Source organism: Xanthomonas albilineans (genome assembly GCF_002939705.1).
In the GTDB taxonomy this organism is placed as follows: domain Bacteria; phylum Pseudomonadota; class Gammaproteobacteria; order Xanthomonadales; family Xanthomonadaceae; genus Xanthomonas_A; species Xanthomonas_A albilineans.
Genome location: NZ_MDCB01000005.1, coordinates 112,905 through 167,997 on the forward strand (window position 1 = coordinate 112,905; position 55,093 = coordinate 167,997).

General features: G+C 64.6%; 49 protein-coding genes, 1 other RNA gene and 1 pseudogene (2 of these 51 only partly in view). 17 read left to right on the forward strand and 34 right to left on the reverse strand.

From position 1 onward, the window contains the following. The 3 genes from XalbCFBP2523_RS06505 to XalbCFBP2523_RS06515 form a co-directional block, all read right to left on the reverse strand. Nucleotides 1-300, reverse strand: the 5' portion of a protein-coding gene (locus XalbCFBP2523_RS06505) for a hypothetical protein (RefSeq protein WP_012917001.1). Its footprint begins 54 nt before the window's first position; 300 of the gene's 354 nt are visible here — the first part of the coding sequence; its start codon is at nt 298-300; the stop codon falls past the left edge of the window. A 372-nt stretch (nt 301-672) separates the two neighbouring features. Continuing rightward, complete coding sequence (locus XalbCFBP2523_RS06510) at nt 673-1,014, reverse strand: hypothetical protein (RefSeq protein ID WP_012917000.1); 342 nt, start codon at nt 1,012-1,014, stop codon at nt 673-675. Between the two features lie 122 nt (nt 1,015-1,136). Beyond that, nucleotides 1,137-2,312, reverse strand: coding sequence for a thiolase family protein (locus XalbCFBP2523_RS06515; RefSeq protein ID WP_045766210.1), 1,176 nt, complete (start codon nt 2,310-2,312; stop codon nt 1,137-1,139). Nucleotides 2,313-2,520: 208 nt separating this feature from the next. Between XalbCFBP2523_RS06515 and XalbCFBP2523_RS06520 the strand changes: the two genes are divergently transcribed. Further along, complete coding sequence (locus XalbCFBP2523_RS06520) at nt 2,521-5,349, forward strand: autotransporter serine protease (RefSeq protein WP_045766209.1); 2,829 nt, start codon at nt 2,521-2,523, stop codon at nt 5,347-5,349. Nucleotides 5,350-5,503: 154 nt separating this feature from the next. Here the strand turns inward: XalbCFBP2523_RS06520 and XalbCFBP2523_RS06525 are convergent, their stop codons facing one another. After that, nucleotides 5,504-6,604 (reverse strand): Glu/Leu/Phe/Val dehydrogenase dimerization domain-containing protein, encoded by a 1,101-nt coding sequence (locus tag XalbCFBP2523_RS06525; protein WP_012916997.1) that lies wholly within the window; start codon nt 6,602-6,604, stop codon nt 5,504-5,506. A gap of 197 nt (nt 6,605-6,801) precedes the next feature. Here XalbCFBP2523_RS06525 and XalbCFBP2523_RS17325 point away from each other — a divergent pair, with 197 nt between their 5' ends. Together XalbCFBP2523_RS17325 and XalbCFBP2523_RS06530 are read left to right on the forward strand one after the other, a co-directional pair. Then, the gene (locus tag XalbCFBP2523_RS17325) at nt 6,802-6,936 is read left to right on the forward strand and encodes a hypothetical protein (RefSeq protein WP_268988927.1); all 135 of its coding nucleotides are present in this window, start codon (nt 6,802-6,804) and stop codon (nt 6,934-6,936) included. A 117-nt stretch (nt 6,937-7,053) separates the two neighbouring features. Next, a non-coding RNA gene (locus XalbCFBP2523_RS06530) (sX9 sRNA) lies at nt 7,054-7,130 on the forward strand. Nucleotides 7,131-7,184: 54 nt separating this feature from the next. On the opposite strand, the gene cysK is transcribed toward XalbCFBP2523_RS06530, so the two are convergent. Further along, complete coding sequence (gene cysK / locus XalbCFBP2523_RS06535) at nt 7,185-8,144, reverse strand: cysteine synthase A (RefSeq protein WP_012916996.1); 960 nt, start codon at nt 8,142-8,144, stop codon at nt 7,185-7,187. A 339-nt stretch (nt 8,145-8,483) separates the two neighbouring features. Between cysK and XalbCFBP2523_RS06540 the strand changes: the two genes are divergently transcribed. Continuing rightward, complete coding sequence (locus XalbCFBP2523_RS06540) at nt 8,484-9,467, forward strand: LysR family transcriptional regulator (protein ID WP_012916995.1); 984 nt, start codon at nt 8,484-8,486, stop codon at nt 9,465-9,467. A gap of 21 nt (nt 9,468-9,488) precedes the next feature. On the opposite strand, the gene XalbCFBP2523_RS06545 is transcribed toward XalbCFBP2523_RS06540, so the two are convergent. Continuing rightward, nucleotides 9,489-10,688: a GAF domain-containing sensor histidine kinase gene (locus tag XalbCFBP2523_RS06545; RefSeq protein WP_045766208.1), complete on the reverse strand. Its 1,200-nt coding sequence runs from the start codon at nt 10,686-10,688 to the stop codon at nt 9,489-9,491. Between the two features lie 258 nt (nt 10,689-10,946). Here XalbCFBP2523_RS06545 and XalbCFBP2523_RS06550 point away from each other — a divergent pair, with 258 nt between their 5' ends. The 3 genes from XalbCFBP2523_RS06550 to XalbCFBP2523_RS06560 all read left to right on the forward strand — a co-directional run bounded on the left by XalbCFBP2523_RS06550 (nt 10,947) and on the right by XalbCFBP2523_RS06560 (nt 14,887). Further along, nucleotides 10,947-11,354: a DUF2946 domain-containing protein gene (locus tag XalbCFBP2523_RS06550; protein ID WP_012916993.1), complete on the forward strand. Its 408-nt coding sequence runs from the start codon at nt 10,947-10,949 to the stop codon at nt 11,352-11,354. A 75-nt stretch (nt 11,355-11,429) separates the two neighbouring features. Next, nucleotides 11,430-13,481, forward strand: a complete 2,052-nt coding sequence (locus XalbCFBP2523_RS06555; RefSeq protein ID WP_407071008.1) for a TonB-dependent receptor — start codon at nt 11,430-11,432, stop codon at nt 13,479-13,481. Beyond that, nucleotides 13,481-14,887: a PepSY-associated TM helix domain-containing protein gene (locus XalbCFBP2523_RS06560; protein ID WP_045766206.1), complete on the forward strand. Its 1,407-nt coding sequence runs from the start codon at nt 13,481-13,483 to the stop codon at nt 14,885-14,887. The genes XalbCFBP2523_RS06555 and XalbCFBP2523_RS06560 overlap by 1 nt, the downstream gene beginning before the upstream one ends. Before the next feature lie 227 nt (nt 14,888-15,114). Here the strand turns inward: XalbCFBP2523_RS06560 and XalbCFBP2523_RS16765 are convergent, their stop codons facing one another. After that, nucleotides 15,115-15,264, reverse strand: coding sequence for a hypothetical protein (locus XalbCFBP2523_RS16765; RefSeq protein ID WP_162836145.1), 150 nt, complete (start codon nt 15,262-15,264; stop codon nt 15,115-15,117). A gap of 134 nt (nt 15,265-15,398) precedes the next feature. Next, nucleotides 15,399-16,823, reverse strand: coding sequence for a trypsin-like serine peptidase (locus tag XalbCFBP2523_RS06565; RefSeq protein ID WP_045766205.1), 1,425 nt, complete (start codon nt 16,821-16,823; stop codon nt 15,399-15,401). Nucleotides 16,824-17,085: 262 nt separating this feature from the next. Here XalbCFBP2523_RS06565 and XalbCFBP2523_RS06570 point away from each other — a divergent pair. Continuing rightward, nucleotides 17,086-17,876, forward strand: a pseudogene (locus XalbCFBP2523_RS06570) (SGNH/GDSL hydrolase family protein). Between the two features lie 81 nt (nt 17,877-17,957). On the opposite strand, the gene XalbCFBP2523_RS06575 reads toward XalbCFBP2523_RS06570, so the two are convergent. Next, nucleotides 17,958-18,668 carry an rRNA pseudouridine synthase gene (locus tag XalbCFBP2523_RS06575; protein WP_045766204.1) on the reverse strand — a complete coding sequence of 237 codons (711 nt, stop codon included), beginning with the start codon at nt 18,666-18,668 and terminating at the stop codon, nt 17,958-17,960. A 304-nt stretch (nt 18,669-18,972) separates the two neighbouring features. Between XalbCFBP2523_RS06575 and XalbCFBP2523_RS06580 the strand changes: the two genes are divergently transcribed. Beyond that, nucleotides 18,973-19,509, forward strand: a complete 537-nt coding sequence (locus XalbCFBP2523_RS06580; protein ID WP_045766203.1) for a DUF2058 domain-containing protein — start codon at nt 18,973-18,975, stop codon at nt 19,507-19,509. A 24-nt stretch (nt 19,510-19,533) separates the two neighbouring features. Here the strand turns inward: XalbCFBP2523_RS06580 and XalbCFBP2523_RS06585 are convergent, their stop codons facing one another. From XalbCFBP2523_RS06585 to XalbCFBP2523_RS06605, 5 genes are all read right to left on the reverse strand, one after another. Beyond that, a complete protein-coding gene (locus tag XalbCFBP2523_RS06585) occupies nt 19,534-20,328 on the reverse strand; it encodes an EAL domain-containing protein (protein WP_012916985.1) in 795 nt (264 codons plus the stop codon). Nucleotides 20,329-20,400: 72 nt separating this feature from the next. Next, nucleotides 20,401-20,601: a hypothetical protein gene (locus XalbCFBP2523_RS06590; RefSeq protein WP_012916984.1), complete on the reverse strand. Its 201-nt coding sequence runs from the start codon at nt 20,599-20,601 to the stop codon at nt 20,401-20,403. 16 nt (nt 20,602-20,617) lie between these two features. Further along, complete coding sequence (locus XalbCFBP2523_RS06595) at nt 20,618-20,950, reverse strand: YkgJ family cysteine cluster protein (protein ID WP_012916983.1); 333 nt, start codon at nt 20,948-20,950, stop codon at nt 20,618-20,620. A gap of 358 nt (nt 20,951-21,308) precedes the next feature. Then, a complete protein-coding gene (locus tag XalbCFBP2523_RS06600; protein WP_045766202.1) occupies nt 21,309-22,667 on the reverse strand; it encodes an Hsp70 family protein in 1,359 nt (452 codons plus the stop codon). Between the two features lie 173 nt (nt 22,668-22,840). Continuing rightward, on the reverse strand, nt 22,841-23,929 hold the full coding sequence (locus XalbCFBP2523_RS06605; protein ID WP_045766201.1) for an alkene reductase: 1,089 nt from the start codon (nt 23,927-23,929) through the stop codon (nt 22,841-22,843). A 521-nt stretch (nt 23,930-24,450) separates the two neighbouring features. Here XalbCFBP2523_RS06605 and XalbCFBP2523_RS06615 point away from each other — a divergent pair. Together XalbCFBP2523_RS06615 and XalbCFBP2523_RS06620 are read left to right on the forward strand one after the other, a co-directional pair. Continuing rightward, nucleotides 24,451-24,636, forward strand: coding sequence for an oxidoreductase-like domain-containing protein (locus XalbCFBP2523_RS06615; protein WP_045758377.1), 186 nt, complete (start codon nt 24,451-24,453; stop codon nt 24,634-24,636). A gap of 192 nt (nt 24,637-24,828) precedes the next feature. Further along, on the forward strand, nt 24,829-26,199 hold the full coding sequence (locus tag XalbCFBP2523_RS06620; protein WP_052687961.1) for a virulence factor family protein: 1,371 nt from the start codon (nt 24,829-24,831) through the stop codon (nt 26,197-26,199). 275 nt (nt 26,200-26,474) lie between these two features. Here the strand turns inward: XalbCFBP2523_RS06620 and mprF are convergent, their stop codons facing one another. Continuing rightward, nucleotides 26,475-29,036 (reverse strand): bifunctional lysylphosphatidylglycerol flippase/synthetase MprF, encoded by a 2,562-nt coding sequence (gene mprF / locus XalbCFBP2523_RS06625; RefSeq protein WP_045766199.1) that lies wholly within the window; start codon nt 29,034-29,036, stop codon nt 26,475-26,477. A gap of 914 nt (nt 29,037-29,950) precedes the next feature. On the opposite strand from mprF, the gene XalbCFBP2523_RS06635 reads away from it, so the two are divergent. Then, complete coding sequence (locus tag XalbCFBP2523_RS06635) at nt 29,951-30,295, forward strand: RidA family protein (protein WP_012916976.1); 345 nt, start codon at nt 29,951-29,953, stop codon at nt 30,293-30,295. A gap of 247 nt (nt 30,296-30,542) precedes the next feature. On the opposite strand, the gene XalbCFBP2523_RS06640 is transcribed toward XalbCFBP2523_RS06635, so the two are convergent. The 15 genes from XalbCFBP2523_RS06640 to XalbCFBP2523_RS06710 form a co-directional block, all read right to left on the reverse strand. After that, nucleotides 30,543-31,619: an SAM-dependent methyltransferase gene (locus tag XalbCFBP2523_RS06640; protein WP_045766198.1), complete on the reverse strand. Its 1,077-nt coding sequence runs from the start codon at nt 31,617-31,619 to the stop codon at nt 30,543-30,545. A 22-nt stretch (nt 31,620-31,641) separates the two neighbouring features. After that, nucleotides 31,642-32,424, reverse strand: coding sequence for a DUF1295 domain-containing protein (locus XalbCFBP2523_RS06645; RefSeq protein ID WP_045766197.1), 783 nt, complete (start codon nt 32,422-32,424; stop codon nt 31,642-31,644). Next, nucleotides 32,421-32,969: a DUF2878 domain-containing protein gene (locus XalbCFBP2523_RS06650; protein ID WP_045766196.1), complete on the reverse strand. Its 549-nt coding sequence runs from the start codon at nt 32,967-32,969 to the stop codon at nt 32,421-32,423. Before XalbCFBP2523_RS06650 ends, XalbCFBP2523_RS06645 begins: the two co-directional genes overlap by 4 nt. Beyond that, complete coding sequence (locus tag XalbCFBP2523_RS06655) at nt 32,966-34,294, reverse strand: SAM-dependent methyltransferase (RefSeq protein WP_045766195.1); 1,329 nt, start codon at nt 34,292-34,294, stop codon at nt 32,966-32,968. Before XalbCFBP2523_RS06655 ends, XalbCFBP2523_RS06650 begins: the two co-directional genes overlap by 4 nt. Continuing rightward, nucleotides 34,291-35,160, reverse strand: a complete 870-nt coding sequence (locus tag XalbCFBP2523_RS06660; protein WP_407070985.1) for a DUF1365 domain-containing protein — start codon at nt 35,158-35,160, stop codon at nt 34,291-34,293. Before XalbCFBP2523_RS06660 ends, XalbCFBP2523_RS06655 begins: the two co-directional genes overlap by 4 nt. Beyond that, complete coding sequence (locus tag XalbCFBP2523_RS06665) at nt 35,151-36,401, reverse strand: NAD(P)/FAD-dependent oxidoreductase (RefSeq protein ID WP_045758374.1); 1,251 nt, start codon at nt 36,399-36,401, stop codon at nt 35,151-35,153. The genes XalbCFBP2523_RS06660 and XalbCFBP2523_RS06665 overlap by 10 nt, the downstream gene beginning before the upstream one ends. After that, a complete protein-coding gene (locus XalbCFBP2523_RS06670; RefSeq protein ID WP_045766194.1) occupies nt 36,398-37,315 on the reverse strand; it encodes an acyl-CoA desaturase in 918 nt (305 codons plus the stop codon). Before XalbCFBP2523_RS06670 ends, XalbCFBP2523_RS06665 begins: the two co-directional genes overlap by 4 nt. A gap of 401 nt (nt 37,316-37,716) precedes the next feature. Beyond that, complete coding sequence (locus tag XalbCFBP2523_RS06675; RefSeq protein ID WP_045766193.1) at nt 37,717-38,508, reverse strand: anti-sigma factor; 792 nt, start codon at nt 38,506-38,508, stop codon at nt 37,717-37,719. Next, nucleotides 38,505-39,062: a sigma-70 family RNA polymerase sigma factor gene (locus XalbCFBP2523_RS06680; RefSeq protein WP_045766192.1), complete on the reverse strand. Its 558-nt coding sequence runs from the start codon at nt 39,060-39,062 to the stop codon at nt 38,505-38,507. The genes XalbCFBP2523_RS06675 and XalbCFBP2523_RS06680 overlap by 4 nt, the downstream gene beginning before the upstream one ends. A 58-nt stretch (nt 39,063-39,120) precedes the next feature. After that, a complete protein-coding gene (locus XalbCFBP2523_RS06685; protein WP_045758373.1) occupies nt 39,121-39,492 on the reverse strand; it encodes a hypothetical protein in 372 nt (123 codons plus the stop codon). A gap of 88 nt (nt 39,493-39,580) precedes the next feature. After that, nucleotides 39,581-40,378, reverse strand: a complete 798-nt coding sequence (locus XalbCFBP2523_RS06690; protein ID WP_045766191.1) for a KH domain-containing protein — start codon at nt 40,376-40,378, stop codon at nt 39,581-39,583. A 79-nt stretch (nt 40,379-40,457) separates the two neighbouring features. Continuing rightward, nucleotides 40,458-40,868, reverse strand: a complete 411-nt coding sequence (gene rnfB, locus XalbCFBP2523_RS06695) for an Rnf electron transport complex subunit RnfB (protein WP_052688059.1) — start codon at nt 40,866-40,868, stop codon at nt 40,458-40,460. A 224-nt stretch (nt 40,869-41,092) separates the two neighbouring features. After that, nucleotides 41,093-41,695 carry an HAD family hydrolase gene (locus XalbCFBP2523_RS06700; protein WP_045758371.1) on the reverse strand — a complete coding sequence of 201 codons (603 nt, stop codon included), beginning with the start codon at nt 41,693-41,695 and terminating at the stop codon, nt 41,093-41,095. A gap of 78 nt (nt 41,696-41,773) precedes the next feature. Further along, entirely contained in the window at nt 41,774-43,834 is a 2,061-nt protein-coding gene (gene metG, locus XalbCFBP2523_RS06705; protein WP_045766190.1) for a methionine--tRNA ligase, read from the reverse strand. A 224-nt stretch (nt 43,835-44,058) separates the two neighbouring features. After that, complete coding sequence (locus XalbCFBP2523_RS06710; protein WP_045758369.1) at nt 44,059-44,511, reverse strand: DUF2147 domain-containing protein; 453 nt, start codon at nt 44,509-44,511, stop codon at nt 44,059-44,061. A 208-nt stretch (nt 44,512-44,719) separates the two neighbouring features. Between XalbCFBP2523_RS06710 and mmuM the strand changes: the two genes are divergently transcribed. After that, nucleotides 44,720-45,664, forward strand: a complete 945-nt coding sequence (gene mmuM, locus XalbCFBP2523_RS06715; RefSeq protein ID WP_045766812.1) for a homocysteine S-methyltransferase — start codon at nt 44,720-44,722, stop codon at nt 45,662-45,664. 39 nt (nt 45,665-45,703) lie between these two features. Here mmuM and XalbCFBP2523_RS06720 read toward each other — a convergent pair whose 3' ends face one another. The 4 genes from XalbCFBP2523_RS06720 to trxA form a co-directional block, all read right to left on the reverse strand. Further along, nucleotides 45,704-47,590, reverse strand: coding sequence for a DUF885 domain-containing protein (locus XalbCFBP2523_RS06720; RefSeq protein ID WP_045766189.1), 1,887 nt, complete (start codon nt 47,588-47,590; stop codon nt 45,704-45,706). An 85-nt stretch (nt 47,591-47,675) separates the two neighbouring features. Further along, nucleotides 47,676-48,449 carry a queuosine precursor transporter gene (locus tag XalbCFBP2523_RS06725; RefSeq protein WP_012916958.1) on the reverse strand — a complete coding sequence of 258 codons (774 nt, stop codon included), beginning with the start codon at nt 48,447-48,449 and terminating at the stop codon, nt 47,676-47,678. 1 nt (nt 48,450) lies between these two features. After that, nucleotides 48,451-49,128, reverse strand: a complete 678-nt coding sequence (locus XalbCFBP2523_RS06730) for a DUF502 domain-containing protein (RefSeq protein WP_012916957.1) — start codon at nt 49,126-49,128, stop codon at nt 48,451-48,453. A 266-nt stretch (nt 49,129-49,394) separates the two neighbouring features. Then, nucleotides 49,395-50,261, reverse strand: coding sequence for a thioredoxin (gene trxA, locus XalbCFBP2523_RS06735; RefSeq protein WP_045766188.1), 867 nt, complete (start codon nt 50,259-50,261; stop codon nt 49,395-49,397). 160 nt (nt 50,262-50,421) lie between these two features. Between trxA and XalbCFBP2523_RS06740 the strand changes: the two genes are divergently transcribed. The 4 genes from XalbCFBP2523_RS06740 to holA form a co-directional block, all read left to right on the forward strand. Beyond that, complete coding sequence (locus XalbCFBP2523_RS06740) at nt 50,422-51,036, forward strand: DUF998 domain-containing protein (RefSeq protein WP_045766811.1); 615 nt, start codon at nt 50,422-50,424, stop codon at nt 51,034-51,036. A gap of 145 nt (nt 51,037-51,181) precedes the next feature. Next, nucleotides 51,182-53,824: a leucine--tRNA ligase gene (gene leuS, locus XalbCFBP2523_RS06745; protein WP_045766187.1), complete on the forward strand. Its 2,643-nt coding sequence runs from the start codon at nt 51,182-51,184 to the stop codon at nt 53,822-53,824. A 140-nt stretch (nt 53,825-53,964) separates the two neighbouring features. After that, nucleotides 53,965-54,549: an LPS-assembly lipoprotein LptE gene (locus XalbCFBP2523_RS06750; protein WP_045766186.1), complete on the forward strand. Its 585-nt coding sequence runs from the start codon at nt 53,965-53,967 to the stop codon at nt 54,547-54,549. A 104-nt stretch (nt 54,550-54,653) separates the two neighbouring features. Continuing rightward, on the forward strand, nt 54,654-55,093 hold the start of the coding sequence (gene holA, locus XalbCFBP2523_RS06755) for a DNA polymerase III subunit delta (RefSeq protein ID WP_012916952.1). The gene runs 595 nt beyond the window's last position; the window shows 440 of its 1,035 coding nt (coding positions 1-440); its start codon is at nt 54,654-54,656; its stop codon lies beyond the right edge, outside the window.

Below are 55,093 nucleotides of genomic sequence, written 5' to 3' on the forward strand. Positions count from 1 at the left end.
TTTTTCGGCGACCTTTTTCGCAGCCTCGGCGGTGGCCTCGCTGGCATCGGCGGCCATCTCCTTGGCGGCAGCCGTAGCATCCTGCACTGACTCGGAGTTAGCGGCGCGATGCGCGGCGTCGCGCGCGTCGGCAGCGACCTCGCGCCCGGTTTGCGCGACCTGGTCTGCGGCTTCCTTTGCGGCTTTACTGGTTTCCTCGGCGGCGGCCTTGGCGTCGCGCTGCGCCTGCTGGGCTTCGGGGCCTTGGCAGGCGGTCAGCGTCAGCGTAGCTAACAGGGTCAAAATCGTAGTTTTGTTCATGCGCGTTCTCGGTCGACATGGTGTTTGGCGCAGACTAGTTGCCGCTGCATGCAGTCTGCGTCAAGGCGGTGCATCGGCGCGTACTCGGATTCAGAAATCTGTGTTGCCGTTGGCAGACCCTGGCGCAGAGGGAGTTCAGTGGCACTGGCTGGCCGCAGCTTAGGCCATTGCGGCTGTGAGATAGCGCAGCAGCTCATGCGTAGTGCGAAGTCGATACGGACTAGGAGGGCGTGGCAATTCCTGTTCCTGCCGCAAAGCTGTTTTGAATTGCGCAGACGATAGCGGCTTCTGCAGACAGGTCTTGTTGCAGGGCAAAGAAAAAGCCGCTGGCGAACCAGCGGCTTTCTCAGACGTGCCTGAAGCAAGAAGTGATTACTTCTTGGCTTTTTCGGCGGCTTCCTTGGCCTTGTCAGCGGTTGCTTCCGCAGCCTTGGCGGTGTCGGCAGCCTTGTCGGCAGCAGCTTCGGTCGGGGCAGCGGCGGCGGCGGCCGAGGCATCGGCAGCAGTGTTGGCTGCGGTCGCGGCGGTGTCGGCAGCAGCCTGGGCTGCGTCTGCGGTCGGGGCAGCGGCAGCGGCGGACTGGTCGGCAGCAGCCTGGGCTTCGGTGGCGGACTGGTTAGCGGAAGCCGCGGCGTCTTGGGCCTGCTCCTGCTTCGAGCACGCGGCCAGGGCCAGGCCTAGCGCCATTGCGATCAGCAGCTTGTTGATGCTCATTGTGTCTATCCTCGTCGTTTAGTTAGGCAACGCGCGAGTGCGCGCCTTTAACATGATGACAAGCCAAAGTCGGCTGTCAAGCGTACGCGCATTCATTTTTGTATTGCACGGGTTAACTCTAATCAAATCAATTCGATGGCGACTGCGGTTGCCTCGCCCCCGCCGATGCATAGGGTGGCGATGCCGCGGCGGCGGCCGCGGTTGCGCAACGCGTTTAGCAATGTCACCAATAACCGTGCGCCGGACGCGCCGATGGGGTGGCCAAGCGCGCAGGCCCCACCGTTGACGTTGACCTTGGCATGGTCAAGGCCCAGTTCCTTGATCGGCACCATCGCCACCACGGCGAAGGCCTCGTTGATTTCGAATAGATCGACCTGGTCCAGGCTCCAGCCGACTTGGTCGAGCAGCTTGCGGATCGCGCCGACCGGTGCGGTTGTGAACCATTCTGGTGCCTGCGAGAAGGTCGCGTGGCCGGCGATACGTGCCAGCGGCGTGATACCGCGCCGCGCGGCATCGTCGCTGCTTAGTAGCACCAGTGCTGCAGCGCCGTCGGAGATGCTGGAAGAACTGGCGGCGGTCACCGTGCCATCCTTCTTGAACGCCGGCTTCAATGTCGGGATTTTGGCGATGTCGGACTTGTCCGGCTGTTCGTCGCTGGCGACCTGCACCTCTCCCTTGCGGGTGGCGATGCGCATCGGAACGATCTCGGCATCGAACGCGCCGCCGCGCTGCGCGGCCTGTGCACGGGTGACCGATGCGATCGCGAACGCGTCCTGATCCTGGCGGGTGAAACCGAACTTCTCTGCCGTTGCTTCGCCGAACACGCCCATGGCTTGGCCGTCGTCGGGATTGGTCAGGCCGTCCCAGGCCATGTGATCGACTGCTTGAAAGTTGCCGTAACGGTTGCCGATGCGCGAATTGGGCAGCAGGTGCGGCGCGTTACTCATCGATTCCATTCCGCCGGCGACGACGATGCTGGCCGAGCCGGCCTTGATCAGGTCGTGGCCGAGCATCACCGCCTTCATGCCCGACCCGCAGACTTTGTTGATGGTGGTCGCGCCGGTGGCGTCGAGCAGGCCTGCTGCGCGCGCGGCTTGCCGCGCGGGCGCTTGGCCGAGGTTGGCCGGAAGCACGCAGCCCATGATGACTTCGGAAACGTCGACAGCGGCGATGCCGGATTGCTCCAACGCGGCGCGGATGGCCGCGGCGCCGAGCGTTGGCGTGGGGACGCCATTGAACTGGCCAAGGAAGGCGCCGATGGCAGTGCGCTTGGCCGCGGCGATGACGATCTCGGTCATTTCAAACCCTTGGGGAGAGGTAATATTGATTATCGGTTGTGCTGCCGCTCCTGCCAATGCCAATCGCGTTTGGATCGTGCATCGTCGCGAGTGCGCCATTTCGGTGTAGAGTTCGCTGGGGTTCACGTGGGGCGTTGGTTTTGTTAATTGAGTGGCGACTCAATTCAGTGCGCGCATTGACGCGCGGCTCAAGGCATAGGGGAAAAACATGCGGACATTGATGGCGCGGTCGCTGCTGGCGGCCGCTGTTGCAGTTGCGTTGACTTCTTGTGGTGGTGGGCACGGTGGCGCTAGCCCGATGGTTCACGGCGGCAATCCACCGCCTGTCTCACCTCCTCCCCCGCCACCACCACCACCACCACCTCCTCCTCCAAATTCGCCACCGCCGCCGCCACAACCGGCGTTCGACGCGCATCTGGTGCTGACGAATGCCTTGGCGGCGCAGACCGCCGGCTACGACGGCAGTGGTTACCGTATTGGTGTGGTCGATACCGGAGTCAATCGCAATCATCCTGCGTTGGCTGGGCGTGTGGTGTCCAACCTGGTCTACGTCGATCCGGCCAAGAACAACGTCAATGTCGACGATGTCGTGGGTCATGGCACCAGCGTCTCTCAACTCGCCGCTGGTAAGCCGGTCGGTGCCTGGCCGGGCGGCATCGCGCCAGGCGCACAGATCGTGTCGGCGCGCATCATCTCTGACACCGAGCCCAAGGATGACGGAAGCGGCAGTGGCAATCAGGTCAGCGGTGGGCTCGGCTTGAGCGGCGTGCACCAGGATCTGATCAATGCCGGGGTCAGGGTGATGAACAATTCCTGGGGAGGGGTCTACTGGAGCGATCCCAACGCGACCAACGCGATCGCCAATGATTACCGTCCGTTCGTGCATAGCAATGGCGGTTTGGTGGTGTTCGCAGCGGGCAACGATTCCAAGGCCACGCCGTCGGACATCGCATCGTTGCCGAGCCAGCCCGGACCCGGTGGCACCCTTCCGGCTGCGGACCTGGAGCGCGGCTGGCTGGTGGTGGCCGCAGTGGATTCGACGACCGGGACGCAGTTAGCTTCCTATTCCAATGCCTGCGGCGCGGCGATGCGTTACTGCCTGGTTGCGCCAGGTACTGAAGTGTACGTCGATCCGAAAGCGACCACGTCCACCGCCAATCCGAGCTACTACTACGGCAGCGGTACCTCGTTCGCTGCTCCGTTGGTGTCCGGCGCCGCCACGCTGGTGTGGCAGGCATTCCCCTATTTCAGCAACGATCTGGTGCGGCAGACTCTACTCGGCACCGCCACCGACCTGGGCGCGCCTGGGGCGGATCCGACGTTCGGCTATGGCCTGCTCAACATCGGCAAGGCGGTGAAGGGGCCGGCCCGGTTCGATTGGGGCGATGTCACCGTCGCGTTCGACGGCAGTTCGACCTGGGCCAACGATATTGCCGGTAGCGGCGGGCTGATCAAGCAGGGCAGTGGTACCTTGACCTTGAGCAGCACTCAGAACAGCTACAGCGGCGATACCCAGGTGCAGGGTGGCACGCTCAGCGCGGCGAGTCTGGGCAACTCGAACGTGGCGATCAGCAACGGTGCGACCTTCATCGGGACCGGCCCACTGGGCGGCAACGTGCTCAATGCCGGTACTTTTCAGGTCGGGGCCGCGGTCTTGAGCCTGAGCGGTAGCTACGTGCAGGCCAGCAATGGTCGGTTGGCCCTACTGGTGGGCGACAAGCTCTCGGCCGGCGGCACCGCGACCTTGCAGGGTGGCGCGCTGTACGTGCTGGGAAAGCACGACTACGTGGTCAATAACACCGCCTACAAGGTGTTGGAAGCCAGCGGCGGCTTGACCGGCACGTTCGCGTCGGTGACGTCGCCGTCGAACGTGTTCGTGACCGCGTCGCTGTCCTACGATGCCACCAGTGCTTCGATCACGCTGCAGTCGTTGAGCGTCACCGCGGCGGCGGCTGGTTTCGGCATCAGCAATGCGGCCACCCTGGCTTCGGCGAGTCGCGTGGATGCGGCGTTCGCACGGTTGGATGCGCAATTGCAGCATGCACCGGCGACGGTCGATGGAGCCCTGTTGAAAGCGGCCGGCGCGGTGCAGCAGTCGCCGACGGTGGCGGCGGCCACGGCAACGCTGCGCAGCCTGTCCGGCGAAGCCCATGCCGCTGCCGGTGCGATGACCTTCGACACCATGGACCTGCAGCGGCGCGCGCTGTCCAGCCGCTTCGATCTGCTGGTCGAGCGGCCACGTGCGGTCGGTGCCTGGAGTCAGCAACTGGGCGAGACCGGCCAGGGCAGCTTTGCCGGCAGTCAGTTCCAGTTCGATGGTTGGTTGATGGGCCAGGACATGCGGCTGGGCGAGCATACGGTGGGCGGTGTCGCCTTCGGCGAGAGTCACGCCAACGATGCCGGGAGCCTGGATCGCAGCCGCAATCGCCAAGTGCAGGGTCAGGCGTATTTCGGTGCGACGTCCGGTAAGGCGTATGCGTTGGCGCAACTGGGCAGTGGACAATACCGCCGCCAGCTCGACCGCAGTCTGTTGCTCGGCGATAGCGTCGCCGGTGCGTCCAGTCGCTATAGCGGGCGCTTTCTCTCCACCAGTGTCGAGATCGGCTATCGCATGGGCCGTGGCCCGGCCTGGCTGACGCCCTATGCCGGCGCCGACTACAGTCGTATCGACAGCGATGGTTTCCGCGAGCAGGGCGGCGACGGATTCGGGCTCATGGCCGATGCCGCGTCTTCCTCGCGCAGCCAGGCGCTGGCCGGCTTGCGCACTGGCGTCGGCGGTCACCGCTGGTCGCTGCAGGGCTATGCCGAGTGGCAGCAGACCCTGGCCGCGCAGGGGTTGGACCGCCAGGCCCGCTTTGTCGGCCTGGACGCGTGGGCGCCGCTGGTCGATCTGCAACCTGCACGCGCCGGTGGTCTGTTCGGCGCGAGCCTGCAGACCCATTGGAACACCTCGGTGCTTGGGCTGGGCTACGACCAGCGCTTCGGTCCGCGTGGCGATGATCGCGTGTTCTCGCTGCGCTACCGCCTGGGGTTCTGACCCCAGGGCGGTAGCGTGGGGCCGAGGTCTCAGTCGCGCTGTTCCGGTGCGGACCGTGACAGCGCGGTAGTGTGTCAGCGGGTGCGGCAAGGGCGCTTGTCGGTGGCGTTGGTCGGCCGCGATTCGGCCTAGGCTTTGCGCCATTGGACGTGCGCTATTCGCCGCGCAGATGCCCCATCGAACGCGGTGCCGTGCGGCCTAGCGGCAGTTTGAGTTTGCCAATGGCCTGCATGCGTGCCTCGGCGATGCGGTCGGCAGCCTGTTGCGGCGGGATATTTTCGCGCTCGGACAGGTCGAAGATCTTGCCGAGGTTGTGATACATGCTACGGATCAAGCGCATCGCGCGTTCGCGGTTGTATCCGTCGATTTCCAGCGATACGTTCATCACGCCGCCGGCATTGACCGCGTAATCCGGTGCGTAGAGGATGCCGCGGCGATGCAGTTCCTCGCCGACGGCCGCACTGGCCAATTGGTTGTTGGCGGTGCCGCAGACGATCTTTGCCTTCAATCGTGGCAGCTTGGCTTCGTCGATGGCATTTTCCAGCGCGCACGGAGCCAGCACGTCGGCGGCGACGTCATAGATCTCCTCGGGCGTCACCGCTTCGGCGCCGTATTCGGCGACCGCGCGCTCGACCAGCGTCGGATCCAGGTCGGTGACGTATAGCTTGGCGCCGCGCTCCTTGAGCAGCTTCACCAACTCCATCCCGATGTGGCCCAGGCCCTGCACCGCGATGCTGATCCTGCCGATTTCTTCGTGACCAAGTTTGCGTTGCAAGGAGGCCAGCAGCGCCTGCAGCGCACCGTAGGCGGTGAACGGGGCCGGATCGCCGGAGCCGCCGTGTACTTGGTGCACGCCGGTGACGTATTCGGTCTCCAGGTAGATCTGCTCCATGTCGTTGACGTCGGTGCCGACGTCCTCGGCGGTGATGTAGCGCCCGCCCAGCGAATCCACGTAGCGACCGAAAGCGCGGAACAGCGCCTCGGATTTGTCGGTTTTCGGATCGCCGATGATCACCGCCTTGCCGCCGCCGATGTTCAGCCCCGCCAGCGCGTTTTTGTAGGTCATCGTGCGGCTGAGCCGCAGTGCGTCCTGTAGCGCCGATTCGGTGTTGGTGTAGGGACGCATACGCACGCCGCCCAGCGCGGGGCCAAGGACGGTGTTGTGGATGGCGATGATCGCTCGTAGGCCGATATCGCGGTTGTGGCAGAAAACGACTTGTTCGTGGCCGGTGGTGGCAAGCGTTTCGAAAAGCATGAGGGCTCCGCTGGCGTTACAGGTGTCGAATACCGTGTTTCCAGGAACTTGCCTAGTTAAATGATTGAAAAACAAAAAACGCGACGGTTCCGGAACTGGCCCTGATCGTCGCGATACTGCATCTTAAATCAATTGTGCGCCAATGTAATGACCCACTGAAATCCCTGCGCGGGTGTGACGTTTCGAAGGAGACACCGATGACTGCAGTGGATGACTACAGTGATGGAGGAGGAGCAGATCAAGCCTTGGATGGCCGGCGCAAGTTGGCGGTCGTGGCAGAGCTTCTTCAAGGCAAGGCTAGGCTGGTCCAGGCCAGCGGCGGTTCGATCTGATGCCGGTGCAGATCGAGGGGGCATCGGCATCGGACCAAGACGGGCGATCCGTCTTGGGGGCGCTAACAAAACGACTGCGTCGCCGCTAGACGGGCGCTGGCAGTGCTCGGAATCCTCATGTACCCCCCTGTACACTGCGGTTCCTGCACACTGTCCGCGCCCACCCGACAGTGACGCGCGACGTTTTGTTAGCCACTCTTACTTCCGCGTTGCAGGCCGCGCTGTGGCCTGCAACGCGGTGGATGTGATTACGGCAGTCCGGCCAGCCAGTCGTCGTCGCTGCCTTCGTTGATGTCGGCGAACAGCGGTGTGGAGAAGTAGCGCTCGCCAGTGTCCGGTAGCATTGCCAGAATCACCGCACCGGGCGCGGCAGTCTCGGCCACCTGCAATGCGGTGGCGACGGTGCCGCCACCGGAAATGCCGGTGAAAATGCCTTCCTCCGCGGCGAGGCGGCGTGAGGTTGCGATGGCTTCGTTGTCCTCCACGCTCAGTACCGTGTCGTAGACCGAGCGGTTGAGCACCTCGGGGACGAAGTCGGGTGTCCAGCCCTGGATCTTGTGCGGCTTCCATTCCTGGCCTTGCAGCAACGCCGCACCGGCCGGTTCGCTGGCGATGATGCGCACCTCCGGGCGTGCGATTCGCAGCACTTCGCCGACACCGGTCAGGGTGCCGCCGGTGCCCCAGCCGCTGACGAAGTGGTCCAGCCGGCGGCCGGCGAAATCGCGCAGGATTTCCGTGGCGGTGGTGTTGCGGTGGTAGGCAGGATTGGCCGGGTTGGCGAACTGCCGTGCCAAAAACCAACCGTGTTCTTTGGCCAGTTCTTCTGCTTTGCGCACCATGCCGCTGCCGCGTTCTGCGGCCGGTGTCAGGATCACCTTGGCCCCATAGGCGCGCATCAACTTGCGCCGTTCGATCGAGAAGGTCTCCACCATGGTCGCGACAAAGTTGTAGCCGCGAGCGGCAGCGATCATTGCCAGGGCCACGCCTGTGTTGCCGGAAGTCGCCTCGACGATGGTGTCGCCGGGTTTGAGCAGGCCGCGCGCCTCGGCGTCGAGCACGATCCCCATGGCAAGGCGATCCTTGACCGAGCCACCGGGATTGAACGCTTCGACCTTGACGTACAGGCTGGTGTGCCTCGGTGCCAGACGTTGCAGCTTGACCACCGGCGTGTGGCCGATGGTGTCGAGGATGTTGTCGTAGATCGCCATTGCAGTGTCTCCGGAATGGGGGCGGGTCAGGCGGTGTGCATGAGCGGCGCCGCTGCCAGCCAGCAGGCGCGCCCGCGATACCGCCACAATCCTTTGTTCCCGCGCCAATGCCCTCCAGGGCAGTCTATCCGGCGCGGCCTTCTCGCGATCATGGTAATCAAAGCAGGACGCATGGTGGAGCGCAATACGGGATGGTGAAAGCAGCGACGACCTTAGCGTCCGCGCCTGATCGCTGGAAATCACCTCCTGTCTGGGGCCAATCGCTTTCGGTTATAAGCTGGGGCCGATTTCCACTAAAGTCGCGATTCCTATGCCAGATATTGTCTCGCCCTCGTTCCGATGACGCTGATCCAGCTTCGTTACCTCGTCGCCATCGTCGATGCCGACCTGAACATCACCCTGGCGGCGGCGCGCGTGCATGCCACGCAGCCGGGGCTATCCAAACAGCTGAAACAACTCGAGGACGAGTTGGGCTTTCTGTTGTTCGTGCGCAAGGGGCGTAGTCTGGAGGCGGTGACACCGCCGGGTCGGGAGGTGATCGCGCGCGCCCGCGCGGTGCTGGCCGAGGCCAATAATATCCGCACCTATGCCGCCAACCAGCGTCGCGAGAGCCAGGGCCAGCTCACCCTCATCACCACGCATACCCAGGCGCGTTTCGTGCTGCCGCCGGCGGTGGCGCGGATCAAGCAGCGCTATCGGCAGGTCAGCGTGCATTTGCAGCAGGCTGCCGAGAGCGCTGCGCTGGATTTGCTGGGACAGGGCGATGCCGACATCGCCATTGTCAGCACTGCCGGCAATGCGCCGGGTGCGGGTATCGCGGTACCGCTGTACCGCTGGCGGCGCCTGGTGCTGGTGCCGCGCGGACACGCCTTGGATATGCCGACGCGGGCGCCGGATATGGTGACGTTGGCGGCGCAGCCGTTGATCAGTTACGAATCCTCGACCCGTGCCGAATCTTCGTTGCAGCGTGCATTCGCTGGCCTCGGGTTGGAGCCGAGTATCGCGTTGACCGCGCTCGACGCGGATCTGATCAAGACCTACGTACGTACCGGGCTGGGCGTTGGCCTGCTGGCAGAGATGGCGGTCGACGCCAACGACACCGATCTGCGTGCATGGCCGGCGCCGGCGGAGATTCCCGAGTGCATCGCCTGGGCCGTGCTGCCGCGCGATCGCGTGTTACGTGACTATGCATTGGAGCTGGTGCATGCGCTTGCTCCGCAAATCGATACACGTGATCTGCGCCGGGTCATGGAGGGTAATCAACCACCGGATTGGCCGATGCCGCCGCGCTGGGAAGCGCTGACTCGGACCCGCATCGACTGATCTGGTGGCCGGGTCGGTGGCTCAGTTTTCTTTCTTTACCGGCAGCGTCACCGTGAAACGGCTGCCGTGGCCCTGGCGGCTGCGGACCTCGACGCCGCACCCGAGGGTGTCCGCTGCCCGGCGCACGATCCACAGGCCAAGGCCCAGGCCATCGCTGCGCGGATCGGCCTGACGGAAGGCCTGGAACAGGGTGCGCAGGCTATCCGGATCCATGCCGATGCCGCAGTCGATGATCTCCACGGCCACCGTGTTGCCGCGCCGGCGGCAGCCGACCAGGACCTTGCCATGCGCGGTGTACTTGACCGCATTTCCGATCAGATTGCCCAGCAACGTGGACAACAGCGGCGCGTTGCTGTGCACGCGCAGCGTGGTCGGCACGTTGCGCAGTTGCACTCCATTGGCTTTGGCCTGGGGGCGCCAGGTTTCCAGAATTGGCGCCAGCACCTCGGCCAGGGGCAGATCGTGCAAGGTCGGCAGGCTGAACTCGCCGCTGACCGCGCTGGTAGCCAGCGTGTCCAGCCCGGTCGCCACCTGATTCAAGGCTGCGCGCGCGGCATCCAGCGGCAATTCGCTGGCCTCGCCGAGCTGGCGTTGTACCTTGGCCAGCGCATAGGAGGCGGTGCGTAAGGGCGCTTTCAGATCGTGGCCGGCAATGGCCAGCAAGCGACTACGGTAGTGGCTGGATTCCTGTGCAAGATGCAGCGCTTTACGCAGTTCCAGTTGTGCCATCGACTGCCGCGCCAATGCGCGCAGTGCTTCGATCTGTTCGTAGGTGAGGTGCCTTGGGCGATGGTCCAACACGCAGACCGTACCCAGGGGCAGACCGTCGGAGGTCTTCAACAATGCGCCCGCGTAAAAATGCAAGTGCATCTCGCCGGTCACCAGGGGGTTGTTGGCGAAGCGTGGGTCCTCGCGTGTGTCCGGCACCAGCAGTAGATCGTCTTCCAGCAGCGCATGCGCGCACATCGAGACGGTCAGCGGGGTTTCCCGTATGCCCAGCCCGACCTCGCTCTTGAACCATTGCCGCTCGCTGTCGATCAGGCTGACCACGGCGATTGGGGTCTGGCAAATCAGCGCGGCCAGCCGGGTGATATCGTCGAAGGCGGGTTCGCGCGGCGTATCCAGGATCGCGTAGCTATGCAGGGCATCCAGACGCAGCACTTCGTTGTGCGGCTTGATGGCGCAATAAACAGGGAGAACGGTGGATTCGTTGGTGGACATGCGGCCCGGTCCGACGGCAGAAGAACCCAAGTCTAGGGTATCGCGTGCGATGCTGCCGACGTTGCGCCCTTGGGGCGCTCGCGCTGGCGGCCTGCGTTGCGTGTTGGCCCGGCCATACGCCAGGGGATGCTTCGCCCATCGTGTGTCGGTGAAGAGCGTATGCATACCGTGTTGTGCGGGGAGCGTCGATAGTCGGTCGGCTCGACGGCTGCGGCGACACGTCGCGTTGGCGTGCCGGTGGGCGTGTACTAGACTGGGATGATGTTCCGTCTCCGCCAGCCACCGTCGTTGTGGGCCGCGCTCGCCGTGTTGGCGATCGGGTTGCTGTTGCTGGCGCCGTTGATCAGTCGTTGCCAGCAGGCGCCCTCTGGTGAGGTGGCGTTGCATGGCCAGGCGTTGTGCACCAGCAGCGGCCTGCGCCTGCCGGGGCTCGCGGGCAGTGCGTTACCGGTGCAGGCCGGACATCACGACGACGCTGGGCTGGCGCACGCACCGCTCTGCGATTACTGCTTGTTGGCCGCGCGTCTGTTGCCGTGGATGGCATTGCTGTTGGTATTGCTGCCCTGGCGCGGTACACCCGCTCCCGACGCGTCTGTATGCAGTGTTTTTGCCACGGCCGATTTCGGTCGCGCACATCCCGCACGCGGACCTCCGCTGTTCTGTTGATCCATAGGTTGGTTGTTTACGTGCTGCGACCTCGTCGCGGCAGGTCCTTCCTTTGTATCGATGGAGTCATCGATGATGCGTTTTCTCTACATGCCGACGGCGGCGTGCTGCTGCGTCTGTGCCGCGGTGGTCGCGCCGGCGCGCGCCGAGGTCGACGCACCGCCGGTCGCTGCCGGCGACTCTGTGTTGACGTTGGGCAAGGTCCAGGTCGCCTCGCCGCTCGCCGCTGGTTCCAGTGCGCGCAACGTGTTCAGTTCCGTGGACATCCTCGGCGGCGATTTGTTGCAGGATCAGCATGTCGATAACACTTCGGCACTGCTGTTGCGCGCGCCTGGTGTGCAAGTCACCCAGTTCAAAATGGGGACCGAGGGCGGTACGTTTTCCTTTCGTGGTTTCAACGGCGAAGGTCGGGTCAATGCGGTCAAGCTGCTGATCGACGGCATTCCCAGTAACGACAATAACGGCGCCATGCCTTATCTGGATGCGGTGTTCCCGCTGGATATCGCCGCGCTCGAAATCGTGCGTGGCACCAACGATCCGCGATACGGCCTGAACGCGATCGCCGGCAGCGTGGAAGTGCTGACGCGCAGCGGCGGCAACGATGGACGTGCCAGCGTCACCGTCGGCAGTTTCGGCACCCGCGAGGTGCAGGCGCTGCAAGGCATCGAGCACGGTGGCTGGAGCCAGAACTACTTCGCCGCCTGGCGCGATAGCGATGGTTACCGCGACCATGCCGACGCGCGTAAACGCGTGTTCGCCGGCAAGTGGTTCTACACAGACCCGGATGCGCGTTGGCGTGCCGGGCTCAGCATGCGCTACTACCACGACGCGGCCTTGGAAGCGGGGTATCTGGATGCCGCCACGGCGCAGAGCGCGCCGCGCAGTTCGCCGGATTACGCGCGCGATGACCGCAGCGAACGCCAGACCGGGCAGGTCGGGCTACATCTTGATGCGCGCCTGGCCGACACCGTGCACAGCAGTACGACGCTGTACTGGAATCGCTACCAGAACCAGCGATGGGTGCGCTTCACCGCGGCTGGCTTGCAACAGGAACGCGATACCGACGAGACCCAGCGTGGCTTGCTGAGCAAGCTCAGTTGGGGGCCGCATGTGGATTGGGCGGAATCGTTCGCGCTGGAAGGCGGAGTCGATGGGCAATGGCAGGACAACGCCTCGCAGCGTTATCGCACCGTGGCGCGGGTACGCACCGCGCCGTTACGCGACTGGGATTTCGATCTGCACACGCGTGGCGCCTACGTGCAGGTGGTATTGCGGCCGAATGCGGGTCTGCAACTGGTGCCAGGCTATCGTGTGGATTGGGTGGGTGGGCAGTTCCGCGATCTGTCCAGCGGTGCGCGTTATCCGGCCTACGCCTACGGCACCATCCGGCAACCCAAATTCGGCGCGGTGTACACGCTGACCGCGCAGACCAGTGCCTACGCCAACATCGGTCGCAGTTTCCAGATTGGCAGCGGCAATGGCGCCTATCGCACCCAATCGCGCGATCTGGCGCCGTCGTTCAACGACGGCTGGGAGACCGGATTGAAGTTCGTCGGTGCGCAACAGCGTTGGGACGCGCGTGTGGCGTACTGGGAACAGCGTGCTTCCGACGAAGTGGCCACCATCTTCGGGGTCAACGGCAGCGTCGGCACGAGCGAGGTCGGTAACGTCGGCAAGACCCTGCGTCGCGGCTGGGACGCGCAACTGAACCTGCATCCGGACGAACGCTGGATGCTGTGGCTGGCGTATTCGCGGCAACGGGCGTTGATTGAGACCCCGGACCCGAGTGCGCCGACGACACGTGGTAAGGAGATCGAAAACGTGCCGCACTTTCTGGCCAGTGCCGGTGTCGACTGGCAGGCGACATCGCGGTTGAAACTCTCGGTCTGGGGTAACGCGCAGGGCGATTACTACGTGGAGCGCAGCAATACCCTGGGCCGTTACGGCGGTTATGCGTTGGCCAATCTGGGTGCGGCCTGGGACTGGGGAGCGCAGCGCGAGATCTCCGTGCAACTGAAGAACCTGACCGATCGCCACTACGTGTATGTCTGGTACGACAGCGGTTCTTCCGGTCAATCGCCCGGCGACGGCCGTGCCCTGTACGTCACCTTGAGCTGGGGTTGGTGATGACACGCAGCATGATGGCGGAGGTTGTGCCACCGGCGCGTTTTTACCGTGCGGTGTGGCGCTGGCATTTCTACGCTGGCTTGCTGGTGCTGCCGTTTCTGATCTGGCTGGCGTTGACCGGTGCGGCATTCGTCTATCAGCAGCCGATCGACGGCTATTTCCATCGCGCGCTGAAGACGGTGACGGTGTCCGCTGACGCACGAGCGCTGCCGCCGCAGCGACTGCTGGATGCAGCGTTGGCGGTGCAGCCGGGGCAGGCGTTGCGTTACACCACGCCGGTGCGTTCCGACGCTTCGGCGGAAGTGACCATCGCCGCCGCCGATGGGCGTCACATGGTGGTGTACGTGGATCCCTATCGGGCGCGGGTGCTTGGCCGTTTGCCCGAGCATGGCACCGTGGCCTGGACCATCCGCCGCTTGCACAGCCTCGACTACGTCGGCTGGTTCGCCAGAGCGTTGATCGAAGTGGCCGCGGGCTGGGCGATTTTGCTGGTGTTGACTGGGATCTATCTGTGGTGGCCACGCGGGCGGCGCGCGGGCGTGACCCGTGTGCGCGGACGGCCACCACAGCGGAGGTTCTGGCGCGATGTGCATGCGCTTACTGGCAGTGTCGTCGGCGCGATGCTGTTGTTTCTGGCGCTGACCGGATTGCCGTGGTCGTGGTTCTGGGGCGCGCAGGTCAACCGGCTCGCCAATGGCCATCACTACGGTTATCCGGCCGGGCTGCGGGTGAATCTGCCCATGTCCGCGCAGCGCCTGGGCGAGACCGAGGTGCCGGCCTGGTCGTTGCGTCAGGCGCGCGTGCCTGAATCGGTGCTGTCGTCAGCCGCACCAGCAACCACGCATGCGATGCGCACCGCCGAGGACGCAAGTGCCGCGATGACCGTTGCCGGCCAGGCCGCCATTGCAATTGGCCTGAACGCGGCGGTGGCACGCTTTCGAGCGCGCGGCATCGCTGCCGGTTACAGCGTGGCCTTGCCGCGTGGTCCCCGCGGCGTGTACACCGCCTCGGTGTATCCGCCGGACTTGGCGCAGCAGCGCGTGATTCATCTGGATCAATACAGTGGCAAGGTCCTGCTGGATATGCGCTACGCCGACTACGGCCCGCTGGCCAAGGCGTTGGAGTGGGGCATCAACGTGCACATGGGGCAGGAGTATGGCTGGTTCAATCAGGTACTTTTGATCGCCTCGTGCTTTGGCATCGGGGTGTTGTGTGTCAGCGCCGTGCTGGTGTGGTGGAAGCGGCGCCCGGCCCGCGCGCTGGGTGTGCCGCCACCACCGGACTGGCGCACGTTGCGCGTTGTGGTCGCGTTGTTGGCGCTCGGTGGGGCGCTGTTCCCGTTGGTTGGCTTATCGCTGATGCTGATGCTGGCGCTGGATTGGTCGCTGGTGCTGCGGCACGAGTGAACGCGCTGGCGATGGGGCACTGCTTTCGCAGCGGTTCCGCTGGCTCTGTGGCAGGGAGCTCGTTGCGATCGGCCATGTCGGAAATCTCGCTATGGCCTCAATCATGGGGAAATCGCTCAGTCCGGTTCTCGTGTTGCTCTTGCAAGTTGAGAGCGTCCAGCGACTGAGCGCCGATGTCCTGCGATAGAGTGCAGTGCGGTGCTGATGGCACCTGATCGTTCTTGTCTTCAGGTCGCGCTGTCGGGCGTCCCACTGGTGTTTGCGGCTGCCTTGGCCGCGTCGCGTGCTTCGCGTTTGCGCGCTTCCTTCTCGTCCTGCTGTTTCTTCTTGGCCAGTTCGCGCTGACGTTTTTCAAAGGAGTAGTTGGGCTTGGCCAAGTGATGTCTGCTTGTCGGTGGTAGATGGCCAGTGTAACCGCTGCGCGGCGCAGTGGCAGAAACGGACAGGCCGCCCGGTTGGGGCGGCCTGTCCTGACGCAGGAGTACGAGTGCGGTACTCCTTGCTCTTGGGCTTACTTGCTCAGGTATTTCCGGATGTGTGGATACACGTCCGAGAAACGCGAGTAGTAATCGGGCTCTTTCGGCGTTTTGCAGGACGAGCCGCCATCGAACAGGCCGCCGCGCAATTGGTAAGCGCCGTTGTCTTTGACGGTGAACAGGGCCGAACCGGACGAACCATCCTCGGTGACACCGGCCTTCCATTGCACGCGGTACAGCGGCGACTTGTCTTCGAACGAACGGGATAGGGCCGTCACGTTGCCCAACGAATACTTTTTCACGTCGCCTTGGGGGTGATGAATGCCGATGATCGGGGTGCCTGTTGAAGGGATCGCCTGACTGGTCCATCCGGCGAAAAATGCTCCGCTCGGCGGTGCGGTCTTCAGCTCCAGCAAGGACACGTCGCGGGTATCGTTGGTGTAGCGTACATAAGCACCGCCGCTGAGCGTGGCGTACTCCGGATTGATCTTTGAACCATTACAGGTGGTGGCATCGTAGAACCAGTAGGTCTGCAAAGTGTTGGCCACATCCTGGGTGCTGATGCAGTGAGACGCAGTCCAGAACAGGAATTTCTTCGGCGTATTGAGGTTGTTGAGCAGAGTGCCGGTGCAGGTGAAGGTGGAGCCGTCTTTGTTGGTGATCAGCATGCGCGCCACCGACTTGGTGGCCGAGATGAAGCCGGGCGTCGGATTGGTGCGGCACGCGACGTCGTGCTCGCATGAGCCGCTCTCGCCGCTCATTGGCTGCATCATCGCGTCGTTGGCGACAGGACTGATGTCCATGTGCGAAACCTTCGGCATCTTCAACGTGAAGTTCTGTGGGGACTGGCCTTTCGGCAGTTCGATTTCCACCACCATGCGCGCGCCAGCGACCACGGCCGACCAGCCTGGTGCGCTACCGGCGAAATAGGCACCGTTCTGTTCGAACACGCGACCATCCTTGCTGGCGAAGCGTAGCGTCGCTTGACTCGGATCGCCTGGGTGAGCGCCGCTGCCGCTGAGTTGCAGCGCCACGCGCAGCGCTGCGGCATTGGTGGAGCTGATCTCGAAGCTGGTCACCTGCGCGCCGTCGGACAGTGTCTGCCAGTGAAGATGGCCCAGGTCGATGTCCGGCTTGACGATATCGCGTGAGAAGCCGATTTGCAGTGGCTTTCCCTGTTTGACTTGCTGTCCGCGTAATTGCTGAATCTTGGCGGTGCTGACGCTGTCGGGCGCGGGCAGTGCGATCAGGGCGTGCGCGTGCGCGCTATCTGCGGCGAGACTGCTATTTGCGGCGAGGCTGTGCAGTTCCGCCCCGCCCAGTGCAGCGGCGTTCGGCGGAGTGTCGACTGCGGCGGAATCCATCTCGTCGGCCACGGGTGGAGGGTTTGCGATGGCCGTGGAAGACAGGCCCGCGATGCTGGCGAGCAATGCGATAGACAGGGCATGTTTGCGACTCATGGATCATCCTTATTGCGTATTACTTCAGGTGGCATCAGGCGGGTTGCCTGATGGCGATTGCGACACTTTTTCAAGTGTTCCTCCAAGCCTAAAACAGGCGCAGTTGCGATAGCGTGTCTGGGATGTGTTTTCTGCGTCATGACATAAGTTCCCTTAGTTTTTCGTGAGTATGCGCACATTTTGGTGGCGGCCCGGCTGCTGTTGCGGATGCCGGAAACCCTCCTGCTTGCACAGGAGGGCCGCACGTATCTGGAGTCGAGCGATGAAATGCCTGCCGTTGTTGTGCGTTGTCCTCGCCGTGTGGGTCACGACGCTGGGTGTGGTGTACGCCGCACCGGCGCCTGGCGCCGCCCTGGAGGGTAAGGTCACGCGTGCGCCTGACACGCTCAAACCCAGCGACGTGATGGCGATGCAGCAGCGGCTGTTGGATTGGGCGCAATTGCAACGCTATCGTGCCGATACGCCGCCCTGGCAGCGTCGGCCATGGGGGCGCGGCGAGTGGTGTTCTATGGCGACTCCATCACCGATGCATGGGGGCGCAGGGAAGGGACACACTTCTTCCCCGGTAAATCCGGCTACGTCAACCGGGGTATCTCCGGGCAGACCACCGCACAAATGCTGGTGCACTTGCGTCAGGACGTGATCGATTTGAAACCAGCGGTGGTGGTGATCCTGGCCGGCACCAACGACCTTGCGGGCAATACCGGGCTTTCCACGCTGGGCATGATCGAGGACAACCTACGCTCGATGACCGAACTGGCCCAGGCCAATCACATCAAGGTGGTGCTGGCATCGGTGTTGCCCGTCAGTGACTATCCGTGGCGGCCCGGCTTGCAGCCGGCGGGCAAGGTCCGCGCGCTTAACGCCTGGATGCGGGAGTACGCGCAGCACCAGGGTGCGGTGTATCTGGACTACTACGGCGCTTTGAGCAACCGCGAGGGTGGGATGGATAAAGCCGTGGCGATCGATGGTGTGCATCCCAACAACGCCGGCTATGCGCTGATGGCGCCGTTGGCTGAGCAAGCGATACAACGCGCGCTGGCGCACCACTGAGCGTAGTGGCGCGCATGATGGGCCGAGTCGTGCGCGCTGCCATGGCTAGAGGGTGCAGGTTGTACGGTGTCTCCGTGCGGCTCAGAAGCGCTCGCTGTTCGGCAGATAGCGCCACTCGCCCGACGCCAGCTTGCCCAGTGCAATGCGACCGATGCGCAGGCGCCGCAATCCGATCACCTCCAGCCCCACCTGTGCGCACATGTCATGCAACTGACCGGGTTGCACTTGTTTGATCGCGAAACGCAGGCGATCCTCGTTCTGCCAGCTGACCTTGCATGGCGGCAATGTGCGCGATCCGTGGCGTAGGCCGTGGGCGAGCCGGTGCAGGCCATAGGGCAGCAGGTCGCCGCGCACTTGGACCACGAACTCCTGTTCGATTGTGGCGGCGTCCTCGTTGAGTCGGCGCAGCACGCGGCGGTCCTGGCTGAGCACCAGCAGCCCGCTGGCTTCCTGCTCCAGTGGCAACGGCATGCTCAGGTGCAGGAAGTGGCGTTTGAGCATGCGCCTGTCGGTCGGATCCAGCCTGCTGCGCGTCGCGGGACTGGCCAGTGCCAGTGCTTGCGCCGCAGTCAGTCCAATGGGTTTGTGCAGCAGCAAAGTGGCCGCGTCGTCCACTCCCAACTGCGCATCGGGTGCCAGTGTCACATGCTGCGTGGTGATGTTGGCCTGGGGTTCCTCGACCACGATGCCGTCCACGCTGACCCAGCCGCCTTCGATGTACTGCTGGGCTTCGCCGCGCGAGCAGTGCAGCATGGCGGCGAGGTATTTGTCGAGGCGAATGGGGGCGGACATCGGCGTCGCTGCAATCGGTGGGCGGGCAGTGTAAGGGCGCGGCGGTTGTCCCGCCACGCGGCCGGACTCCGATGTCGGACGAAATTCAACGCGATGAGTTGCTGGCGCAGATCAAACGCCAATGTGGAGCCGGCACCATGCGTGCGCATCGTGGGGATGGAAGAGATTGTTGCGTACGCTTTTTTTCGGTGACATTGGAATTGGTGCATGGCGCTCAGGTGATGTGCTCGGGTGCTATGCGCGATGCTGACGCGTGCAGCGGGTATCATTCGGTTCCTAGATAGCGGTTCCGCGGAAGGTTTCGATGCGTAATCCCTTGCAGGAGCAGTTGCTCAAGGCCGGTTTGGTCAAGAAGAGTCAGGTGTCCCAGGTGGCACGGGAACAGGCCAAGGCGCGTCAGGGCAAGTCACCGCCGCCGCCCAGTGCCGAACAAGTGGAGAGCGAGCGGCTGCGCCAGGAACGGGTGGAGCGCGACCGCGCTCTGGCCGCCGAGCGCAATGCGCAGCTGCGGGCGCAGGAGCAGCGCGCGCAAGCGCGACAGATCGTGGAAAGCCACAAACTCAAGGCTGATGGCGAGATCGACTATCACTTCGTCGATGCTGGAAAAATTCAACGGCTGCGGGTGGATGCGGCGTTGCGCGCGCAGTTGATCGCCGGCAGCGTGGTGATCGCGCGGCTGGAGGCGGGTTATGCGCCGATTCCGCGTGCGGTGGTGGACAAGGTCGCCAGTCGCGATCCGACGGCGATCATATTCGACGCCTTGGCAGCGCCGCTTGCCAGCAGCGGGGAGGACGATCCGTATTACAGCCGTTTTCAGGTGCCTGACGATCTGATCTGGTAAGTGCGCGGATCAGCGAGCGCGGTGTCAGCCTGTGCCTTCCAGACGTTTCCACAGTGCGGTGGGGATGCGCGGCAACGCTTCCAATGCGGGCTTGGCGAACAGATAGCCCTGGTATAGGTCGATTCCCAGCGTGCGCAAGGCATGGTACTCGGCAGGCGTTTCAACGCCTTCTGCGAGCACGGTGCAGCCGAGTGCAGCGGCCATTTGCACGATACCGCCGACGATGTGCCGACGTGTTGCGCTGGTATCGATGCCATGGATCAGGCCGATGTCCAGTTTGATTAAGTGCGGTTGGAAATCGGCGAGTAAATTGAGGCCGGAATGGCCGGCGCCGAAATCGTCGATCGCGGTCAGAAAACCATGCTCTGCGCAGCGGTTCAGGATCTGCATCACTTTGGGTAGGTCGGTGATGTATTCGGATTCGCTGAGTTCGAAGATCAGTCCGCTGATCGGCATGCCGAAGCGCTCGGCGGCGGCCAGGGTCATACGAATGCAAGTCGTCGGCTCGTACATCGCATTGGGGATGAAGTTGATCGACAGGCGCGTGCGCAAGCCCAGGCGAGTGGCGGTGGCAATTGCCTGCACCCGGCAGGTTTGATCGAAGTGGTGCAGTTGCTCTGGCCGGACACGTCCTAACATGGCGGCGGCGCTGCTGCCGTCTTCGCCGCGGACCAGCGCCTCGTAGGCGTAGATCGTGCGTGTGGCGGCATCGACGATCGGCTGGAACGCCATGTGCACTGCGAAATCCAACGGTTCTGCGTCGCCGCAGTTGCCGTAAGCAGGCTGGCCCAGTTCCGCGGACTGAGAACGCAGAATCATACGGGATCGTGATGGCGACGAAGAGCAGACAGTATGCGTAGTCGGCGTGAAGACCGCGCATAGTGCGCGCGTCTAGCCGGCTTCGAGTTCGCCGACTTTCTTCAGTACGCGGGTGGTGCCGAGCACTTCGATGCGGCCGCCGGCCTTGCGGAAGGCGGCCATGTCCGCCTCGATACGCTCGCGGCTGAGGCCCTTCTGCGTCTTGTCGACGGCATTGGCGCCGCGCCCGAGTTTGTTGCTGGACGCAGTGGTCTTGCTGATGGGGCGTGCCATGGTCGAACTCCTGAAATCAGTACATTGTCAACGGAATGCCACGCCGCAACTGGTCGTTGTGGATGCGGCGGATGTCGCGGCAGTACGGACCTGCCATGGTGAACTTGCGGCAGATCGCCGGCCGTTGCGCGTAGATCGAGCAACACATGCGCTTGCTGTCCACGGCCACGCACCAGCCCTCCTCGTCGCGCGCCATCGCGAGCAGGCCGTCGCGGGTGTGTTCGGTGAGGTGTTTGGGGATTTGGTCCTCGGGCATCAGCAGCACGGTCAGACGGCAGCAAATCGCATCGCAGCGGTCGCAGGCAATGGTCGTTTTGCTGCTGTGCGGCGGTGCCGTTGGCGTCTTCATGGGCGGTTGCGGCTGTTACGCTGCTGGGCAGAACGATGCACACAAGAAACGGCGGCGTGATCCGTCCAGGTGCGCGGATGCGGTTGGGAAATAACGGCGGACACGGGCGCTCCCGGTGAAGCAGGCTCGGCGATGGGGTAGAGCCTGGAGCGAGAAGGGGGCGAGTCGGGCGACAGAAAGGGAGGGCCGGACGAGACGCGTGTAACGACTTGATGCTGAAGCGTATTAACGCATATTACGCCAGTCGCGACGGGCGCGTATGAACGGGGTTGGTTTACCCCCGGACACGCTGTTGCGGTTTTAGGGGATAGCGGTTTCGTTACCCGTGTGGTGGCCGAGGGATGGGCCGCGTCGCTGCTCAGTCGTGTGCTGCGGCCAGCGCCAGGCCCTGTACCACTCCGAACGCGGGATCGCCATGCACCAGGCGTGCCTGCGGGAATGCGGCGGCGACCAGTTGCTGCAAATCCTTGGCGCGCGACATGCCACCGGTCAGAAAGACGGCGGCCGGATCGCCGCCGATCTCCTGGCGCACCTGTGCGAGCAGTGCTTCCAGCGCGTCGCGATAACTGCGCGCGGCCTGTGACAAGGCCTCGGCACACACCTGCACTTGTAGCCCGGTTTCGATGTATTCCAGGGTTTCGCTATGCTGCGCGGTGTCGCTGAGACGGATCTTGCTGCGTTCCACCGCGCGGTACAGGCGCGCGGTGTTGCCTGCGTGCTGCAGGGCTTGCAGGCGCGCGTCGTAGGGCGAGGGCACCGCATCGTAGCGATGCTGGCGAAAGTCGCGCTGGCGGGTGGTGTCCTGCACCATCGCCGCCTCCACGTAGTGGTGCGAGGGTACTCGCGTGATCCCGCGGCCGAACAGTGGCATGAAGCAGGCCAGGCTCAGCGCCAGGTCGATGTCGGTGCCGCCACGGGCGATGCCCCAGGCGCGATGGACCTGCGGCGCTGCGTCGCCGCCGACGCTGGCATGGGCGATGTCGGTGGTGCCGCCGCCGATGTCCACCACCACCGCATCGTGTCGCTCGCGGCTGACAGCGTGGTAGTGCATGGCCGCAGCGGCTGGTTCTTCCAGAAACGCCACGTCGTCGAAGCCGGCGGTGATCGCCGCGTCCTGCAGAATCTCCAGTGCTTGCGCGTTGCCGGCTTCGCCGATCGAACTGCGGAACTGCACCGGGCGTCCGAGCAGTGCGCGCCGCACCTGCACGCCGAGCTGTTGCGAGGCGGTCAGGCGGATGTGTTCGAGGATGTGTGCGGCAATGCCGGCGATGGTCTGGCGCGCGCGCGGATGCAGGTTGTAGCCCAGCATTGATTTGGGACTCTGCACCAGGTTGCCTTCCCCCTCGACGAAATACGCGTCCAGTGCGGCATCGCCGTAGACCGCATTCTGCAACAGTGCTGCGGAACTGCGCGGTTCGCGGATCTGCGTTTCCATCCACTGTCGCCGCACCACCCGGATCGCATCGCGGCGCAGTGCATCGCGGCTGCGTTCGCGTCCAGCGGCGATGGTATCGCGGTGACCGGTGTCGATCAGTTCCTGCACCTGTTGTTCCAGCGCGGGGGTCAGGTCGAAATCGGCCGGGTCGCGCATTGCCTCGGGGAAGTAAACCGTGGTGCGGAACTGCAATTGCTCGCCGAAGCCGATCTGCACCACGTGGCCATCGATCACTGCGGCGGCGGCGGAATTGCTGGTGCCAAAGTCGATGCCGAGTCGCATGGCGCTGCCGGGAACGGGACGGGCGCGCACTGTGTGCTAAGCAGCGCGGCGATGCAAGCGTTGCCGGTCATGCGTGCGACCCGTGTCGGCGGTCGGCATGCTGGCAAGGTGAGGCGTTGCAAGACCTGAGTGCCACGGCGGCGGCAGTGGTGCGTCGCCGCCGTCTGCATGGGTCAGTCCAGTGTCGGGTAGTCGGTATAGCCCTTGGCGCCACCGCCGTAGAGCGTGTCCGCATTCAACGCGTTCAGCGGGGCGTTGCGGCGCAGGCGTTCCACCAGGTCCGGATTAGCGATGAAAGGACGTCCGAATGCCACCGCGTCGGCGCGACCAGAGGAAATCGTCTCTTCTGCCATGGCCTTGTCGTAGCCGTTGTTGACCAGCCAAGGGCCGTGGAATTTTGCTCGAAGCGTGGCATAGTTGAAGGCGATGTTGTCGCGGGGGCCGCCGGTGGCGCCTTCGATCACGTGTACAAAGGCCAAGCCCAGCGGGTCCAAGCGTTCCAACGCACGCTCGAACAGCGGCTGTGGATTGCTGTCGCGTGCATCGTTGGCGGGAGTGACCGGCGATAGGCGCACGCCGGTGCGCTCGCCACCGATTTCCTGCGCCACCGCCTGCACCACTTCCAACAGCAGCCGTGTGCGGTTCTCGATGCTGCCGCCGTACGCGTCGTCGCGGTGATTGCTGCCGTCGCGCAGGAATTGGTCGATCAGATAGCCGTTGGCGGCATGCACTTCCACGCCGTCGAAGCCGGCGGCGATGGCGTTGCGCGCGGCGCGGCGGTAGTCCTCGATCAGCCCGGGAATTTCGTCCAGGCGCAGTGCGCGTGGTGTCGATACGTCGGTGAAGCCGTCGGCGGTATAGGTCTTTGCATCCGCGCGCAATGCGCTGGGTGCCACCGGCGCGGCGCCGCCTGGGAGCAGGCTGACATGCGAAATTCGGCCGACATGCCACAATTGCAGCACGATCTTGCCGCCGCGGCGATGCACGGCATCGGTGATCGGCTTCCAGGCCGCGACCTGTGCGTCGTTGTAGATTCCCGGCGTGTCCTTATAGCCTTGTCCCATCGGGCTGATCTGGGTGGCTTCGGCCACGATTAAGCCGGCGCTGGCGCGTTGACCGTAATACTCGGCGGCCAGTGCGCTGGGCAGGCGATCCTCGCCTTCGGCGCGGTTGCGGGTCAGTGGCGCCATCACAATGCGGTTGGCCAGTGCGATTGCGCCCAGGCGCACTGGCGTGAACAGCGGGGAAGCGGTCTCGGTCATCGGGAGTCCTCTGTGTGGGTGGGCCAAGGTGCCTGCAGCGCGATGCTGCCAGGATTCGCGACTGCAGAGATGGGGATGGCGGTGCCGATTTCGCGTCGGTTTCTTGGGACAGTGCGTTGCTGCTGCTGGGTGTGCCGGACGTCAGCGTGGCCTGGCGTGCTTGGATGCGCAACATCGCCTTGGGGTCGGTGCAGGGCGGCCGCGACGTGCATGCGTCTGGCTTGGTTGCGTCCATGCACTGTGCGCGCTTGGCCATGCCGCGTTTGTATCTACCCGTTGTGGACGCGTGCGGCAAGTGTGTGCAGAAGAGTGGTGAAACGACTGCGTTGTCGGCGGACAGCGGCGGGCAGTGCTAGTGTCCGGAATTCTCTTGCCGAGCGATTTATCACATGCGCGCTAGGATGTGGCGGCGTGTGCCAACCTATGTCGCATCCTTGGCTGCGTGGTCGTGTCGGTTTCCCATCGTTGCCCTCGCGACAATGGGCATCCCTGCCGAGCGCGGTCTGCCACCATGGAGTGCTATGCCCGATTCCAACGCCCACGCCGATCCCAGACCGCAGCCGCCATCGCCGCCGGCACCAGGCGACTGCTGCGACAGCGGCTGTCCCCTGTGCGTCCATGATGTCTACCACGACGAACTGGCGCGCTATTTGCATGCGTTGGCGCAGTGGCGCCTGCGCCATCCCGAGGCGGTCGCGGATGGCTGACCCGGCTACGGCGATGGATGGGCGGCGATGGCGAACGCGTCCGGCGTACCCCAGATGAACCGAGTCGCACGTGGCGCTTCGCGCCGCTGCGGTTCGGGATTATCTTTAACAGGCTTTTTCAAGGATTGTCTGATGATGCAAACGCGTGGTGTTTGGATATGGGGATGTGGACTGAGCGGGCTGTTGGCGCCGATGCTCGCTGCGGCGGCCCTGCGTGTGGTGGCGCCGAGTGCGCCCTCCAGCGTACCGGCCCCGATGGCGGTGGCGGAAAAGCTCATCACCCACGGTAGTTTCGAGCATGTGCCAGTGCTGTTGCCGAAGGGCGATGCGCAGCGCGTGGTGCTGTGGTTTGCCGGCGACAAGCGCGGCGAGGCCGACCGCATGCGCCAAGTCGAAGCCCTGCGCCAGGATGGTGCGATGGTCGCGGTGATCGACAGCGCACATCTGCAGGCGGTGTTGACCAAGAACAACGACAAATGCGGTTTCTCCTTCGGCGATGTGGAAAACTTGTCGCGCTACCTGCAAGCCGACTTCCAAGTGCCGACCTATCATCTGCCGCTACTGGTCGGCGACGGTGACGGCGCCGCAGTCGCCTATGCGCTCGCTTCGCAGGCGCCTAAACATGAGTTGGCGGGCCTGCTGACCGAGGATTTTTGTCCGACGCAGGTCCGTTACGACCGGATATGCGGTGCTGGTGTCAAATTGGGGGTGCACGCGCTGAAGCCGAGCGCGTTGTCGGTGCCGTGGTTGGCTGCAATCGATGCTCAAACTCAGGATCGCTGCCGCCAGCAAAGCGATGCGTTCGTGCAGCAGGTGCCGCAGGCACGCCAGTTCCGCCTTGGCGTCAGTGGCGACGCGCTGCCTGGTCTGCTCGCGGCGGTGCGTTCGTTGGGTGCGCGGCCTGGTGTCAGTCTGCCGCCGATCCCGGTTGACCTTGCCGGCCTCCCGGTGGTCGAGGTGCCGGTCACCCCGACCGCGGTGAGCGCGGGCAACGCGAATGTGTTCGCGATCTTTGTGTCCGGGGACGGCGGCTGGGCATGGGCCGATCAGCACGTCGCTGGCGCGCTCGCCGAGGCCGGTATCCCGGTGGTGGGGGTCGATTCGCTGCGTTATTTCTGGAGCGAACGCACCCCGCAGGGGATCGCCGCCGATCTGGATCGCATCTATCGCCACTACAGCGGCTTGTGGAAGCGCGAAAAAGTCGTGTTGATCGGCTTCTCGCAGGGCGCGGATGTGTTGCCTGCCGCTTACAATCGATTGCCAGCGCCGATGCGGGATCAGGTGAGACTGACCGCCTTGTTGTCGCTGGACAAGAAGGTCGACTACGAGTTCCACGTCTCCAGTTGGATCAGCTCTCGCGACGACGACGGCCTGCCGATCGTCCCGGAACTGACGAAGATGCCGCCGGCGCAGACCATGTGCATCTACGGCGAAGACGATGACGATACGCTGTGTCCAAGGCTGCCGAAGGGCGCTGTGCAGTTGGTCAAACTGCCGGGTGACCATCATTTCAAGGGCGATTATGCGACAGTGGCCAAGGAGATCCTGCAGCGGGTGAACTGAGGGTTGTGCCGTGGCAACGCGCCGCTCATGTTCCGAGTGCGCGAGTTGGGTTTTCGTCGGCCCACGGTTTCGCGTCAGTCTTGCGGCAGGCGCGGCGCGCGTCTGCAACGCTTTTCGATAGAGCATCGCGACTCGTGCTGCGCTTGCCGGACACAAACGGTCATGTTCCAGGTGAAGGCATGACGCTATTTTTGCGAAAGCCTCGCGGTTTTTCCATCGCATCGTTTGGCGGCGATGTGGCGCGCGACGGGATATCGCCGTCCCGAGCCTCAGCTTCACTCCGGCTTGCGCGGGTCCAGCGAAATCAGCCGGGTCACGTCTAGTAGCGCTGCCGGCAGGTGCATGCCGCCTGGGGCGGCTAGGTAGCGGGTGCGCCAGGTCGGGTTGAACTTGGACTTGAAGCGGCGCAGGCCGGTGAAACCATAGAAACGCTCGCCGTGGCGCACGATCAGGTTGCCGAAGCGGTTCCAGCGTCCGGCCAGTCGGTGCTGGGCCAGACCCGACAACGGTGCCATGCCGAGCGAGAAGCGCTTGTAGCCCTGGTCGCGACCCCACAGGAAGAGTTCGATGAACAGGAAGTCCATGGTGCCTTTGGGCGCATCGGCGATATGTCGCATGAGGTCTACCGACAATTCCTTGCTAGCCGGTGCCTGCCAAAGGTTGGCGAAGGCCACGACCTTGCCCTCGCACTCCACCAACGCGATCGGGAACCGACGTAGGTAGTCCGGATCGAAGCTGCCAAGAGAAAATCCCTTTTCGTCACCGGCCTTTTCCTCCAGCCACTGTTGCGAGATGTCTGCCAGGATCGGCAGCAGCGCATCGACATCCGCTGGTGGAACGATGCGGAAGCTCAATCCGCTGCGCTTGCCACGGTTCCATGCCTGGCGTAGGTCGGCACGGTCGCGGCCCTCAAGATGGAAACCTTCCAGCGAGACCAGCGCTTCCTCACCCAGCTTCACCAGGGTCAGGCCCAGATCCAGATAGGTCTGCCAATGTTGCTCGCCCACCTGATAGAACACCGGGCGCAGGCCCATCCGATCGGCTTCTTCGCGAAAACGCCAGATCAACGCACGGGCGATGTCCGGCGACCCCACCGGGTCGCCCATCGCCACCAGCGAGCCACCATAGCGCTGCATCATCACAAAGCCGTGGTCGTTCTCAGCCGGTAGCAGTGCCTTGTCGCCGGTCATGACGAGGCAGGCTTGAGTGTCGGTGGCGTCGGCCAATACGGGCATCAGTGCGTCCAATTGCGCTGCATCGGCTGACGGCAATGGCGAACGTGTGCTGTGCAGCAACCGCGCCAGCCCGAACACCACCACCGCCACGCTGACCAACAACACTGCGCGCAGCGCGCGAGGGGCGTTGGCCGATGTGGCGAACTCCCACCACAGTTCGTTTTGGTATTCGACGTGGCTGTAGACGAAAAACAGCAGCCATACGGTGGCGATTAACACCAGTCCCAGGTTGCGCAGCCATGGCCACGACCAGGCTTCGTCGAGCAGTGCACCCTCGCGATAGAACTCGCGTCGCGCCCCCCACAGGCCGATTGCCGCCACCAGCGAGGACAGTGCCACCGAGACATGGCCGCCACGCAGCCACGCCGGCAACGGCAACAGTACGCAGATGCCGATCGCCATGGCCCAGGCCGAGTGGCTGCGCCGTTGCAGCCCCTGGCCGATTAGTAGCAGTACCACGCCGCCGAGGCTGGCCAGCAGGTGCGATGTTTCCACGATCGACAATGGCGCCACGCCTTGGCGCCGCTTCGGGGTGGGCAGGGTACCGTCGATGACTAACGCCGCGCCGACCGCGAACACCGCAATGGCGATGATCTGCGGCAGCCACGGGCGCAGCGTGCGCCAGGCGACGCGGACGCCACCGGCGCTGGCGACCAGCGGTTGGCGCAGGCCAGAAACCGAGGCCATCAGCACCGACAGCAATAGCGGCACCACGTAATACGTGACGCGGTAAATCAGTGCCGCAGCCAGTACCGCCGCCGGCGCGACGCCAGGCAGCAGCTTGAGCAGACTCCATTCGAACACGCCCAGGCCGGCTGGCACGGTGGAAACCAGGCCAGCCACCACCGCGACCAGATACAGGCCGACGAAGCCGATGTACTCGATTCCCGATTCGTTCGGCAGCAGCACGTAGAACGCGGCGCTGGCCAGGCCCAGTTCGACCACGCTCAATAAGGTCACGCCCAATGTGGTGCGCCGGTCCGGCAGCCAAAGTGCATGCTCGCGCCAGTGCAGCGTGCGCCCGTCGCGTCCGGCCAGCAGCAGCATCGCGGCGAAGCCGAGCAGCAGCGCGATGCCGATGCCCCGTACCGCCGATGCGCCGACCGGCAAGGCCAGTGCGGCCGCGTCCGGCTCCAGGGCCAGCGCCAGCGCCAGCAACAGCCAGGCGCCGAACGAGAAGCCGAGTGTGCTCATCAGCACGACCTGACCGATTTCGGCCAGGCTCAAGCCGACCCGGCCGTAACCGCGCAGGCGCACCGCCCCGCCAGTCAACGCGGCGAAGCCGAGCGTCTGCCCGACCGCGTGCGCCAGGAACGCGGTGACGCTGATCCGCATCGGATGCAGGGTGCGACCGCTGCGACGCAGGCCGATCGCATCGAAACCGATCAGACAGGCGTAGCTGCTCAGCCCCAGTAGCATGGTCAGGACGATCTGGCTAAGTCCGAGCTGGTTGAACGCATGATGGATTGCGCTGTAGCCGTGGGTGCTGAACTCGCTGTCCAGCGCATGCAGCGCCATGGCGAGGATCGCCAGGCTGGCCAGTACCGGCAGCGCGCGGCGCCAGCCGGAGACAGGGGAAGCGGAGGACGCGGCGTCGGTCATTACGAGTGTGCGTGGGCAGAAGAGGATGGTGGACGCGCCGCAAGCAGCATGCCATGGAGGCAGGGCGGAACTGCAAGCGGCGGAAGAGAGACGGTCTATCGTGATGTCGGTTGACCAGTGCTATACCGGCATACCGACAATTGGCATGATAGTGGAATCGCAGGTCGGCACGGTGTCTGTGCTGCGGCATCGGTGGCGCCGGTCGCGATCTGCGGTACCTTTCCTACGATCCGCAGTTGCCGATGCCTGTGTCCGCCCCGTCTCGCCACCGCGTTGGCCGCGCTTGGCCGGTGTGTTGGCGCTGGTCCTTGCTTTGCTATTTCTTGGGGGGTGCTGGGATTGCAAGTGACCCGCCTCGATCTGCACTGGCAGCAGGCCACGCTGAGCTTATACCTGCATGGCATGGCCCAGGTGGCTTGTTGTTGAGGAGCGTCTATGTCCTGTTGGCCGCCGACGCGATGCTGGCAGCCGGGCTGTATGCGCAGGCACCGCGCGGACGCGTAGCGCTGTACCGGTGTTGTTGTTCGTCGTGGCGGCAATGGGCTTGTGTGCGCTCGTGATCGGGGAAAGTTACCTGCCGCAGCAAGCACCGCGGCTTGCACCGCTGGTGCATGCCTTATCGGCGCAAGCCGCGTTCCTGTGCCTGACCAGCGCGATGCTGTTGCAGAGCGCCTGGCTGCGTCGGCAGGTCGTGCGGCAGCGCAGTGCGGGAACTGCGCAGGGGGTGGCGTTCGCTGCGATGCGGTTGCATGTGCTATGGCGCACGCCGCTGCGCGGGCGGACTCAAAAACTGACCATCGCATTGATCCTGGCGTGGCTGGTGTTGGTCGCCTATTGCCTGTGGCGATCGCTGCCTGCAGCCGCGACGCAATCGCGCGACAATGGCCCGGTCTTCCCACTTCAGGACAATGCCCATGATCCAGCGTTTCGATACCGGCCCACGTATGTCGGAGATGACCGTGTACAACGGTGTGGCGTATCTCGCCGGACAGATCGCCGATGATGCCAGTGCCGACATCGCTGGCCAGACCCGTCAGGTGCTGGCGGCGATCGATCGGTTGTTGGCCCTTGCCGCTACCGATAAAAGCCGGATTCTGCGTGCGGAGATCTACATGACCGATCTGGCCGAGTTCGCCGAAATGAACAAAGTCTGGGAAGCCTGGGTCAGCCCAGGCAACACGCCAGCGCGTGCCACCGTGCAGGCCAAGCTGGCCAATCCGCAATGGAAGATCGAAATCGTGGTCACCGCGGCGGCATAGGTAGCGGCAGTAACCTGGGGAGCTTCTGGTGCCTGCTGCGTGCGCAGCAATGCCTGCGTTTGCGCCAGGAGTCACCTCGGTGGCGACGCATTGCTGGTAGCACGTCGTGGCCGAGGCTGCCCCATGGCGGAAGAAAGCATGCGATTGCCGCCAAACCAGCGGGCTTTCACTGGAATGGCGGCCATGTTGTAACTGACATCGTTCGATGGCGGTTCGGTCTCGACACCATGCTGCGCGTTGCGGTTTCTCAGCGCCGCACGAATCGGTAATGCGCCACGCCCCACTGCTGGCCCTGTTCGTAGCCGAATAGTTCCGCACACGCCATCCAGAACATGCGCCAGCGTTGCCACCAGATATTGGCATCGTCGCCATAAGTGGCCTCCAGCACTGGCATCAGTTCCTCGCGATGCCGGTCCTGGTTATGCAGCCAGGCGTTGGCGGTTTTTTCGTAGTGTTGTCCGGATAGCAGCCAGCGTTGCTCGAGGGTCAGATCGTCCTGGAATTGCAGCAATGTATCGGCCGCCGGCATCAGTCCGCCGGTGAAGAAGTGCCGTCCCATCCAGTTGTCCTCGCCTTGCACCTCGAATGGGTAAGCCAGGTCGCGGTGACAGAAGATGTGCACGAACAACTGCCCGTCCGGCACCAGCCAGTTGCTGATCCGCGCAAGCAGTTCGCGATAGTTGCGCATGTGTTCGAACATTTCGATCGAGACCACGCGGTCGTAACTGGCGGCGGGCAGGGTCAGGGTATTGGCGTCGTGGGTGATGACCTTGACGTTGTCCAGCCCGCGTGCATTGCATTGCGCCAGGATGTGTTCGCGCTGCGGGCGCGAGTTGGACACTGCAGTGATGCGCGCACCAGGGTACTGCTCGGCCATCCACAGGGTCAGCGAGCCCCAGCCGCAGCCCAATTCCAGAATGCGCTGGCCATCGTGCAATTGGGCGCGTTCGGCATACAGATGCAGCATCCGCTCCTCGGCGGCATCCAGATCGGCGGTGCTCGCATCCCAGTAGCAACTGCTGTATTTCAGGCGCTTGCCCAGGCATAGCTCGAAGAAGCGCGGCGCTACCTCATAGTGCTGGCGGTTGGCCGCCTCGGTTTCGATCGCGATGGCGCTTTCGCGTAGCGAGGCGATGAACCTGCGTTGGCGTTCCCAGGCTGCGTCGGCACCACCAGCGCGCTCCTCGCGCAGGCGTTGTGTGCACAGCCGACGCATCGCTGCGCGCAGGAGCGTATCAGGCAGCAGGCCGGATTCTGCCAGTCGCGTGGCCAGCGGTTCGGCCGGCAAGGCGGCCGGGGACGAGGGGACGAAAGTGCTGGACATCGGTGTATCTCCTGAAATGGGTTCAGTGCCGTGGCGGCAAGGGGAAAAAGGCGCTGGTGCTGCGTTGGTAATCGGCATAGTCGTGGCCGCGCGAACGCAACGCCTGCATTTCGGTGTAGGGAATGCCGGTGATGCGGTAGAGGAACGCGAACATCAAGACCGGCCCCAGTGCGGCCATCGCGACCCACAGTGTGCCGCTGCCGACCGCCAGAAAGATGTAGGCGAACCAGTGCACGAATTCGAAGAAATAGTTGGGATGCCGCGAGTAGCGCCACAGACCTTGGCGGCAGGTTTTGCCACGGTGTGCTGGATCGGCGCGGAACGCGGCCAGTTGTCGATCGGCTAGGCTTTCGCCACCGACCGCGAGCAGCCAGGTGGCCAGTGCCAGCGTGGTCCAAACGCTCCACTGTGGCTGCGGATTGTGCGCGGCCACCGACAGTGGCACCGCGAACGCCACCACCACCAGTGCCTGGCCGAGGAAGAAGGTCAGGAATAACCGCTGGTCGTCCTGCCAGTGTTCGCGCAGCGCACGATAGCGGCCATCCTCGTGCGGATCGCCGAACACGCGCACGCCCAGATACCAGGCCAGTCGCGCGCCCCATAGACCGCCCATCGCCGCCGTCAGCACGCGCGGCAACGTCGCGCCGTCAGCGCACCAGGCGCAATACACCGCGGCCAGTGCCATGCATGTCGTCCACAGGACATCCACCACGCCAGCGTTGCGGCTGTGCCGCTGCCAGGCCCAGCCGGCGAGCATGACCAGGGTGGTGAATACGCCCACGTGCAGGAGCGGCCAGGCGTTCATCGCGCCGCTCCTGCGGTGGGCCATGGTGCCGCTGCGCTTGCCGCGAACCGCCGTGTCGCCAGACTCAGCAGCGTCAGTGCGATTGCCCAGCCCAGCGCCAGCGCCAGTAGCGCATGCGGCAGCGGTGACGCCAGTGTCACGGCCTGCCAGCCGTGCGCGGCCAACACGTAGCCCAGTGGGCCGGCGGTGGCGCCGAATAGCGCAGCGCGCCAGGGCTGCCGCATGACCCAGGCCAGCGAGTGGTTGAACGTCAACGCGAAGCCGGCCCATAGCGCCAGGATCCAGAGCGGCGGCCATGGTGCTGGCGGCGCGGCGCTATAGCGGACCCAGCCGCCGGCGCGCAAGGCCGCGTCCACGCTGGCGCCCAGCGGCAGCGCCAGCGCCATCAGCGTCGCATCGCCGCGCGCGCGGCGATGCCGTTGTAGCTGATACAGCGCGAACAGTACCAGTGCGGCCGGGCCAGCCCAGCGCATGCCGTGGCTGGCACCGGCCACCGCGGCCAACCATAGCCCTTGCAGGGCGAGGTAGTTGATCAGGTTGTTCATGCCTCTCCAGCCAACGCCGGTGCGAACTGCGCCGGACGCGCCAGCGGCTTGCTCAGCCACAGGTGGACATCGCCGATGGAACGCTCCAGAAAGCCACCCTCGCAGTACGCCAGGTAAAACTCCCACATGCGGATGAAACGCTCGTCGTAGCCGAGCGCGCGCACCTGCGGCAACTTGGCCATGAAGCGCTCCCGCCAGGCGCGCAGGGTCAATGCGTAGCTGGGGCCGATGTCTTCCAGGTTGAACAGGCGCAGGTCGCTGGCGCGCGCGATCGCGCCGGTCATCGCCGCCACCGAGGGGATGAAACTGCCGGGGAAAATGTAGCGTTTGATGAAATCCACCGACTTCAGCGCTTGCGCGTAGCGGTGATCTTCGATGGTGATCGCTTGGATCAGCGCCTGGCCGTCGTCCTTGAGCAGCCCGCCGACCTTGCCGAAGTAAGTGTCCAGGTACTGATGGCCGATCGCCTCGATCATTTCGATCGACACCAGTCGGTCGTAGCGCCCGTCGAGGTCGCGGTAGTCGCGTAGCAGTACCTCGACCCGGTCCGACAGCCCTGCTGCCTCGACGCGTTGTCGCGCCAGTGTGTACTGTTCGCGCGAGATGGTGGTGGTGGTGACGCGGCAGCCGTGGTGCTTGGCCGCATGCAGCGCGAATCCGCCCCAGCCGGTGCCGATCTCGATCACGTGGTGGTGCGGTTGCAGGTCCAGTTTGGCGCAGATGCGCTGCAGCTTGCGCTCGGCGGCGCGCTCCAGTGCGGCATCGCCGAGGGCGGCGTCGGTGTCGCGGAACAGCGCCGAGGAGTACATCAGGTTGCTGTCCAGGAACAATTCGAACAGCGGATTGCCCAGATCGTAGTGCGCGGCGATGTTGCGCCGGCTGCCGGCACGGGTGTTGCGCGCGAGCGCATGCAGACCGCGCATGGCTAGGCTGCCGAGCCGGGCCAGGCCGGTTTCCATCGCATCCAGACGGTCGCGGTTGCGCACCAGCAGGCGCACCAGCGCGACCAGATCGTCGCAGTCCCATAGCCCGTCCATATAGGCTTCGCCGACGCCGACACTGCCGTTCAGTGCGGCCTGGCGGTAGAAGCGCGGATCGCGGATGCGCAGATGCGCATGCAAGCTCCCAGGTGTGGAGGCGCCGGCATTGCGACCAGTATCGCCGAGGGTGGTGAGCGTGCCGGCATCCTCGATGCGCAGTTGACCGTCGCGCAGGCTGTCCAGTGTGGTCAGCAGGCGTTGTCGTAGGAATCGGTCGAAACCGCGCAGCGGCGGCGTGGCGGGCACCAGCGTGTTGACGGAAGAGGATGCGTGCGGAGCGTTCATCGGCGTTCTCGCTGAGTGGAAAGGTCGGGGTGGTCGTGCACTGGATTGCCGCGCAGCCATAGCCGCAGTGCCTGCCAGTGGATCTTGGCCAGCACCTGCAGGGTCATCGCCGGATAGCGCAGCAATGCCCGGGCCAGGCTGGCGCCGTCGATTTCGCGTCTCTCCAGCACCAAGGTGGCGTCGAAGCGCCGCGCTGTGGGCGTTGGATCGAGCACGTCCATGTGTACGCGCAGCTGTTGCCCAGGCTCACTCAAACGCCAGGCATAGGTGTGCGTCATCGCCATGAACGGGGAGACGTGGAAGCGTTTGTCGAAGCGCCAAGCATGTACGCTGCCGTGGCGATGCGCTTGCGTCAGCGGCAGCACGTAGGCATGGCGTTGTCGCCATGGCGTGTTGGTGATCTCGGCGACGATGCTGTGCAGGCGCTGCTGTGCATCGTGGCAATAGTAGAACGTGACCGGATTGAAGCAATGGCCGAAGTAGCGCAGGTGGGTGAGCATGCGTACCGGGCCGAGTGGGCGTTCGCCGGTGTGTTGTTGCACGCGGTCGCGTACCGCTTCGTCCAGTGGTTGCGCCGGATCGCCGAGATAATCGCTACGGCGGAATTCGGCCAGGTTGCGGCGGCCCACCGACCACAGCCATCGCCGTGCAAAAACTTGGTCCAGTTCGCTCAGGTCCAGATACATCAGGAAAAGTGGATAGCGGAATGCCAACGCCTTGGGTGCATGCCGTCGGTGCCGCACCCAGCCGGTGTATATCGCGCTGTGCAAGCCGGTATGGGGCGTGACCTCCGCCGCCGGCGTTGTCGAGACGGCGCCAGCCGGCGGGGCGGACACGGAAACACGCGGTAGCGCGGTCATGGCCATGAGACCCCGAGCGCGGTGGCGACCTCGACGGCGCTGCGCAGGCCATCTTCGTGGAAACCGAAGCCCCAGCCGGCGCCAGCGAACCAGGTGTTCTTCTGGCCCTGGATCTCGCCCTTGCGCGCCTGCGCCGCGACCGATCCAGACGTTTGCAGTGGATGCCGGTAGCGCATGCGCCGTAGGATCTTGGCCGGATCGATCGCGTCGCTGCAGTTGAGGCTGACGATGAAGGGCTGCGGCGCGTCGATCGACTGGAGTGCGTTCATCCAGTAGCTGACCGTGCACGGTGCATGCGGATCGGCTGGCACGTGCGCGTTCCAGGCGGCCCAGGCGCGGCGATCGCGGGGCAGGACGCGCGCGTCGGTGTGCAGGACGGTGTCGTTTTCCTGGTAATGAAGCCCGCCGAGGATTTCGGTTTCGGCGGTGCTGGGGTCGGCAAGCAGGCGCAATGCGTCGTCGGCATGGCAAGCGAGCACGACCGCGTCGTAGTGCTCGGCGCCGGTATCGGTCTGCACGGAAACCCCCGCCGCCAGCCGCTGCACCGCGCGCACCGGCGTGGCGATGCGCTCGCGCACCTGCCAGCGGCTGCGCAGCGCACGCACGTAGCTGTTGGAGCCGCCACGCACCACCTGCCATTGCGGGCGGCCGCTGAATTGCAGCATGTGGTGATTGGCCATGAAGCCGATCAACTGGCGTATGGGGAAGTCGAGGATCTGTCGCGATGGCGAGGACCACAGCGCCGAGGCCATCGGCACCAGGTGTGCGTCGCGGAACACCTCCGAATAGCCGTGGCGTTGCAGGAACTCGCCCAAGGTGAGTTGCGCCATCGTGGGGTCGTGCAGGACCTGCGGCGCGTGCCGGTAGAACCGGCGCAGGTCGCGCAGCATGCGCCAGAACCGCGGCGAGAGGAGATTGCGACGCTGACAGAACAGGCCGTCGAGGTTGCCGGCGTTGTACTCCAGGCCGGTGCGTGCTTCGTGCACGGAGAAGCTCATGGTCGTCGGTTGCGACGCCACGCCTAGCTGTGCGAACAACGTGCTCAGCAGCGGATAGTGCTGCGGATTGAACACGATGAAGCCGCTGTCCACTGCGTATTCCACGCCGTCCAGGGCGATGGCATGGGTATGGGTGTGGCCGCCGAGGTAGTCGGCCGCTTCGTACAGCGTCACCTCGTGGCGCTGCGACAGCAGCCACGCCGCGCCGAGGCCGGCGATCCCCGAGCCCACCACCGCGATGCGACTCATCGTGTCCGTTCCTTCGCGCGCAGCAGCCCCGCTGGCACCGGCTTGAGTTCGCGGATCAGGCCGATCCACGCCATGGCCTTCAGGCCGTACCAGGTCGTGTCCACTTCCCACCAGCGGAAGCCCTGGCGCGCCGCGCCGGGGAAAAAGTGGTGGTTGTTGTGCCAGCCCTCGCCGAAGGTCAGCAGTGCTAGCCAGAGATTGTTGCGGCTGTCGTCGCGGGTGTCGAAACGACGGCTGCCGAAACGGTGCGCCAGCGAGTTGATGGTGAAGGTCGCATGGAACAAGGCCACGGTGGAAACGAAAAAGCCCCACACCAGTAACTGCGGGCCGTCGGTGCCCAGTTGCGGCACATGCCGCTGCAGCCATTGGCCGAGCAGGAATATTGCCAGTGCCAGCAGTACCGGCATTAGCAGGTCGAAGCGATCAATAAAGCGAAGTTCAGGGAAACGGCGCAGGTCGGGAATCGCCTCCCAGTCGGTGCGGAAACCGCGTGGGGTCAGGAACCAGCCGCTATGGCTCCACCAGAAGCCATGCTGACGCGGGGAGTGTGGATCGGCCGCGGTGTCGGTGTGGCGATGGTGATTGCGATGGTGCGCGGCCCACCACAGTGGCCCACGTTGCACGCAAGTGGCACCGAGCGCGGCGAACAGGAACTGCACTGGGCGCGAGGTCTTGAACGCGCGGTGAGCGAAATAGCGGTGGTAGAAGCCGGTGAGAGCGAACATGCGCACCGCGTACAGGGCCAGCGCCACACCCACCGCGCATCCCGACACGCCGACCCAGAAAACGCCCAGGCAGGCCAGATGCAGGCCGATATAGGGGGTCGCCCGCAGCCAGTCGATGCGGTCGGCGCGCGCCGGGTCCAACTCGATCTGCGCGTTGGTGTCGAACCACTGGCGTAGCGTGCGCAGCACATGCTTGCGCCGCGGCGTAACGGTCGAAGTGGTTGGATGCTCTGCAAAAGATCTCGGCACAAGGGCATCTCATTAGGGACTCGGGATAAAAATACGACCGAAACGAGAGAACGGATGCACCTGCGTTAGATACACCTGCGTTACTTGTGTCTGCGAGGCTGTCTACCATGGAGCGCAGCACGGCCCTATGCAACCTGGCGAGGCTCGATTGACAGCAGTTCTCAGACTCAAGATCAGCTGTCTATACCACCCGAAAGGCTGTATGAACAGGGGCGAGTGAATAGGAACCTGCGATAGGCGCTTGCTACAGGGCGCGACTTCATCTGCTCTGGCAATCAGGTTTAGAGTAGACATCGCCGCAGCGGCCACGATACGCTGCGCCAGGTTGCGTACTGCGTGGGTTACGGCGCTAGATGCAGGGTGCTGATGCCACCCTTGGCCACCACCGGGCCGGTGGCGACGCCGCCGGGTGCGCCGCCGGGCGGCTCCATGGTCACTGCCAGTAAGGCCCCGTCCCGGAGCAAGGGCATCAGCTTTTCTGGGATGCGTGCCACTCGCGCCTGCACATCGTCGAACACGCCCATCGACCGCGCCTTGCCGTCGGCTGGAATCAGCCACAACTCCGGCACGCGTCCGCCATCGTGGCCCCCGGCCAATGGGGTCAGGGTGATGCGTTGCTTGTCGGCGTCCATCAGCACCACGTAACCGGGCTTGCCGTTGTCCTGCATCAGTGTGGAGGTCATCGCAATGCCGCTGGCACTTCTCTGCGGTGTTGTCGGCGCTGCCTGCGCTGTTTGCCGCTGTGGTGGCAGCGGCGCGCGTGCCAGGATCAAGGCGAACAGGCAGGCGGCGGCGGTGGCGAAGCCACCTGCACTGAGCCAGCGCCAGGTGCGCACGTTATCCCACATGCTGGGCGCGGCGGCGCGCGTGCGCGACGCAGGCGCATCCAGATGCAGCGAGGCGCGGATGCGCACCCACACGCGCTCGGGAACCGCGACCGGCGCGATTTCGTCGGCCAGCGGCATCAGATGCTGCTGCCACTGCGTCACGGCGGTGGCGAAGACGTGGTCGGTCTCGATGCGCTGTTCGGCGGTGCGGCGTTCGTGCGCGTCGAGCACGCCCAGCACGTATTCGCCGGCCAGCACGTCGCGCGGGGGGAGGGTTTCTTGCGGATCGGGCACGGAGGTGTTCATTGTTCCAGGCACGCTTTCAGTTTGGCCAGGCTGCGCCTGATCCAGCTCTTGACCGTCCCTAGCGGGGTACCGCTGCGATTGGCCAATTCCTCGTAGGTGATGCCTTCGAAGAACGCGGTGCGGATCAGCTCGCCGCGCGGTGGCTCCAGTTGGCCCATGCACACGTCCAGGCGCCGGCCAGCCACGCGCCATTCGGTTTCGGCCAGTGGATCGCGGCCGTCTTCGGGCAGTTCGCCGGCCTCATCGAGCGCCACCGACTGTCGCGCCGGCGCACGTGCGCGCAAGTAGTCGATGGCCTTGTTGCGGGCGATCATGGTCAGCCAGGTCAGGCCGCGTGCGCGTTGCGGATCGAACTGCGTCGCTTTGCGCCAGACCGCGGAGAACACCTCTTGCAGCACGTCCTCCGCTTCGCCGCGTTGCGGCACGATGCGCAGGCACACGCCGAACAGGCGTGGCGAGGTGGTGCGGTACAGGCGTTCGAATGCCGCGCTGTCGCCGGCCGCGGTGGCCAGCAACAATTGTCCTGTTTCGTCGTGATCGGGCGTCTCGGTCATGCCGGGAAACGGTGGCGAAGGTTGCGGCGATGCTACAGGCTTTCGACGTGGGCGTCGCTCAAATGCGTTGCTTGTACCAGAGCGCGACTGCGGCGAGCAGTAGCAGGATCTCGAACGCGGCCAGCCCGGTGGTGGTCGCGCCGACCGGCCACAGCCGTAGCAGGCTGGCGCTGCGGTACAGCACGATCGGCACATAGAACGCCAAGGCCAGCAGTAGGCCGTTGCGCAGTTGTCCGCTGCGGGCGAAGTAGCCGAACAGGAATGCCATTCCCCATTGCAGGCCACCATAGATGACCAGGTATTCGGACTGACCGGAGCGATCCAGGCCCACATAGCCCACCGCCACTGCGGTTGACGCTGGCCAGATGGTGCACCATAGGGCCAGCAGCGCGTAGAGCGCGGCGTTGAACCACAGGTAGGCTTTTGCCATGGGGAATTCTCGGCGATGGGCGGGCGATAAGATGGCATGGTTGTAACGCTCGCAGCGCAGGCTGCTGTGAACGCGGCGGCGGTCCTGGTTAGTGCGCGTTGCACTGTGCGACCAGGGGGTGTTGCAGCGCCTGATCCCAGGCCGCTGCGTCGGCCTGGCTGCGCAGGCGATCGGGGAAGGTGATGCGGACCTGCGGGTAGCGGCCGCGCGCGTCGCGGATGTTGCCGACACCACGGAATTCGAGCAGGTGCCGGTCCTGGCGCGCGTAGGCGACGTTGATGTCGGGCAGCAGGCCGCCATACCAGGCCGCCAGACCCAGGGTGTAATGCTGCACGTTGGCGTCGGCGGTGCCGGGAGTGATCTGGAATTGGAGCGTGCGCTGGCTACTCGGCAGCGCGAAGGTGATGCGCTGCGGCGTGCCGCCGGCCAAGGCATCCCAGTGCTGGCGCAGATAGGCGTCGAACCCGGCGTCGATCACCAGCGGGGCGTCGGCGCTGGCCGGCAGTGCCGCGTGGTGCTCGGCCTGTCCTTTTACCTGGCTGAACATTTCGCGGCCGTTGCCGGTGCTGCGGACCCCTTCGCGATAGCCGCTGCGTGCGTCCACCAGTTCGAAATCGGGTGCGATACCGCCATCGGCCACGCGCTTGCGTGCAAATGCAGCGCCGTTGGCGCACTGGTACAGCACCAGCCGCGCGCCATTCTCGCGCACCCAATGGATCTCGCGATACAACAGTTGTTTACCGTCGGCGGCGTAGGCTAGGCCTTCGTAGTGCAGCATCGCCCGTGCCGGTGCGGCGGTGGCCAGGACGCACACGCCCAGGATCAGGGCCAGGGTGAACGCGGTCTGTGGACGGACAGACGTGAAGGACACGGTCGACGTGTGCATGGACGGCGCTTCCGTTGGGATGACACTAGGACATACGCGGCGGACGTCGATCCGGATGCGTCGGCCATGGCAGGTCTGTTCAGCGCAGCACGATGCAGTCCACCGGGCAGGCCGGCAGGCACAGTGCGCAGCCCGTACACAGCGGTGCCAGGACCGTATGCATGTGTTTGGCGCCGCCGACGATGGCGTCCACCGGGCAAGCCTGGATGCATTTGGTGCAGCCGATGCAGTCGGCCTCGATCACCAGCGCCACCTGCGGCGGTGTGTGGGTACCGCGGCGACGGTCGTAGGGCAGCGCGGGGGTGCCGAGCACCCGTGCCAGCGCTCGCGCACCGGCGTCGCCACCGGGCGGGCAACGGTCCACCTGCGCCGCGCCACGCGCCATCGCCTCGGCGTAGGGGCGGCAGCCGTCGAAGCCGCACTGGCCGCATTGGGTCTGTGGCAGCAGGCGGTCCAGGCGTTCGAGCAGGGCGTCTTGGGCGGGATGCATGGTGAAAGGGTGTACCCGATGCAGGGCGTCGGGTGGAGCGCGCAGGGACGAGGACTGCAGCATGGCCGTATCGGGATGGGCCGGCCTAGTGTAACGCGCTCACCGTCGCGGCCAGGCCCTAGCCGCGCGCGTGTTGATCGCGACCTCGACCGTTGTCCACGACGGGATGAGGTGCGTCCGTGGCAATGGGGCGAACAGCGGCCATTGTGCCGAGGAGTGTGGCATCAGGCGATGCGGCGCCCGCGGTACCAGCGCTCGTGCGCCAATGCCAGCATCGGTCGGTCTTCGCGGCTGTCGCCGTAGGCATAGATGCGTCGATAGGCGGACAGGGTGTAACGCGCGCGGATCAGTGCGGCCTTGTGCGGGCCGCAGTCGCCGCCGGCGTAGCGCCCGGTCAGGCGACCGTCGCACGCTTCCAGACGGTTGCAGATTAGTGCCAGTCCATGTTGCGCGCACCATGGACGCAGGTACAGGTCCAGTGATGCGGAGACCAGGACGACGTGGTGGCCTTGCGCCTGGTGCCAGGCGATGCGTTGCATCATCTGCGCTTGCAACAGCGGTGGTAGCGCCTGCTCCGCGTAGACGGCGGCCTGTGTCGCGATCTCCTCGGCGGCGCGCCCGGCGAACACCATGCGGGTGACCCGTTCGCGGATCGCCACCGCCGAGATCAGGCCGAGGCGGTAGCCGACCAGCCATGGTCCGATCGTCCAGCGCACGCTGGCCTGCTGCGCTGGTGTGGCAACGCGGCGCAGGAAGCCCGAATAGCTGTCGCCGCTGGTGACCGTTTGATCGAAGTCGAACAGGGCCAGTGCGCTGGGTGTGGTCATCTGGAGAGCGGGAGCGGCACGGGCAGGGATGGGTGGGCGCGGCAATGCTGTGCGCCGCCGCCCGCATCGGCGCGCCGCTCAGCGCACCGGCATGCCTGGCTGCGCACCGCTGTCGGCGTCGAGCAGGGCCAGCGCGCCGCCATCGAAGCCGGCCGAGAGAATCATGCCTTCGCTGATGCCGAAGCGCATCTTGCGCGGTGCCAGGTTGGCGATGAAGACCACGCTGCGGCCAACCAGTTTGTCCGGTTCGGCATAGCTGGCGCGGATGCCGGAGAAAATCTGCCGCTTGCCCAGCGCGCCGGCATCCAGTTCGAAGCGCAGCAGCTTGTCCGAGCCCTCGACGCATTCGCAGGCCAGCACTTTGCCGATGCGCAGGTCGAGCTTGGCGAAATCGTCCATGCCGACGAGCGCGGGACTGGCGGCCGCGGCATTCGGCGCGATAGGCGCGGCTGGCTTGGCGGCGGGTGTCGCTGCGCCAGCGGCGGGGGCGAGTGTGTCCTTGGAGGCGTCGGTCATGGCGTCGATCAGGTGGGGGTCGATTCTGGTGAACAGTGGCGTGTAGGGCTTGATCGCGTGCGCCAGCAACGGCGCCTGCAGTGCGTCCCAAGCGCTCAGCGGCGCGACCAGGAACGCCTCGGCTTCGGCACACGTGTGCGGCAGCACCGGCTTGAGCGCGGCGGCCAGCACCCGGAACAGGTTCAAACCCTGGGTGCATACCGCTTGCAGCGAGGCCTCGGCACCGTCCTGCTTGGCCAGCACCCACGGCTTGTGTTCGTCGATGTACTTGTTGGCTTCGTCTGCAAGGGCCATGGTCTGGCGGATCGCGCTGGCCGGGTCGTTGCGCGCATACGCTTCGCGGATTGGCGTCAATGCGGCGACGAAGCGGGCGTATTGCGCTGGATCGGGCAGCGTCTCGGCGAGCATGCCGCCGAAGCGCTTGTCGATGAAGCCGGCACAGCGGCTGGCCAGGTTGACGAACTTGCCGACCAGATCGGCATTGATTCGCGCGACGAAGTCGCTGAAGTTCAGGTCGAGATCGTCGACGCCACCGGAGGATTTGGCGGCGAAGTAGTAGCGTAGCGCCTCCGGTTCCAGGCCCACGTCGAGGTAGGTGCGGGCCATGACGAAGGTGCCACGGGACTTGGACATTTTGGCGCCACCGACGGTCAGGTAGCCGTTGACGTGCAACCGGGTTGGTGCGCGGTGGCCGGTGCCATGCAGCACCGCTGGCCAGAATAGGCCATGGAAGTTGACGATGTCCTTGCCGATGAAATGGTGCAATTCGGTGCTGCTGCCAGCGGCTAGGTGCGCTTCGAACGACTCGCCCAGGCGTGCGCACAGGGTCTGGAAGCTGCTCAGGTAGCCGATCGGCGCATCCAGCCACACATAGAAATATTTGCCTGGCTGCCCGGGGATCTCAAAGCCGAAGTATGGTGCGTCGCGCGAGATGTCCCAGGCGCGCAGGCCGCCTTCGCTGTCCAGCCATTCCATTAGCTTGGCCTTGACCCCGGGTAGGGCGACGTCGCCGGCCAGCCAGTCGCGCAGGAAGCGGTCGAAGCGGCCGACGTCGAAGAAAAAGTGTTCCGAGTCGCGCAGCTCCGGCGTGGTTCCGGAGATTATCGACTTTGGTTCCTTCAGTTCGGTCGGCGCATAGGTGGCGCCGCAGACCTCGCAGTTGTCGCCGTATTGGTCGGCGCTGCCGCAGTTCGGGCAGATGCCCTTGATGTAGCGGTCGGGCAGGAACATGCCCTTGGCTGGGTCGTAGAACTGCGCGACCCGGCGCCGCGCGATATGGCCGCCGGCGTCGAGGCGGGCGTAGAACGCTTCGGTCAGTGCGCGGTTGGCCGCCGAGTTGGTCGAGTCGTAATGGTCGAAGGCGACGCCGAACGCGGCGAAATCGCGCTCGTGGCTGGCCTGGATGTCGGCGATGAAATCTTCCGCAGTGACGCCGGCTTTTTCCGCCGCGAGCATGATCGGCGTGCCGTGGGTGTCGTCGGCACACACGAACCAGGCGCGGTCGCCATGCAGCCGCCGTGCGCGTACCCAGATGTCGGCCTGGATGTAGCCGACGAGATGCCCCAGATGCAACGGTCCGTTGGCATAAGGTAGAGCGGTGGTGACGAGAGCGGTGCGGGTCATGGTGGCCGGCGATCTGGGGGAGGGCGATTATTGCATGCAGGCTTGAAAGCCGGGTCTCTGGAAGCCAGACGCGAAAACGCCACGCCCCGGCGTTCCGAGCATCGGCAAAAAAGCGCCTGTGCGGGCGCCTTCGAGGCGAATGCGTGGGTGCGGTGGCGTATCCGTTCGCACCTGGATTGCTGTGTTGGCTCAGCCATGCTGCGGCCGGTGTCGGCGTCGCGGTTCTATTCTCTGATCCACGTCTGTGTGCGACCCAATGCCTCGATGCCGATGTAGCCACGCATCTGCAATTGCTTGCCGTCGTCGCTGAGGGTGATCTTGGCTTTGTAGATTTTGCCTTTGGTTGGATCCAGTACCGAACCGCCGTCCCATACCGCCGCGCCGTCGGGTTTGAGGCCCCACAGGATGGTCATGCCCTTGATCGGCTTGCCCTGGCGTTCGCCCTCGCACTTGTCGCACATCGGGTTCGGGCCGTGGTTGGATTGCAGGATCTCGATCACCTTGCCGTTCAGCGTGCCATCGGCCGATTGTGCGATTTGCACGATCGACTTGGGTTTGCCGGTGTCGTCGTCGATGGTCTGCCAGCGGCCGACCGGCGAGGTGTCGGCGGCGTGGGCGACCAACGCCGTCATGCTCAGTGGCAGGGCCAATATCAGGCTCTTGAAGGTGGTCGACATGGGGCCTCTCCCAGGGATGTTCGGAGTGGCCGACACCATGCCGGCCACGCCGCGACTGTATCTTCGCGCCCCAGGGATTGGAAATCCGCACCGCGGCATGTTCAGGGTGGCGTGTGCGTTGGATGTGCGTTGCGCCTATCGCAGCGGTGCGACCGGCCCCGTGCCATCTGCGACACTGCGCGGACAGGTGTCGTGCGAGGACATGCCCATGCCGCACAATCCGTTGACTGCGCTGTTGGCTGAGGGGCGCTGCATCGTGCTCGATGGCGCGTTGGCCACCGAACTGGAGCGTTTTGGTTGCGATCTTGACGATCCGCTGTGGTCGGCAAAGGTGCTGCTGGAGCAGCCGGAACGTATTCGTCAGGTGCATCTGGACTATTTCGTCGCTGGCGCGCAGTGCGCGATCACCGCAAGCTACCAGGCCACGTTGCAGGGCTTGGCCGCGCGTTGCATCGATCCGGCGCAAGCGCGACGACTGATCGCGCGCAGTGCGGAACTGGCGCAGCAGGCCCGGCAGGATTACCGCGCGGCGCATCCGCAGGCCGGTACGTTACTGGTCGCCGGTTCGGTCGGGCCGTATGGTGCTTATCTGGCCGATGGTTCGGAATATCGCGGGGATTATGTTGTAGCACCCGCGCGGATGCGCAATTTCCACCGCCCGCGCATTGCCGCGCTGGTGGACGCGGGGGTGGACCTGCTGGCGTTCGAAACGCAGCCATCGAGCGCGGAGATCGCCGCACTGCTGGCGCTATTGGAAGAGTTTCCGCAGAGCGTCGCCTGGTTCGCCTGCACCCTGCGCGATCCCACTCATCTAAGCGATGGCACGCCGTTGCGCGAGACCGTGGCCTTGCTCGATGGGCATCCGCAGGTCGTTGCGCTGGGCGTCAATTGCATCGCGCCGGCGCTTGCAGCGGCGGCGCTGGAGCATCTGTCCACGTTGACCCGGTTGCCGCTGGTGGTGTATCCGAACTCTGGGGAGCGCTACGACGCCAGCGATAAACGCTGGAAGGCCGATGGTGCGGTCGCATGCGCTCTGGTCGAGCACGTCGATCGCTGGCGCGCGGCCGGTGCGCGTCTGATCGGCGGCTGTTGCCGCACCACGCCGCAGCAGATCGCGCAGTTGGCGCGGCGCCTGGCGATGCCGCATGGGTGAGCCGTTCTGCGGCGTAAGCGCTTCTTGTCGCGCTGTCGTTCAGTTCTTCTTGCTCGCCACCCAGCGCTCGATCTTTCCCTGCAGCACGTTCAGCGGCATCGTGCCATCCTTCACGAGTTCGGCGTGGAATTGGCGAATATCGAACCTGGGCCCCAACTGCGCGCTTGCGTTGTCGCGCAGTTGCATGATCTTCATCTCGCCGATCTTGTAGGACAGTGCCTGCCCGGGAAGGGCCATGTAGCGCTCGGTCTCGGCTTCTGCGTCGGTGCGGCTAGTGGCCGAGTTATCCAGCATGTAGGCAATCGCCTGCTCGCGGGTCCAGCCCAGGCTGTGCAGGCCGGTATCCACCACCAAGCGGATCGCGCGCCACAAGTCGTTATGCAGATAGCCGAAATAATTGTAAGGATCCTGATACAGGTTCAGCTGCTTGCCCAGCGATTCTGCGTACATGCCCCAGCCTTCGATGAAGGCGGTCTCGCCGCCGAAACGGCGGAACTTGGGTAGATTGGTCAGTTCTTGCTGTAGGCCCAGCTGCAAGTGGTGGCCGGGGATGGCCTCGTGCAGATATCGGCTCTCGGCATCCCAGGTCTTGCGATTGGGTAGGTCGGATGTGTTGACGTAGAAGATGCCGGGTTGGTGGCCATCCTCGCTGGGTGGCATGTACGAGCTGCCGGTGGTCGATTGCGCCCGATTCGGTTCCATCGGGCGGATCTCCAATCTGGCCTTCGGCATGAGCGTGAACATGGGCGGCATCGCTGCATTCACCCTGCTTTGCAGGTTACGGTAATCGTTCAGCAGTTCGTCTTCGCTGTTGAAAGTGAAGCGTTTGTCGTTTTGCATGAACTTAAAGAACTTCTGCATCGAGCCACGGAAGCGGACCTGCTTCATCACCGTCTGGATCTGGCCCTGGATGCGTGCCACCTCGTCCAGGCCGATCTGGTGGATCTGCGCCGGTGTTAGGTCGGTGGTGGTGCTTTGACGCACGTCGTGGGCGTACCAGGCCTCGCCATTGGGCAGGGCGCCGATGCCGGCACTGACGCGCGTGGCCGGCAAGTATTGCGTGGCGATGAAGCCGCGCAGGGCGCGGTAAGCGGGCATGATCCGGTACTCGATCATGCGCTTGTATTCGGCGGTGATGCGTTGTTTCTCGGCCTCGGGAATGTCCGCTGGCAGATTACGCACCGGCCCCCAGAACAGGCTCTCCTCGGCGGTGGGCTTGATGACCGCATCCAATTGCGGCAGTACTTTTTCCATCAGGGCGCGTGGCTGCACGACGCCGGCCTGCATGCCTTCGCGCATGTTGGCGATGGCTTGGTTGAACAGTGTCGGGATGCCGAGTGCGCGTCGCGACCAGTTGTCGTAGTCCTTGATCGTATGGAAGGGTTGCGCGCCGGCACCGGAGCCAAGCATCGCCATGATGCTGCCGACGTTGTAGAACTGGTTCACCGGCTGCATCCAGCTCGGATATTTCTCTGCCTCCAGCGCGTTGCGCGCGTCGCTGACGAAGATCTCGTAACTGAGAAGGTCCTGCCCGCTGAGTCCGTCCTTGCCGATCGCCTCGGCTTTGTTCAACCACTCCACGGTGAAGTCGTGCGATTGCTGACGGAAGGCCGCGGAGAGGAAATTCGGTAATTGGTCGTTGTAGCGACTGTCGCCCTGGAATGTTGCCTGTAGCGGGTTTTGCTTGAGCGAGGCTTCCCAGTAGTCGTCGTACAGGCGGTTCAGTCGCTGGGCCTTGGTCAGCGCCACTGTGACCGGGGCATGCGGCACTGCGCGCGCCTTGTGCGTCTTGCTGGTTTTGCCCTTGGTTTGCGTGGCTTGCTGTTTGGCGGTTTTTTTCTTGGTCGCGTCCGCCGGTGTTGCCAGCGACAGGCTCAGGGCGGCGGCGATGGCGAGAGGCAATAGGCGGGGAAAGCTGGACGGCATTGCGGACTCCAACGACAAGCGAGGGGAGGTTGTCCGATCCGTATCGCAGCGGTGACGCGCCGCGGCGACAGGAGGTGGGACGACCTCAAGCGGCTGCGGCTTCTTCGCGTAACTGTTCGGCCCGCTCGGGGGTCAGGTAATCGGTGATCAGGCGGCGCATCAGATACAGCAGCGGGAGCAGCAGGATCGCCAGCAACATCTTGCAGATGTAGTTCAACGTGCTTACCGCGAGGAACAACGGAATCGACCAGTGCTGCGGGCCCAGCACGAACGCGATGTAGATGACCACGTAGCTGTCGATCAGTTGCGACACTGCGGTGGAGCCGGTGGCGCGCAGCCAGACGTGCTTTTCGCCAGTGCTGCTGCGGATGTGATGGAACACCGCCACATCGATCAACTGGCCGGTCATGAACGCGACCAACGAGCCGCCGATGGTCCACAGTCCCTGCCCGAACACCGCGGCAAATGCGGCCTGGTAATTCGGTACTCCTTGGTTTTGCGCCGCGCTGACCCAGAACCCGGCTGGCGACAATGCGATCGCGGCGAACGCAAACAGGAAGCCGTAACCGATCAGCCCCACCGCCAGCCAGGAGATGAAGCGCACGCCGCGGCGGCCGAAGAACTCATTGATGGTGTCGGTAAGGATGAACACCAGTGGCCACAACAGGGTGCCGGCGGTGAAGTTCATCGAGCCTTTCTGGCCGAACAGGTTCCAGTTCAGCGGTGCGATGCCGAGCGTGTCCTCCAGGGCGAAGATCTTGACCCCGATGAACTCGGCCAGCGCTGCATTGACGCAGAAGAACGCGGCCAGTGCGATGAAGAGTCGAACGGCGCGATCGTCTAGCGTGCCAGTGTGCATGTCAACGGTCCATGGTCCGGGTGAATGGTACGCTGTCCGGAGCGACCGCGCCGCCGGAAATGATGAAGCTCATCGCCTGATCCACGCTCCAGTCCGTCGGGGTAAGCCGTTCCACCGGGACGATTTCCAGATAGCCGGAGGTCGGGTTTGGTGTGGTCGGCACGTAGACCGCGGCTAATTCGCGGCCGCTGTCTTGTTCGCGGATCACCCGCGTCACCAGGCCCACCGCTTTCATGTCGCGGTGCGGGAAGTCGATCAGCACCACGCGTTGGGTGCTGCCGGGCTGGGTCTGCAGGATGTCCAGCAGCTTGCGTGCGCTGTCGTAGACCACGCTGGCCAGCGGAATGCGCCGCATCACTGCCTCGAACCAGCCCAGCAAGCGTTGCCCGATCATGCGCCGGCTGAGAATGCCGACCAGCAGGATCGCCGCCAGCGTGGCGATCAGCGCGATGGTGTCCTGTACCCACAGTGCTGTTGCCCAGCCCAGTGCCTGCGGGAACGAGGCGGCAATGCGCGCCGAGAGTGGCACCACCCACGGGCTACTGATGCCCGACAGCAGCACGAATACGAATTTGACCACCACCCAGGTCAGCCAAATTGGCAGCAAGGTGAGCAGGCCGGTGAGGAACAGCCGTTGCAAGGATGGGCGCGGAGATGATGCTTGGGGATCTGGCGACATTCGCCTAGTGTAGTGGAGCGTCGTGCCTGCGGGGATAGTCTTATGTGGTGGCGTCTATGCGGATATGGTGAAGTTCAGTGTTGATTTGCTCAGCTCGACTGTTTGCGGTTGATCTACGGCCGCTTTCGCGTGTGCGCCACAAGCATGTCGCGCGCAACTATTTTGGTCGGGGCTGGGCGGGTGGTCAGGTCGGATATGCCTTGCGTCGGCAGAGCGGCGCTGCCGCCTGCGTGCATTCCCGCCGACGGCGCGTCATGCGTTGGGCGTCAGAACAGCAAGGCCGACATCTTGCGCCGGTAGCGGCCGACCAGATCCGCGTCCTCGATGACACGGAACGCATCGATGAGCGATTTTTTTGCCAGTCCATCGCCGAACTCGCGGTCCTGCCGCAGCATGTCCAGGAAGTGCTCCAGTGCCGCTTCATCGTCGCCGTCGACCAGATGCCGCACGCCCAACAGATGGCGTGCCGTCAGATCGGTCGGATCCTGCGCAAGCGCAGCCTGCAATGCCTCTAAAGGCGGCGCTGACTGCAGCGCGCTGACGAAGCTCAGCCGTGCCCGTGCACGCACCGCGCGGTCGTCGGTGGCCAAATTGGCCGGCAGAGCATCGAGCAGCGCCTCGGCCTCGCTGGCGGCGCCGGTCTTGATCAGTGCCAGGGCCAGATCCAGCTTCAGTTCGTCCTTGTCCGGCTCGGCCGCCACCGCATCGCGCAGGCGGCGCACCTCGGCATGTGGGTCCAGCACCGCCGTCGGGGCATCGCCCTGCTGGGAGGTGTCTTGCGCCGGTAACGGTTCGACACCGTGCTGTTTGAGGAACGCGCGCAACTGACTTTCCGGCAGTGCGCCGGGGAAACCATCGACCAATTGACCGTCCTTGACTAGGAACACCGTCGGTACCGAACGAATCTGGAAGGCCGCGGCGATCTGCTGTTCCTGGTCCACATCGACCTTGGCTAGCACGAAGCCGCCGTTGTACTCGGTTGCCAGTTTCTCCAGGAGCGGGGTTAGAGTTTTGCACGGGCCGCACCAAGAGGCCCAGAAGTCCACCAAAACCGGCGTTTGCATGGAATGCTGCAGCACCTCGGTTTCGAAAGTCTCGGTCGTGGCGTCGAAAACGTAGGGCGTGTCGGACATGGGGGCATCGTGTCAGGCAAGAAGATAGCCTCTTCATGGTAGCAACTCCGTGCCGATGCAAGGGTGGTCGCGGCATGGATGTCGGGGCGGTCTGCAACCGCCACACTATGCGGATTCGGTCAGTGGCGTGCGCAGGGCGCGGGAGCGATGAATGACGAAAATGGGCGAATGCGTGCTGCGCGGGGTCGGCTCCTTGCTGGCGCTCGGCGCGGTTGCGGCGATGGTGGGGTTCGGTATGGCCTTGCCAGCCTATCTGCCTTGGTCGCATCCGCTGGCCTTGCTGGGGGCACGCGGAATTCCACATGCCTGGGCCTTTAATCTGTTGGCCTTCGTGCTGCCAGGGGCGTTGGCGATCGCGCTGGCGCTGCGCCTGCTGCTACAGGCCGGTCGTGGCGCGACCTGGTCGTTGCGTGTGGGTGGGCAGGTGTTATTACTGGCCGGGCTGGCGTTTGCCTGCATCGGCCTGTTGCCGTTGGATCCGGCCGATCTGCAGTCGCGCGCCACGCAAATGCACGCTAGTGCCTGGCTGCTGTGGGTGGTGGCGCTGGTGGCGTCGGCGGGTCTGTTGGGCCTCGGCGCCTATTGCGATCCCGCCGCGCGCGCTTGGGCGAGCCTGGCGCTGGCGGTGGCGCTGCTGGCCGCGCTGGGTGCCTTCGCCTTGGACCGACTGTTGTCGCCGCCGTTGGCGCAACGGCTGGTGTTCGTGCTGTGGTGGGGATGGCTGGCGCTATTGGCCTGCTGGTCTGGCCCGCAGGCGCCACGGCAGCGCCGTTGAGCGGTGCAAGGTCGTCGTGGTTGTGGCGAACGGCGCGTCGGTGATATGTCGCCGTGTCGGTGCCGTCCGTCGCCCGGGATTGGAGCGGCTTGCCGCGCTACGGTACCCTTAGCTGCTTTGTTGCCGCCTGGCCCTGTCCGTTTCCATGTCCGCCGTCGAGCCCCCCGCCTACGACCCGCAGCAGGTCGAATCCGCCGCCCAGCAGTTTTGGGACGCCACCCGCGCCTTCGAGGTCGATGAGACCTCCGACAAGCCCAAGTTCTATTGCCTGTCGATGTTGCCGTACCCGTCCGGGGCACTGCACATGGGCCACGTGCGCAACTACACCATCGGCGACGTGATCAGTCGCTATCAGCGCATGAACGGCAAGAACGTGCTGCAGCCGATGGGGTGGGACGCGTTCGGCCTGCCGGCCGAGAATGCCGCGATCAAGAACAAGACCGCGCCGGCGCAGTGGACCTACGCCAACATCGCGCACATGCGCAGCCAGCTCAAGTCGCTGGGTTATGCCATCGACTGGTCGCGCGAATTCGCCACCTGTCGGCCCGAATACTACGTGCACGAGCAGCGTATGTTCACCCGGCTGATGCGCAAGGGCCTGGCCTACCGCCGCAACGCGGTGGTGAACTGGGACCCGGTCGATCAGACGGTGCTGGCCAACGAGCAGGTCATCGACGGTCGTGGTTGGCGCTCCGGCGCGCTGGTGGAAAAGCGCGAGATCCCGCAGTGGTTCCTGCGCATCACCGACTATGCGCAGGAGTTGCTGGATGGCCTGGATCAGTTGCCGGGCTGGCCGGAATCGGTCAAGACCATGCAACGCAACTGGATCGGTCGTTCTGAAGGGCTGGAGATCCAGTTCGAGGTGCGCGATGCCGACGGCAGTGCGCTGGATCCGCTGCGGGTGTTCACCACCCGTCCGGATACGCTGATGGGCGTGACCTTCGTGTCCATCGCCAGCGAGCATCCGCTGGCCCTGCATGCGGCCAAGTCCAATCCGCAGTTGGCGGCGTTGTTGACTGAACTGAAGCAAGGCGGGGTCTCCGAGGCCGAGTTGGAGACTCAGGAAAAGCGTGGCATGGCCACCGGCCTGACCGCGGTGCATCCGATCAGCGGCGAACGTGTGCCGGTCTGGGTCGCCAATTTCGTGCTGATGGGCTATGGCACCGGCGCGGTGATGGCGGTACCCGGTCACGATCAGCGCGATTTCGAATTCGCCAGCAAGTATGCGCTGCCGATCCGTCAGGTGATCGCGCTGAAATCCCCGCGCAACGACGACGAACGCCATTACGATCCGAGCCGTTGGCAGGACTGGTACGGCGACAAGACCCGCGATCTGGAACTGATCAATTCGTCAGAGTTCGATGGGCTGGATTTCCAGGGCGCGTTCGAAGCATTGGCCGAGCGCTTCGAGCGCAAGGGCCAGGGTCAGCGTCGTATCAATTACCGCCTGCGCGACTGGGGCGTGAGCCGCCAGCGTTACTGGGGCTGCCCGATCCCGGTGATTTATTGCCCCAGTTGCGGCGCTGTGCCGGTGCCGGAAGATCAGTTGCCGGTGTTGCTGCCGGAGAACGTCGCCCTGAGCGGTACCGGCTCGCCGCTGAAGACCGACCCGCAATGGCGCAAAACCACCTGTCCGCAGTGCGGTGGCGAGGCCGAGCGGGAGACCGATACGTTCGATACCTTCATGGAGTCGAGCTGGTACTACGCGCGTTACACCTCGCCCGGCGCCAAGGACATGGTCGATAAGCGCGGCAATTACTGGTTGCCGGTGGATCAATACATTGGCGGCATCGAGCACGCGATCCTGCACCTGATGTACTTCCGTTTCTTCCACAAGCTGCTGCGCGATGCGCGCCTGGTGGATAGCGACGAGCCGGCGACCAATCTGCTGACTCAAGGCATGGTGATTGCCGAGACGTTCTATCGGCAGAATCCGGACGGTTCCAAGGACTGGATCAACCCCGCCGATGTGGAGGTGCAGCGCGACGACAAGGCGCGGGTGATTGGCGCGATCCACAAGGGCGATGGTCGGCCGGTGTCGATCGGCGGCACCGAAAAGATGTCCAAGTCCAAGAACAACGGCGTGGACCCGCAGGCGATGGTCGGCAAGTACGGCGCCGATACGGTGCGCCTGTTTTCGATGTTCGCCGCGCCGCCGGAGCAGTCGTTGGAGTGGAACGAGGCCGGCGTGGACGGCATGGCGCGGTTCCTGCGCCGGTTGTGGGCGCAGGTGCACAAGCATGCCGCCGATGGCGCGGCCCCGGCGTTGGACCCGGCCGCGCTGGACGCCGACCACAAGGCGCTGCGGCGTAAGACCCACGAAACCATCGGCAAGGTTGCCGATGATTACGGTCGCCGCCACAGCTTCAACACTGCCATCGCGGCGGTGATGGAGTTGACCAATGCGCTGGCCAAGTTCGACGATGCCAGTGTGCAGGGCCGCGCGGTGCGTCAGGAGGCATTGGAGGCGGCGGTACTGCTGCTCAATCCGATCACCCCGCACACCAGCCATGCCTTGTGGCAGGTACTGGGTCACGCACCGACGTTGTTGGAAGATGTGCCGTTCCCGCATTCAGACCCGGCTGCGCTGGTGCGCGAGGCGGTGACCTTGGCGGTTCAGGTCAACGGCAAACTGCGTGGCACGATCGACGTGGCCGCCGACACCGCGCGCGAGCAGATCGAGGCGCTGGCGCAAGCCGAGCCGAACACGGCCAAGTTTCTGCAAGGTCTGAGCATCCGCAAGATCATCATCGTGCCCGGCAAGATCGTGAACCTGGTGGTGGCGTGAGTCAGCGTGTCGCTGTCGCGCCAGGGTTGCGTGCCGTGGCCGCATTCGCGCGGCGCGGCGTGTCTCAACCCGCGTTCACGCGCCATCGGGCAGGCTAAGCGCCTGTTGCCGCGCCCCGCCAGCTCCTCCAGACTGTGTCCATGACCCGACTCCTGTTTGCCCTTGTCTTCGTAGTGTCCCTGGCGGCCTGCGGCTTCCACCTGCGCGACAAGCTGACCCTGCCGGCGGATACGCACGCGGTGAAAGTGGTGTCTTCGGCACCCTACAGCGAGTTGGCCAAATTGCTCGAGCGCGGCCTGCGCGCCGCTGGTGCGCAGATCGCGCCGAAGGACGTCGATACGGACGTGGCGCGGTTGGAAGTGCTGTCCGAGCGCTGGGGCGACCTGCCGATCGCGCTCGACGCCCAAGGCCGCGCGCAGGAGTACAGCCTGCGCTATGCGGCGATCTTCCTGTTCCGCCGGGCCGACGGCAGCGTGTTGGTGCCGCAGCAGGTGATCGAACTGTCGCGCGATTACGTTGCACCGCCCACCGACGCCACCGGTACCACTACCGAACGCGAGATCCTCGCCGACGAACTGCGCCGGGAGATGTCGGCCTCGATGCTGCGTCGGATCGACAGCGTGGTGCGGGCGGAAGTGCGGGCAGGCAAGAACGTCAACGCTGCGCCGCCAGCCGCTACGGGTACCCCGGTCGAGGGCAAGCCGGCACCCTCGTCGAAGCCTTGAACGCCTGCCCGCCGCCGTTGCGCGCGGTGCAGGCACTGCCTGGCGCAGTCGGCGTGCTCAGGATCCGTTGCTTGCGCCACATCGCCACAGCGTAGGCTGTCGTCATGGAACTGCGTCCCGAACAACTGCTCACCCAGCCTGCCGCGCAGCCGCTGCACCCGGTCTATTTGATCGCCGGTCCGGAAACCTTGCGGGTGTTGGAGGCGGCCGATGCGGTGCGCGCCCGTGCGCGCGCCGCCGGCATCGGCGAGCGCGAGGTGTTCGATGCCGATGGACGCGACTTCGACTGGGACCAACTCTATTCCAGCTTCAATTCTCCCAGCCTGTTCAGCCCGCGACGGCTGATTGAGTTGCGCTTGCCCAGCGGTAAGCCCGGCAAAGAGGGGAGCGAGGTGATCGCCGCGTTCTGCGCCGATCCGCCGCCGGACGTGGTGTTGCTGATCACCTGCAACGAGTGGAGCAAGGCGCACCAAGGCAAATGGGCCGATGCGGTCGGGCGCATCGGCGTGATTGCGGTGGCTTGGGCGATCAAGCCGCACGAATT

What these genes read in the sequence shown, in the direction of transcription:
- mprF (WP_045766199.1), bottom strand. Translation starts at nt 29,036, where the DNA reads ATGACCGACGCCGCGTCCTCCGCTTCCCCTGTCTCCGGCTGGCGCCGC.
- XalbCFBP2523_RS06595 (WP_012916983.1), bottom strand. Translation starts at nt 20,950, where the DNA reads ATGAAGACGCCAACGGCACCGCCGCACAGCAGCAAAACGACCATTGCC.
- XalbCFBP2523_RS06600 (WP_045766202.1), bottom strand. Translation starts at nt 22,667, where the DNA reads ATGCGACTCGGCATCGACTTTGGCACCAGCAATTCCGCCGCCGCCGCA.
- XalbCFBP2523_RS06710 (WP_045758369.1), bottom strand. Translation starts at nt 44,511, where the DNA reads ATGTCGACCACCTTCAAGAGCCTGATATTGGCCCTGCCACTGAGCATG.
- XalbCFBP2523_RS06640 (WP_045766198.1), bottom strand. Translation starts at nt 31,619, where the DNA reads ATGTCCAGCACTTTCGTCCCCTCGTCCCCGGCCGCCTTGCCGGCCGAA.
- XalbCFBP2523_RS06675 (WP_045766193.1), bottom strand. Translation starts at nt 38,508, where the DNA reads ATGAACACCTCCGTGCCCGATCCGCAAGAAACCCTCCCCCCGCGCGAC.
- XalbCFBP2523_RS06615 (WP_045758377.1), top strand. Translation starts at nt 24,451, where the DNA reads ATGCCCGATTCCAACGCCCACGCCGATCCCAGACCGCAGCCGCCATCG.
- XalbCFBP2523_RS06580 (WP_045766203.1), top strand. Translation starts at nt 18,973, where the DNA reads ATGCGTAATCCCTTGCAGGAGCAGTTGCTCAAGGCCGGTTTGGTCAAG.
- leuS (WP_045766187.1), top strand. Translation starts at nt 51,182, where the DNA reads ATGTCCGCCGTCGAGCCCCCCGCCTACGACCCGCAGCAGGTCGAATCC.
- XalbCFBP2523_RS06655 (WP_045766195.1), bottom strand. Translation starts at nt 34,294, where the DNA reads ATGAACGCTCCGCACGCATCCTCTTCCGTCAACACGCTGGTGCCCGCC.
- XalbCFBP2523_RS17325 (WP_268988927.1), top strand. Translation starts at nt 6,802, where the DNA reads ATGACTGCAGTGGATGACTACAGTGATGGAGGAGGAGCAGATCAAGCC.
- cysK (WP_012916996.1), bottom strand. Translation starts at nt 8,144, where the DNA reads ATGGCGATCTACGACAACATCCTCGACACCATCGGCCACACGCCGGTG.
- mmuM (WP_045766812.1), top strand. Translation starts at nt 44,720, where the DNA reads ATGCCGCACAATCCGTTGACTGCGCTGTTGGCTGAGGGGCGCTGCATC.
- XalbCFBP2523_RS06685 (WP_045758373.1), bottom strand. Translation starts at nt 39,492, where the DNA reads ATGGCAAAAGCCTACCTGTGGTTCAACGCCGCGCTCTACGCGCTGCTG.
- XalbCFBP2523_RS06635 (WP_012916976.1), top strand. Translation starts at nt 29,951, where the DNA reads ATGATCCAGCGTTTCGATACCGGCCCACGTATGTCGGAGATGACCGTG.
- XalbCFBP2523_RS06550 (WP_012916993.1), top strand. Translation starts at nt 10,947, where the DNA reads ATGATGTTCCGTCTCCGCCAGCCACCGTCGTTGTGGGCCGCGCTCGCC.
- XalbCFBP2523_RS06650 (WP_045766196.1), bottom strand. Translation starts at nt 32,969, where the DNA reads ATGAACAACCTGATCAACTACCTCGCCCTGCAAGGGCTATGGTTGGCC.
- XalbCFBP2523_RS06520 (WP_045766209.1), top strand. Translation starts at nt 2,521, where the DNA reads ATGCGGACATTGATGGCGCGGTCGCTGCTGGCGGCCGCTGTTGCAGTT.
- XalbCFBP2523_RS06700 (WP_045758371.1), bottom strand. Translation starts at nt 41,695, where the DNA reads ATGACCACACCCAGCGCACTGGCCCTGTTCGACTTCGATCAAACGGTC.
- XalbCFBP2523_RS06690 (WP_045766191.1), bottom strand. Translation starts at nt 40,378, where the DNA reads ATGCACACGTCGACCGTGTCCTTCACGTCTGTCCGTCCACAGACCGCG.
- XalbCFBP2523_RS06645 (WP_045766197.1), bottom strand. Translation starts at nt 32,424, where the DNA reads ATGAACGCCTGGCCGCTCCTGCACGTGGGCGTATTCACCACCCTGGTC.
- trxA (WP_045766188.1), bottom strand. Translation starts at nt 50,261, where the DNA reads ATGTCCGACACGCCCTACGTTTTCGACGCCACGACCGAGACTTTCGAA.
- XalbCFBP2523_RS06665 (WP_045758374.1), bottom strand. Translation starts at nt 36,401, where the DNA reads ATGAGTCGCATCGCGGTGGTGGGCTCGGGGATCGCCGGCCTCGGCGCG.
- XalbCFBP2523_RS06585 (WP_012916985.1), bottom strand. Translation starts at nt 20,328, where the DNA reads ATGATTCTGCGTTCTCAGTCCGCGGAACTGGGCCAGCCTGCTTACGGC.
- rnfB (WP_052688059.1), bottom strand. Translation starts at nt 40,868, where the DNA reads ATGCATCCCGCCCAAGACGCCCTGCTCGAACGCCTGGACCGCCTGCTG.
- XalbCFBP2523_RS06680 (WP_045766192.1), bottom strand. Translation starts at nt 39,062, where the DNA reads ATGACCGAGACGCCCGATCACGACGAAACAGGACAATTGTTGCTGGCC.
- XalbCFBP2523_RS06660 (WP_407070985.1), bottom strand. Translation starts at nt 35,160, where the DNA reads ATGGCCATGACCGCGCTACCGCGTGTTTCCGTGTCCGCCCCGCCGGCT.
- XalbCFBP2523_RS06560 (WP_045766206.1), top strand. Translation starts at nt 13,481, where the DNA reads ATGACACGCAGCATGATGGCGGAGGTTGTGCCACCGGCGCGTTTTTAC.
- XalbCFBP2523_RS06540 (WP_012916995.1), top strand. Translation starts at nt 8,484, where the DNA reads ATGACGCTGATCCAGCTTCGTTACCTCGTCGCCATCGTCGATGCCGAC.
- XalbCFBP2523_RS06590 (WP_012916984.1), bottom strand. Translation starts at nt 20,601, where the DNA reads ATGGCACGCCCCATCAGCAAGACCACTGCGTCCAGCAACAAACTCGGG.
- XalbCFBP2523_RS06525 (WP_012916997.1), bottom strand. Translation starts at nt 6,604, where the DNA reads ATGCTTTTCGAAACGCTTGCCACCACCGGCCACGAACAAGTCGTTTTC.
- metG (WP_045766190.1), bottom strand. Translation starts at nt 43,834, where the DNA reads ATGACCCGCACCGCTCTCGTCACCACCGCTCTACCTTATGCCAACGGA.
- XalbCFBP2523_RS06720 (WP_045766189.1), bottom strand. Translation starts at nt 47,590, where the DNA reads ATGCCGTCCAGCTTTCCCCGCCTATTGCCTCTCGCCATCGCCGCCGCC.
- XalbCFBP2523_RS06725 (WP_012916958.1), bottom strand. Translation starts at nt 48,449, where the DNA reads ATGCACACTGGCACGCTAGACGATCGCGCCGTTCGACTCTTCATCGCA.
- XalbCFBP2523_RS06605 (WP_045766201.1), bottom strand. Translation starts at nt 23,929, where the DNA reads ATGACCGAGACCGCTTCCCCGCTGTTCACGCCAGTGCGCCTGGGCGCA.
- XalbCFBP2523_RS06515 (WP_045766210.1), bottom strand. Translation starts at nt 2,312, where the DNA reads ATGACCGAGATCGTCATCGCCGCGGCCAAGCGCACTGCCATCGGCGCC.
- XalbCFBP2523_RS06575 (WP_045766204.1), bottom strand. Translation starts at nt 18,668, where the DNA reads ATGTCCGCCCCCATTCGCCTCGACAAATACCTCGCCGCCATGCTGCAC.
- XalbCFBP2523_RS06750 (WP_045766186.1), top strand. Translation starts at nt 53,965, where the DNA reads ATGACCCGACTCCTGTTTGCCCTTGTCTTCGTAGTGTCCCTGGCGGCC.
- XalbCFBP2523_RS06545 (WP_045766208.1), bottom strand. Translation starts at nt 10,688, where the DNA reads ATGTCCACCAACGAATCCACCGTTCTCCCTGTTTATTGCGCCATCAAG.
- XalbCFBP2523_RS06555 (WP_407071008.1), top strand. Translation starts at nt 11,430, where the DNA reads ATGCGTTTTCTCTACATGCCGACGGCGGCGTGCTGCTGCGTCTGTGCC.
- XalbCFBP2523_RS06730 (WP_012916957.1), bottom strand. Translation starts at nt 49,128, where the DNA reads ATGTCGCCAGATCCCCAAGCATCATCTCCGCGCCCATCCTTGCAACGG.
- XalbCFBP2523_RS06620 (WP_052687961.1), top strand. Translation starts at nt 24,829, where the DNA reads ATGCTCGCTGCGGCGGCCCTGCGTGTGGTGGCGCCGAGTGCGCCCTCC.
- XalbCFBP2523_RS06510 (WP_012917000.1), bottom strand. Translation starts at nt 1,014, where the DNA reads ATGAGCATCAACAAGCTGCTGATCGCAATGGCGCTAGGCCTGGCCCTG.
- XalbCFBP2523_RS06565 (WP_045766205.1), bottom strand. Translation starts at nt 16,823, where the DNA reads ATGAGTCGCAAACATGCCCTGTCTATCGCATTGCTCGCCAGCATCGCG.
- XalbCFBP2523_RS06740 (WP_045766811.1), top strand. Translation starts at nt 50,422, where the DNA reads ATGGGCGAATGCGTGCTGCGCGGGGTCGGCTCCTTGCTGGCGCTCGGC.